This window comes from Streptomyces sp. NPDC038707 (assembly GCF_040636485.1).
Classification (GTDB): Bacteria; Actinomycetota; Actinomycetes; order Streptomycetales; family Streptomycetaceae; genus Streptomyces.
In genome coordinates this window covers 56,164-111,989 of sequence record NZ_JBEZUP010000020.1, presented here as the reverse complement: position 1 = coordinate 111,989, position 55,826 = coordinate 56,164, and the positions used below count along the sequence as shown (strand labels likewise).

The following is a 55,826-nucleotide window of genomic DNA, read 5'->3' as shown; positions in this document are numbered from 1 at the left end:
GAACGGGGCGGATGTGTCGGTTTCGGGTGTCGTGCGTGATGGGAAGCGAAGACGCGTGCGGTGCGACGACCGCCGAAGTACGGGCGGACCGGTGGGCGAGGGAGTGGTCGGCATGGCGGGCACGGGCGGCGGACGGCCGGGCATCTGCCCCACGCTGCTGTACGCGGACGCGAAGGCGGCGATCAGGCAGCTCACCGAGGGCCTGGGCTTCACCGAGCTGTCGGTGTACGAGACGGCGGACGGCACGGTCCTGCACGCCGAGCTGGCTCAGGCCGGCGGGGTGGTGATGATCGGCTCGTCGGGCCGCGGCGGCCCCCTCGACACCGCCCTGGAACACGCGGGCCCCGCCGCCGTGTACGTCGTGGTGGACGACGTGGACGCCCACCACGAACGGGCCGCGGCGCACGGGGTGGAGATCGTGATGCCCCCGGCGGACCAGGACTACGGCGCGCGGGAGTACCTGGCCCGGGACGCCGGGGGGAACCTGTGGAGCTTCGGGACGTACGCCCCGGAGACCGGGGTCTGAGCCGCCCCGGCCCCGCTCAGCCCCCGGTGTGCACCTGGAACGCGGCCCGGCGCACGGCCTTGGCCAGGGCCGGGTCCGGGTGCGCGGCGGCGAGCGCGACCAGCACCTGCACGGTGCGCGGGTGGCCGACGGCGCGGACCTCTTCGAGCAGCTGGGGCACGGTGGGCTGCACCGCGGACTCCAGGTGCCTCACCAGCATCGGCGCCTCACCGTGGTCGGCGACGGCGGCGGCGGTGTCCACCCACAGCCAGGTGGCCTCCTCCCGGGTGAGCACCTCGTGGGCGTCCTCCGGGTCGACACCGTCGTGCTCGGCGAGCCACAGCAGGGCGTACGGCCGCAGCGCCGGCTCGTCCACCACGGCCCGTACGTCGGGCTCGGCCGGCGCGCCGACGACGCGCAGCGCCTCGAAGGCCAGGCCGCGCAGCAGCGCGTCGTCGCCGCGGGCGGCGTCGATCAGCTCGGTGACGGCACCGCCGACGGGGCGGGCGGCGAGCCAGGCGCGGTACTCGGCACGGGCCGCGTTGGGGCGCAGCTGGGCACAGCCGCGCAGCATGTCCTCGGCGGACTGCTCGATGTTGCCGGCGGGGCTCTGCGCGGCCACGCAGATCTGTTCCAGCTTGACCCACACCGCCCAGCTGCCCAGCGGGGTGAGGGTGGCCTGGCCGCCGCCGTAGGTGAGGGCGCCGACCGAGGCGAGGGCCCGCAGCGCCCAGTCGAGCAGCGGGGCGAGCGCGGCGTCGGCGGCGGGTGCGGCGGCCGCCGGGGCCGGGGATCCGGCGGGCCGTCCGGTGCCGGGTTCGTAGGCGACCTCGCAGCGTTCGGTGCGCAGCTCGGTGACCCGCTGCTGGAGCAGGTCGAGCAGCTGCTCGACCGGGACCGGGCCGGCCGACAGCTGGAGGAAGGAGAGCACCTGGGGCATGGCGGAGACGACCTCGGCGACGGCGGCCGGCTCGTGCCCCTCGGGTTCCGGGGAGGCGAGCGACCAGGCGTCGAAGAGGGCGACCCAGCCGCGCAGGACGGCACTGTCGTCGCGGTCCCAGGCGCGCAGCCGCCAGCCGGGCCGGGCGCTGTCGCCGTGCACCTCGACGAGTCCGGCGAGGCGGGCGGTGTCCCAGTCGGCCCGGACCTGGGCGGCGCTCAGGCCGAGGTCGGCGGCGGCGCGTTCGGCGGTGGCGTCGGAGAGGGTGGCCTTGCCGTCGGCGGTGGCACCGTGCCGGCCGGGGCCGAGCGCGGCGTCGGCCCAGCGGGCGACGCGGACCGCGCCGGCCAGACCGGTACGGGCCATTCCGGCCAGTTCGGCGGGGGCGGGCGTACCCTCGGGCGGCCTGGGCGCGGCGCGGCGGGGGCGCCGCTGGTTCACAGCTCTGGGGGCGGCGGCCAGGGGCCGAGGTCGGACGAGTCGGAGCCTGGAGTCGCGCGGGATACGGGACGTCACGGGTGCAGTCTTCCGGTTGACGGTCCGAAAACCCAAACGGAATGTCACGGCGGGCTACGGGGCTGGCCAACGCACGGGGGCCGCAACGGGCGTGGTGGACGGGATCGAGCCAGTCGTACGGCCGTGGCCGGACCGGTGCCACGGCCGTAACCGGAATGTCCGCCACCGGCGTGCGCGGGTCCGGACGCCGGGGGGTCACAGCAGCGGGGTGAGGAACCTGCGCAACCGTTCCTCGTACTCCTCGGGGTCCGCGTTCCACATGGCCGCGTGCGGGGCGTCCGGGACGGGGTGCAGGGTGACCAGCTCGGGCCGGCGCCGGGCGAGCCGGCGGGAGTGCTCCCAGGGGGCGACCCGGTCGCCCGGGCCGTGGACGAGCAGCGTGGGCACGTCGAGCCGGTCGTCGCCGGCGGGCCCGGCGAGTCCGTCGGGGTGCAGTCCGGCCCGGCCCTGCGCGGCCCGCACCGCGAGCGGTAGCAGCGGTTCGGGGGTGTGCCGGGCCCGGGCCAGCGCGCGGAGCGTGGCCTGCCAGCTGAGGACCGGGGAGTCGAGGATCAGCCCGGCGACGCGGTCGCGGACCTGGGAGTGCTCGGCGGCGCGCAGGGCCATGGTGGCGCCGGTGGACCAGCCGAGGAGGACGACCCGGCGGGCGCCGTGCCGGACGGCGTGGCGGATCGCCGCCTCCACGTCCCGCCACTCCGTCTCGCCGAGGTGGTTCAGCCGGTCCGGCGGACGGGGGGCGCCGGGGTCGCCGCGGTAGGCGAGGGCGAGGACGGGCAGCCGGCGGGCGTGCAGGAAGCCCATCAGGTTGAGGGCGTGCTCCCGGGTGGTGCCGAGGCCGTGTACGGCGATCACCCAGGTGTCCCGGTCGCCGGGGACGAACCAGGCGGGCAGGGAGCCGAGTTCGCCGGGCACCTCGACGTCGGTGTGGTCCAGGCCAAGGGCGGTGCGGGGGTTGCCGACGTACAGGTTAGGGGTCAGCCAGGCCGCGTCGCCGGCCGTGAGGGTGCCGTGGGTGACGCGTTCCAGGCGCCGTACGACGGCGTCGGCGGAGTGCGGGGTGTCCTCCAGGACGGGGCCGACGACCGCGTGCGAGCCGTCGCCGGCCAGGCCGTAGACGCCGGGGCGCAGGGTGGCCAGGTCGCGGGTGAGCGTGATCCGGCCGGCGGCGGCGTCGTGCACGGTGAGCCGCGGCTCGGTGGGCAGCGGGCGGCCCGCGGGCGCCTTCAGCGCGGCGGCGCTGGCGAGCCGGCCGGCGACCACGGAAGCCGTGCCGGCGGCCAGGACGGCGGTGACCGCACTGGCGGTCGCTGAGACGGTACGCACGGTTCCAGTGTCACGGGGGCGGCGCACGGCGGCCAGCGGAGGAGCGGGGTGGGGTGAGGAGGGCGGGACGGGAGAGGGGCGGGGCGCGGGCCTCCGGAGGGCCGGGCGCTGCGGCGCGCTCCGGACGCCGCCGCGCCAGGGCCAGGCCCCGGCGTACCAGGGCGGGGCGCCCTCGCGGTGCGCCGGGGCGGGCCGGGCCGCGAGAGCCCGGCCGAGCACGGCGGGCAGGGCCGGAGAGGAACGGGGCGCGGAGCCCGGGCGGGACGGGCGCGGAGGCCGGACACCGGCGAGCCACGACCGGGTATCCCCGGGGCGCGCCGGGACGGGCCAGGCCGCGAGAGCCCGGCCGAGCACGGCGGGCAGGGCCGGAGAGGAGCGGGGCGCGGAGCCCGGGCGGGACGGGCGCGGAGGCCGGACACCGGCGAGCCACGACCGGGCACCCTCGGGGCGCGCCGGGACGGGCCAGGCCGCGAGAGCCCGGCCGAGCACGGCGGGCAGGGCCGGAGAGGAGCGGGGCGCGGAGCCCGGGCGGGACGGGCGCGGAGGCCGGACACCGGCGAGCCACGACCGGGCATCCCCGGGGCGCGCCGGGACGGGCCGGGCCGTGCGGGCGCGGTGGAGTGAGGTGAGCGGGGCGGGCCGGGGGCCTGCGGGGTGCGGAGCCGGCCGGATCCGGCGGAGCAGTGCCAGTGCGGCCGGCACGGCTCGGTCGTACGCGGCGCGCAGGGCCGGCAGGGCTCCGTGGAGCGGGGTCGGGCGGGCGCGGTCGGGCGGGCTGGTGTTCGGCAAAAGGGGTCACCTCCGTTGGCCGTACCCCTTCAAGCGTTCCCCGGCCTCCGCCAGTTGTGCCTCGGTGAGCAGGGACGGGCTCAGGCCCGGCACCGAGGACGCCGTCAGCCACAGCCGGCACATCCACTCGAGCTGGGCGGTGCGGTCGTAGGCCTGGTCGAGGCCGGCGCCGTAGGTGACCGTGCCGTGGTTCCGCAGCAGGCAGCCGGAGCGGCCGGCGAGGGCGCGGAGCATGTTCCCGGCCAGCTCGTCGGTGCCGTAGGCGGCGTAGGGGGCGACCCGTACGGGTCCGCCGAGGGCGGCGGCCATGTAGTGGACCAGCGGCAGCTCGGTGACGAGCGTGGAGACCGCGGTGGCGTGCACGGCGTGGGTGTGGACGACCGCGCGGGCGTCGGTGGTGCGGTAGACGGCGAGGTGCATGGGCAGCTCGCTGGTCGGTACGAGCGCGCCGAGCACCTGGCGGCCGGTGAGGTCGACGCCGGTGACGTCGTCGGGGGTGAGCCGGTCGTAGGGGACTCCGGACGGGGTGACCAGCACGAGGTCGCCGAGGCGGGCGGAGACGTTGCCGGAGGTGCCGACCACCAGCCCGTCGGCGACGGTCCGCCGGGCCGTGGCGACCAGCTCCGCCCAGAGCCGCCGCACGTCCTCCCCCGCCTGGGGCATCCCACCGTCTCCGTCGCGTCGCGGTTCAGCCATGCGGTGATCCTGCCACCGGGCGGGCGGGGCGGGGAGCGGGCGGGCCCGGTGTTTCCGGACCGGAAACCGTGCGCTAAATGGGCGGATTCAGGGGTGAAACGCCTGAAATCGCCCTCGATTCCGTGAGCGGCGGACCTTGAATGACTGCTTCCTGCCCGCCCCACGGCCGCCGCCGCCCCCGAGGCCCGGCGCGCCCGTCGTCCGCCACCCCCGGGGGAGTCGCATGGCCCGTGTACCCACCCTTGCCCGCCGCCGCGCGAGCGTCCTCGCGGCGGCCGTGTCGGCGGTCCTCGCCCTCACCGGTCCCGCGACCGCCGCGGCCAAGCCGCCCAAGGGCCACGACGTGTCGTCGCACCAGCGGAAGGTGAACTGGCCGGACGCGCGGAAGAAGGGCGCGCGGTTCGTCTACGTCAAGGCGACCGAGTCCACCGGCTACCGCAACCCCTACTTCGCCGGCCAGTACTCCGGCGCCCGCAAGGCGGGGCTGATCCGGGGCGCGTACCACTTCGCCCTCCCGGACCGGTCCTCCGGCGCCAAGCAGGCCGCCCACTTCGCGCGGCACAACGGCGGCTGGCGGGCGGACGGCTGGACGCTGCCGCCGGCGCTCGACATCGAGTACAACCCGTACAACGCGAAGCGCAAGTGCTACGGGCTGAGCAAGAAGGGCATGGTCGCCTGGATCCGTTCGTTCAGCGACGAGACCCGGCGCCGGACGGGCCGCCGCCCCGTGATCTACACGACGACCCAGTGGTGGAAGCTGTGCACCGGCAACAGCCGCGCCTTCTCCAAGGACCACCCGCTGTGGATCGCCCGGCACGGCACCGCCCGGCCGGGGGCGCTGCCCGGCGGCTGGCGGTACTGGACGTTCTGGCAGTACCGCGTGAAGGGCGCGCTGCCGGGTGACCAGGATCTCTTCAACGGCACCCTGGACCGGCTGCGGATCTTCGCGCGGGCCCGGTAGCCAAGGGGCGCCCGGCACGCCGGGGCGGAACCAGACGCGGGCATGGCGTTACCGACACCACCATGCCCGTCTCAGTTCATCTTCCGTTCACTCAGGTTGCCTACGTTCATCCAGCCAACGACCTCGAACGATTGCCTGGGTAAATGGAAAGCTTCTCGCTGATCCTCGCGATTGTGGTGGTAACCGCACTCGCGTTCGATTTCACGAACGGTTTCCACGACACCGCGAACGCGATGGCCACCACCATCTCCACAGGCGCCCTGAAGCCCAAGATCGCGGTGACCATGTCCGCCGCCCTCAATCTTGTGGGCGCCTTCCTCTCCGTGGAGGTCGCGAACACGATCTCCAAGGGTCTCGTCGACGAGACCGGCATCCGTCCCGAGGTCATCTTCGCCGCCCTGGTCGGCGCGATCCTCTGGAACCTGCTGACGTGGCTGGTGGGCCTGCCCTCCAGTTCCTCGCACGCGCTGATGGGCGGCCTGGTCGGCGCCACCGTCGCCTCCGCCGGCTTCGACGCCGTCCACGGCGGCGTCCTGGTCACCAAGGTGCTGCTGCCGGCCGTCGCCGCGCCGGTCGTGGCGGGCCTCGCCGCGTTCCTGGCCACCCGGCTCTCCTACGGCGTCGGCGGCACCGGCGACAACGACTCCACGCGCAAGGGCTACCGCGTCGGCCAGATCGCCTCCGCCGGCCTCGTCTCCCTCGCGCACGGCACCAACGACGCCCAGAAGACGATGGGCATCATCACCCTCGCGCTGATCGCGGGCGGCTCCCTCGCCCCCGGCTCCAACCCTCCCACCTGGGTGATCCTCTCCGCCGGCCTGGCCATCGCGCTCGGCACCTACATCGGCGGCTGGCGCATCATCCGCACCATGGGCAAGGGCCTGACCGACCTGGAGCCGCGCCAGGGCTTCGCCGCCCAGACCGGCGCCGCGACCGCCATCCTGGCCTCCTCCCACCTCGGCTTCTCCCTCTCCACCACCCATGTCGTCTCCGGCTCGGTGATGGGCGCGGGCCTCGGCCGCAAGGGCGGCGTGGTCCGCTGGTCCACCGCGACCCGCATGGCCGTCGCCTGGGTGCTCACCCTGCCGGCCGCCGCCCTGGTCGGCGCGGGTGCCGAGGCCGTCACCGGCCTCGGTGACGGGGGCACCGCCGCCGTCGCCGTCTTCCTGGTCGCCGCGAGCGCCGCGATCTGGAAGATCTCCCGCCGCGAGGTCGTCGACCACACCAACGTGGTCGAGGAGACCGGCGAGCCGGCCGGTGTCGTCACGGCCGCCATCGCCGCGGTGGCCCCGCCGCCCGCCGGGCCGGTCGCCGACGGCCTGACGGTCCCGGCCGCCGGGGAACTGACGACCGCCGGCCTGACGACCGCCGATCTGACAACCGCCGGTCTGACAACCGCCGGTCTGACGGCCACGATCCCCGCCCCGGCCGCCGAACCGGCCCCCGCCGCCCCGCCGGCCGCCACGGTCTGACCCGCCCGCACGGTTACTGAAGGAAGCATCCCCATGAAGATCGACTGGGCGGCCCTCGGCTCCGTTCTGGGTGTCAGCGTCGCGTTCACGGTGGGCCTGGTGGCCCTGTTCACCCTCGGCATCAACGGGCTGTCCCGCCGCGAGCGGGCCACGGCCCAGGGCGGCTCCGCCGCGCTCGCCGTCACCGGCGCGTACGTCTGCTTCGCGGCCTGCGCGGCGGCCGTGGCCTACGGCATCTACCTGATCGTGGGCAAGGGCTGACCGCCCGCCCCTGACCGCCCGCCCCTGATCCCCGCCCACGCCCCGCGGCCGGCCCACCAGCCCGGCCGCGGGGCGGACGCGTGTCCGCCCGGTGCCCCGGCGATGTGGGCCTCAGCACAGTCGGGCACCCCAGGTCAAAGGCAAGTTGACGGCCCTTCCGGACACGTGGTGGACTGCCCGGGCCATGTACGGCGGCAGCAGAGGAAGCCGGTGCGAATCCGGCGCGGTCCCGCCACTGTCACCGGGGAAGAACCCCCGGGAGCCAGGAACTCTCGCCGCCGGAATCCGTCGAACCAGGGCGTGGACACCCTGAGTGAGGACATGAATCGCCATGCTCGGCTGCCGAAGGACCCGTACCAGGAACGCCCCTGTGCCCACGGCCGGCTGAGCCGATGGGTGCCGACCGCACATACGCGTACGGCGCCGCCGCCGGCGTCCTCGGCGATCTGCTCCTCGGCGATCCCCGCCGCGGACACCCGGTCGCCGCGTTCGGCCGCGCGGCCACGGCCGTGGAAGGCGCGTTGTGGCACGACCACCGCGGCTGGGGCGCCGTGCACACCGCCGTATGCGCCGGTGGCTCCGTCGCACTCGGGGCGCTGGCCGCACGCGCCGTACGCCCCTCCCGTACCGCCTCCGTCGCGCTGACCGCCGCCGCCACCTGGGCCGTCATCGGCGGCACCTCGCTCGCCCGCGAGGCCGACGCGATCGGGCGCGCCCTGGCGGCGGGGGACGTCGAGGCCGCCCGCGCCCGGCTGCCCCACCTGTGCGGCCGGGACCCGCAGGCGCTGGACGCGGACGGGATGGCCCGGGCCGTGGTCGAGTCGGTCGCCGAGAACACCTCCGACGCCGTGGTCGGCGCCCTGGTGTGGGGAGCCGTGGCCGGGGTGCCGGGGCTGCTCGGGTTCCGCGCCGTCAACACCCTGGACGCCATGGTGGGCCACAAGTCGCCCCGCCACCGCCGCTACGGCTGGGCCTCCGCCCGCCTCGACGACGTCGCCGGCTGGCCGGGCGCCCGGCTCACCGCCGTCCTCGCCACCGTCGCCGGACCCGACCCGCGCGGCGCCCTGCGCGCCTGGAGGGCCGACGCCCGCAAGCACCCGAGCCCCAACGCCGGCCCCGTGGAGGCCGCGTTCGCGGGCGCCCTCGGCGTCCGGCTGGGCGGGACGCTCTCCTACGGCGGCCGGGTCGAACACCGGCCCGTACTCAACGGCGGCACCGGACGCCCGGTCCGGATCACCGACATCGACCGGGCCGTACGGCTCTCCCGCCGCGTCGGCCTGCTCGCCCTCGGCACCACGCTCGCCGCGCGCGCACTCCTGAAAGGACGTGGGAAGTGAACGGTGGCCTCCTCGTGGCCGGCACCACCTCGGACGCCGGCAAGAGCGTCGTGACGGCCGGGATCTGCCGGTGGCTGGTCCGCCAGGGCGTGAAGGCGGCGCCGTTCAAGGCGCAGAACATGTCCCTGAACTCGTTCGTGACCCGGGAGGGCGCGGAGATCGGCCGGGCCCAGGCGATGCAGGCCCAGGCCTGCCGGATCGAGCCGACCGCGCTGATGAACCCGGTGCTGCTCAAGCCCGGCGGCGAGCAGAGCAGCCAGGTCGTGCTGCTCGGCAAGCCGGTGGGCGAGCTGAGCGCGCGCGGCTACCACGGCGGGCGCCAGCAGCGGCTGCTGGGTACGGTGCTCGACTGCCTGGCCGAACTGCGGGGCACGTACGACGCGGTGATCTGCGAGGGGGCGGGCAGCCCGGCCGAGATCAACCTGCGGCGGACCGACATCGTCAACATGGGCATCGCGCGGGGCGCGCGGCTGCCCGTGCTGGTGGTCGGCGACATCGACCGCGGAGGCGTCTTCGCGTCCTTCTTCGGCACGGTCGCCCTGCTCTCGCCCGAGGACCAGGAACTCGTCGCCGGATTCCTCGTGAACAAGTTCCGCGGTGACGTCAGCCTGCTCGAACCCGGCCTGGACATGCTCCACGGCCTCACCGGGCGGCGCGCCTACGGCGTGCTGCCCTTCCGGCACGGGCTCGGCATCGACGAGGAGGACGGACTGCGCGTCTCCCTGCGCGGCACCGTACGGGAGTCCGCCGTCACTCCCCCGGTCGGCGAGGACGTGCTCCGGGTCGCCGTGTGCGCGATCCCTCTCATGTCCAACTTCACCGACGTGGACGCGCTGGCCGCCGAACCCGGCGTCGTCGTGCGGTTCGTGGACCGCCCGGAGGAACTGGCCGACGCCGACCTCGTGGTGATCCCGGGCACCCGCGGCACCGTACGGGCACTGGAGTGGCTGCGGGAGCGCGGACTGGCGGACGCACTCGTCCGCCGGGCCGCCGAACACCGCCCCGTCCTCGGCATCTGCGGCGGCTTCCAGCTCCTCGGCGAGCACATCGAGGACGAGGTCGAGAGCCGGCGCGGCCACGTCGACGGGCTCGGCATCCTGCCCGTGCGCGTGCGCTTCGCCCGCGAGAAGACCCTCACCCGGCCCACCGGACAGGCCCTCGGCGAACGGGTCGACGGCTACGAGATCCACCACGGCGTGGCCACGGTCGAGGGCGGCGACCCCTTCCTGGACGGCTGCCGCGTCGGCCAGACCTGGGGCACCCACTGGCACGGCTCCCTGGAGTCGGACGGCTTCCGGCGGGCCTTCCTGCGCGAGGTGGCCGCCGCCGCGGGCCGCCGCTTCGTGCCCGCGCCGAACACCTCCTTCGCCGCGCTGCGCGAGGAACAGCTCGACCGGCTCGGCGACCTGATCGAACAGCACGCGGACACGGACGCGCTGTGGCGGCTCATCGAGTCCGGCGCGCCGCAAGGACTGCCCTTCATCCCACCGGGAGCGCCCGCATGAGCACAGTGTTGTTGTTGTCGACCGCCGACACGGATCTGCTGGCGGCCCGGGCCTCCGGCGCCGGCTACCGCATCGGCAACCCCACCCGGGTCGACGTCGCCGAGGAGCTGCCCGCCCTGATCGAGGGCGCGGACCTCGCCGTCGTACGGCTGCTCGGCGGCAAACGGGCCTGGGAGGACGGGCTGGCCGCGCTGAAGGCGTCCGGCATCCCGACCGTGCTGCTGGGCGGCGAGGCCGTACCGGACGCCGAGCTGATGGCCGAGTCCTCGGTGCCCGCCGGTGTGGTCGCGGAGGCGCTGAAGTACCTGGTCGAGGGCGGCCCCGCGAACCTGCTGGAGCTGTCCCGGTTCCTGTCGGACACCGTGCTGCTGACCGGTGAGGGCTTCGAGGAGCCGCGCCGCATGCCCGAGTTCGGCGTGCACGGCGCCTACGAGGTCCGAGGCGACCGCCCGACCGTGGGCGTGCTGTTCTACCGGGCGCACGAACTGAGCGGCAACACCGCCTTCGTGGACACCTTGTGCCAGGCGATCGAGGCGGCCGGCGCCGACGCCCTGCCCGTGTACTGCGGTTCGCTGCGCGGCGCCGACCCCTCGCTGTACGAGCTGCTGGGCCGGGCCGACGCCCTCGTGGCCACCGTCCTCGCGGCCGGCGGCACCCACGCCTCCCAGGCCTCCGCCGGCGGCGACGAGGAAGCCTGGGACATCGGCGCGCTCGCCGACCTGGACGTCCCCGTCCTGCAAGGACTGTGCCTCACCTCCTCGCGCGCCGCGTGGGAGGAGTCCGACGCCGCCCTGTCCCCCATGGACGCGGCGATGCAGGTCGCCATCCCCGAGTTCGACGGCCGGCTGATCACCGTCCCGTTCTCCTTCAAGGAGCAGGGCCCCGACGAGGTCCCGGTGTACGTCGCCGACCCCGAGCGGGCCGCCCGGGTCGCCGGGATCGCCGTCCGGCACGCCCGGCTGAAGCACAAGCCGAACGCCGACAAGAAGGTCGCGCTCGTCTTCACCGCCTACCCGACCAAGCACTCCCGGGTCGGCAACGCGGTGGGCCTGGACACCCCCGCGTCGGCCGTCCGGGTCCTCGACGCGCTCCGGGACGCCGGCTACTCGCTGACCGAATACCCGGACGGCGGCGACGAGTTGATCCACCGGCTCATCGAGGCCGGCGGCCACGACGTGGAGTGGCTGACCGAGGAGCAGCTGGCCGCCGCGCCCGCGCGGGTGCCGCTCGCCGACTACCGAGCCTGGTTCGACAAGCTCGACCCCGGGCTGCGGGACGCCATGACCGAGGCGTGGGGCGAGCCGCCGGGCAGTCTCTACGTGGACGGCGACGACATCGTGCTGGCCTGTCTCCAGTACGGCAACGTCGTCGTCATGATCCAGCCGCCGCGCGGCTTCGGCGAGAACCCGATCGCGATCTACCACGACCCCGACATGCCGCCCTCCCACCACTACATGGCGGCCTACCGCTGGCTGGAGAACAGCTTCGGCGCCGACGCGATCGTGCACATGGGCAAGCACGGCACCATGGAGTGGCTGCCGGGCAAGGGCCTCGGGCTCTCGCGCGGCTGCGCCCCGGACGCCGTGCTCGGCGAACTCCCGCTGATCTACCCGTTCATCGTCAACGACCCCGGCGAGGGCACCCAGGCCAAGCGGCGCGGGCACGCCACCGTGGTCGACCACCTGGTGCCGCCGATGGCCCGCGCCGACACCTACGGTGACCTGGCCAAGCTGGAGCAGCTGCTGGACGAGTACGCGCTCGTCTCCGACCTGGACCCGGCGAAGGCCCCGGCCGTGCGCGCGCAGATCTGGACGCTGGTCAAGGCGGCCGAGCTGCACCACGACCTGCACGTGGACGAGCAGCCGGACGACGACGCGTTCGACGAGTTCGTCATGCACATCGACGGCTACCTGTGCGAGATCAAGGACGTGCAGATCCGCGACGGCCTGCACATCCTGGGCGGCGGCCCGGTCGGCGAGGCGCGCGTCAACCTCGTCCTCGCGGTGCTGCGCGCCTCCCAGGTGTGGGGCGGGCAGGCCAACGCCCTGCCCGGCCTGCGGGCCTCGCTCGCGGCCCACTTCGGGCTGGTGGAGAAGGAGTTGCTGGCCGAGCCGGGCGCCCCGGTGAAGGTGCCGGTGGAGCTGACGGACCTGGTGGAGGGCCCGGCCCGGTCGGCCGCCGACGCCATCGACCTGCTGGAGCAGCTGTGCCGGCGGATCGCCGAGGGCATGGAGGCCCGGGCGTGGGACCGTGCGGTGGTCCCGGCCGTCCTGCGGGGCGTGCTCGGTGCCGAACTGCCCGAGGCGGTCGCGGTGCTGGAGTTCGCGTGCGACGAGGTCGTGCCGCGGCTGGCACGCACCACCGACGAGATCGGGCACATCCTCCGGGCCCTGAACGGCGGTTACGTCCCGGCCGGACCGTCCGGATCGCCGACGCGCGGCCTGGTGAACGTCCTGCCGACGGGCCGCAACTTCTACTCCGTCGACCCCAAGGCCATCCCCTCCCGGCTGAGCTGGGAGGTCGGGCAGTCGCTCGCGGACTCGCTGGTGCAGCGGTACCTGAGCGACACCGGGGAGTACCCGAAGTCCGTGGGCCTCACGGTGTGGGGCACCTCCGCGATGCGCACCCAGGGCGACGACATCGCCGAGATCCTGGCCCTGCTGGGCTGCCGCCCGGTGTGGGACGAGGCCTCCCGCCGGGTGACCGGCTTCGAGGTGATCCCCCTCGCCGAACTGGGGCGGCCCCGCATCGACGTCACGGTCCGCATCTCCGGGTTCTTCCGGGACGCGTTCCCGCACGTGGTCGGGCTGATCGACGACGCGGTCCGGACGGTGGCGGAGCTGGACGAGCCGGCCGAGTCCAACTACGTGCGGGCGCACGTGGAGGAGGACACGGCCGACCACGGCGACCGCCGGCGCGCCACGGCCCGTATCTTCGGCTCCAAGCCGGGCGCCTACGGCGCGGGCCTGCTGCCGCTGATCGACGCCCGCAACTGGCGCTCCGACGCCGACCTCGCCGAGGTGTACGCGGTGTGGGGCGGCTACGCCTACGGGCGGGGGCTCGACGGGCGGGCGGCGCGCGGGGACATGGAGACGGCGTTCAAGCGGATCGCGGTGGCGGCGAAGAACGTCGACACGCGTGAGCATGACCTGGTCGACGCCGACGACTACTTCCAGTACCACGGCGGCATGGTCGCCATGGTCCGGCACCTGACGGGCGCCAACCCCGAGGCGTACGTGGGCGATTCGGCGACGCCGGACCAGGTGAAGACGCGGACGCTGGGCGAGGAGACGCACCGGGTGTTCCGTGCGCGGGTGGTCAATCCCCGGTGGATGGCGGCCATGCGCCGGCACGGGTACAAGGGCGCCTTCGAGATGGCGGCGACCGTGGACTACCTGTTCGGGTACGACGCCACGGCGGGCGTGGTGGACGACTGGATGTACGAGAAGCTGAGCGCGGAGTACGTCTTCGACCCGGAGAACCGGGAGTTCATGAAGCGCTCGAACCCGTGGGCCTTGAGAGGCATCACCGAACGCTTGCTGGAGGCGGCGGACCGGGGGCTGTGGGCGGAGCCGGACGCGGACACGCTGGAGCGGCTGCGTGCCACGTACCTGGAGCTGGAAGGCGACTTGGAGGGCGACCAGTGACAACCCCGTTCCCTTTCACGGCCGTTGTCGGCCAGGACGATCTGCGGCTCGCGCTGCTGCTGAACGCCGTGTCACCGGCGGTCGGGGGCGTCTTGGTGCGCGGGGAGAAAGGCACCGCGAAGTCGACGGCCGTACGAGCGCTGTCGGCGCTGTTGCCTGCGGTCGCCGTGGTCCCCGGGTGCCGGTTCTCCTGTGACCCGGCCTCCCCGGACCCTGAGTGCCCGGACGGGCCGCACGAGGCCGGTGGCGGGACCGAGCGGCCCGCGCGGATGGTCGAGCTGCCCGTCGGTGCCTCCGAGGACCGGCTGGTCGGTGCCCTGGACATCGAGCGGGCGCTCGCGGAGGGCGTGAAGGCCTTCGAGCCGGGGCTGCTGGCCGACGCGCACCGGGGCATCCTCTACGTCGACGAGGTGAACCTGCTCCACGACCACCTGGTCGACCTGCTGCTGGACGCGGCGGCGATGGGTGCCTCGTACGTGGAGCGCGAGGGTGTGTCCGTGCGGCATGCCGCGAAGTTCCTGCTCGTCGGCACCATGAACCCGGAAGAGGGCGAGCTGCGGCCGCAGCTGCTGGACCGGTTCGGGCTCACCGTGGAGGTCGCCGCCTCGCGGGAGCCGGACCAGCGGGTGGAGGTCGTACGGCGGCGCCTCGCCTACGACGACGACCCCGCCGCCTTCGCCGCCCGGTGGGCGCAGGAAGAGGCCGCCGTACGGCAGCGGATCGTCGCCGCGCGGGAGTTGCTGCCGCAGGTGCGGCTCGGCGACGGGGCGCTGCGGCAGATCGCGGCGACTTGCGCCGCCTTCGAGGTGGACGGCATGCGCGCCGACATCGTGATGGCGCGGACCGCGACCGCGCTGGCCGCGTGGGCCGGGCGGACGGACGTACTCGCCGAGGATGTGCGGCAGGCAGCGCTGCTCGCGCTGCCGCACCGGCGGCGGCGGAACCCCTTCGACGCGCCGGGCCTGGACGAGGACAAGCTGGACGAGACGCTGGAGCAGTACTCCGGGGACGACGGCGACGACGAGCCGGACCCCGACGGCCCCGGGGGCGGCGGTGGGCAGCCGGCGCCGGACAGCGGTCCGCAGGGTGACGGCGGCGAGGCCGCGCGGCCGGAGGCCGGTGAGGGTGGGCAGCCGCAGGCGTCCGGCGCGGGCGAGCAGTCGGCCGTACGGGCCACCGAACCCTTCCGCACCAAGGTGCTGAGCGTCCCCGGTATCGGGGAGGGTGCCGCCGGGCGGCGCTCGCGGGCGCGGACCGAGCACGGGCGCACCACCGGGGCGCGCCGGCCGCAGGGGACGCTGACCAAGCTGCATCTGGCGGCCACCGTGCAGGCCGCCGCGCCGTATCAGCGGGCGCGGGGGCGGTCCGGACCGGGGCTGGTGATCCGCCGGGACGATCTGCGGCAGGCGAGCCGGGAGGGGCGTGAGGGCAACCTCGTTCTCTTCGTGGTCGACGCCTCCGGGTCGATGGCCGCGCGGCAGCGGATGAGTGCCGTGAAGGGTGCCGTGGTGTCGTTGCTGCTGGACGCCTACCAGCGGCGGGACAAGGTGGGGCTGGTGACGTTCCGGGGGTCGGCGGCCGAGGTCGCGCTGCCGCCGACGTCCTCCGTGGACGCCGCCGCCGCGCGGCTGGAGTCGCTGCCGACCGGTGGCCGTACGCCGCTGGCGGCCGGGCTGCTCAAGGCGCACGAGGTGCTGCGCGTGGAGCGGCTGCGGGACCCGGCGCGGCGAGCGCTGGTGGTCGTGGTGACGGACGGGCGGGCCACGGGCGGTCCGGAGCCTGTGCTGCTCGCGTCCAGGGCCGCCGGGCTGTTCGCGGCCGAGGGTGTCGCCTCGGTGGTCGTGGACTGTGAGTCGGGGCCGGTGCGGCTCGGGCTCGCCGGGCGGCTCGCCGCCGATCTCGGCGGTACCGCGGTGACGCTGGACGAGCTGCGGGCGGACTCGATCGCCGGGCTGGTGAAGGGTATTCAGGGCAGGAGGGCCGCGTAGTGCCGCAGGGACAGCCGAGCGTCGTACCGGACGACGGTCTGACGACGCGTCAGCGGCGGAACCGTCCGCTGGTCGTCGTGCACACGGGCGTCGGGAAGGGCAAGTCCACCGCCGCGTTCGGGCTCGCGCTGCGCGCCTGGAACCAGGGGTGGCCCATCGGGGTGTTCCAGTTCGTCAAGTCGGCGAAGTGGAAGGTCGGCGAGGAGAACGCGTTGCGCGTGCTCGGTGCCTCCGGTGAGGGCGGCACGGTGGCCTGGCACAAGATGGGTGAGGGCTGGTCGTGGGTCCAGCGCGATGCCCAGATGGACAACGAGGAGAAGGCCCGGGAGGGCTGGGAGCAGGTCAAGCGGGACCTGGCCGCCGAGACGTACCGGCTGTACGTGTTGGACGAGTTCGCGTACCCGATGCACTGGGGGTGGGTGGACACCGCCGAGGTGATCGAGGTGCTGCGCGGCCGGCCCGGTACCCAGCACGTGGTGATCACCGGGCGGAACGCGCCCCGGGAGCTGGTGGACTTCGCCGATCTCGTGACCGACATGTCCAAGGTCAAGCACCCCATGGACGTGGGGCAGAAGGGCCAGAAGGGCATCGAGTGGTGACATCGTCGGTGCCTCGGCTGGTCGTCGCCGCGCCCTCGTCGGGCAGCGGGAAGACCACCGTGGCCACGGGGCTGATGGCCGCGTTCGCCGCGCGGGGGCTCGCCGTGTCCCCGCACAAGGTCGGGCCGGACTACATCGACCCGGGGTACCACGCCCTGGCGACCGGGCGTACGGGGCGCAACCTGGACGCGTACCTGTGCGGGCCGGAGCTGGTCGCTCCGCTGTTCCTGCACGGGGCGCGGGGGTGCGACCTGGCCGTGGTCGAGGGCGTGATGGGGCTGTACGACGGGGCGGCCGGGCAGGGCGAGCTGGCGTCCACCGCGCACGTGGCCAAGCTGCTGCGGGCCCCGGTGGTGCTGGTGGTCGACGCGTCCTCGCAGTCGCGGTCGGTGGCGGCGCTGGTGCACGGGTTCGCCTCGTGGGATCCGGAGGTGCGGGTCGGGGGCGTGATCCTGAACAAGGTCGGGTCAGACCGGCACGAGGAGTTGCTCAGGGAGGCGCTGGACTCGGCCGGGGTGCCCGTCCTGGGTGTGCTGCGGCGCGTTCCCCGGGTGGACACTCCGTCCCGGCACCTGGGGCTGGTGCCGGTCGCCGAGCGGCGGGGCGACGCGGTGGACGCGGTCGCGGCGATGGCGGCGCAGGTCGAGCGGGGATGCGATCTCGATGCTCTGTCGCGGCTGGCGAGCAGTGCGGGACCGCTGCCGGACGTGCCCTGGGAAGCGCCCGTCAGTGCGCCGGAGAAGCGTGCGGTGGTCGCCGTGGCCGGCGGTCCCGCCTTCACCTTCTCCTATGCCGAGCACGCCGAACTGCTCGCCGCGGCCGGAGCCGAGGTCGTCACGTTCGATCCGCTCCGGGACGAGCGGCTCCCGGAAGGCACCGCCGGGCTGGTCGTCGGCGGTGGTTTCCCCGAGGTGTACGCCGCCGAGCTGTCCGCCAACGAACCGCTGCGCGAGGCGGTTGCCGAACTGGCCCTCTCCGGGGCTCCCGTGGCCGCCGAGTGCGCCGGACTGCTCTATCTGTGCCGGGAGTTGGACGGGAAGCCGATGTGCGGTGTGCTGGACGCCACCGCGCGGATGAGTGAGCGGCTGACGCTCGGCTACCGGGACGCCGTGGCCGTCGGCGACAGCGTGCTGGCGGTGGCCGGGACGCGGCTGCGGGGGCACGAGTTCCACCGCACGGTCGTGGAGCCGGGCGCCGGTGCCGCTCCCGCCTGGGGGATCACGGCCCCGGTCCGGCGGGTCGAAGGTTTCGTGCAGCGGGGTGTGCACGCGAGTTATCTGCACACGCACTGGGCGTCCGAGCCCGGTGTCGCCCGTCGGTTCGTGGAGAGGTGCCGGACGTCATGAGCAGCAGGCTGGTCGGAGTCGGAGTCGGTCCCGGTGACCCGGAGCTGGTGACCGTCAAGGGGGTCAACGCGCTGCGGGAGGCGGATGTCGTCGTCGTGCCCGTCATGGACACCGGGGAGCGGGGGCGGGCCGAGGCGACCGTGGCGCACTATGTGCCCGCGGAGAAGATCGTCCGGGTGGTGTTCGCGCTGAACGAGCGGACGGACCGGGCGCGCCGGGAGGCTGCCTGGGACGCGGCCGGGCGGCGGGTGGCCGCGCTGCTGGAGGCGCACGCGTGCGTCGCGTTCGCCACCATCGGTGACCCGAACGTGTACTCGACGTTCACCTATCTGGCGCAGACCCTGATGGAGCTGGTGCCGGGTGTGGTCGTGGAGACGGTGCCGGGGATCACCGCGATGCAGGATCTGGCGGCGCGGTCGGGGGCGGTGCTGACGGAGGGCACGGAGCCGTTGACCCTGGTGCCGGTGACGGCCGGGGCGGCCGTGCTGAAGGAGGCGCTGGCCGGGCCGGGCACGGTGGTGGCGTACAAGTTCGGGCGGCAGGCGGGCGAGGTCGCCGAGGCGCTGAAGGAGACCGGGCGGCTCGCGGACGCCGTGTGGGGTTCGGCGCTGGGGCTGCCGGAGGAGTCGGTGCGGCCGGCCGCCGAGCTGGACGGGTCGCCGTTGCCGTACCTGTCGACGCTGATCGCGCCCCCGCGGCGGGACGGCGGCCGGGGCGGGAAGCTGTGAGACCGTCCGGGTCATCCGGTGACGCCCACCACCAGCCAGATGAACGCGGCGCCCGCGACCGTGCACAGCAGGGTGGAGCGGGCGGGGTGTTCGTGGTGGGCCTCGGGGAGGATCTCGGCCGCGGCGAGGTAGAGCAGGACCCCGCCGAACAGGCCGAGATAGCCGCCGAGGACGTCCTCCGGAATGGTGAGGAACGCGGACGCGGCGGCTCCGGCGACGGGTGCGACGGCGTCCGCGAAGAGCATGGCGAGGGCCTTGCGGCGGGCGTTGCCGTACAGCCGGGTGAGGGTGAAGGTGTTGAAGCCGTCCGCGAAGTCGTGGGCGATGACGGCGAGCGCGACGGCGGTGCCCATGCCGCCGCCCACCTGGAAGGACGCGCCGATCGCCACGCCGTCCATGAGGCTGTGCCCCACCATCGCCGCCGCCGCGGTCAGGCCCACCTCGGGGCTGTGCCGGCGGTGTCCGGTCCCCTCGTGTCCGGTCCCCTCGTGTCCGGTCCCCTCGTGTCCGGCCTCGTCGTGTCCGGCCGGCCCGTGTCGCCCGGCCCCGTTCTCGACCGCCCCGTGCGCGGCGCGGCGGGCCGCCAGCAGGCGTTCCCCCAGATGGGCGAGGAGGAAGCCGGCCACGAACAGCAGCAGCGCGGCCGGGACGCCGTGGATCTCGTGGTCCGCCGCCCGCAGGGCCTCGGGCAGCAGGTCCAGGCCGACCACGCCGAGCATCAGCCCGCCGGCCAGGCCCAGCACCAGATGGCGGCGGTCGGTCACGCGCTGTGCCGTCCAGCCGCCGGCCAGCGTCATCAGGAACGCGCCGAGCGCGACGAAGACCGCCATACGCCCTTGCTATCGGATCCACCCGTGTTCCCGCACGTCCGACGGCATTCACCGCAGTACTCGTAGGAGAGGACCTATTCCCATGGCCGATGCCACCACCGGCAAGGTGACCTTCGTCGGTGCCGGCCCCGGCGCCGCCGATCTGCTGACGTTCCGGGCCGCGCGGGCCATCGCCGAGGCCGATGTCGTGATCTGGGCCGCGAGCCTGGTCCAGGCGGAGGTCCTCGACCACGCGCGGGAGGGTGCGGAGATCCTGGACTCGGCGGCCATGTCGCTGGAGGACGTCGTCGCGGTGTACCGACGTGCGTTCGAGGAGGGGCTGAGGGTGGCCCGGATCCACTCCGGCGACCCGGCGCTGTGGGGCGGCACGCAGGAGCAGCTGGACCGCTGCCGGGAGATCGGCATCGCGACCGAGGTCGTCCCGGGCGTGTCCGCGTTCTCGGCGGTGGCCGCGCTCGCGCAGCGGGAGCTGACGATCCCGGAGGTCGCGCAGTCCGTGGTGCTGACCCGGCTGGGCGGCGGCAAGACGCCGATGCCGCCCGGCGAGGAGGTGCGCGAGTTCGCCCGGCACGGCACCACCATGGCGGTCTTCCTGTCGGCGGCGCGCAGCGGGCAGCTGGTGCGGGAGCTGCTGGAGGGCGGCTATCCGACGTCCACCCCGGTCGTGGTGGCGTACCAGGCGACCTGGCCGGAGGAGCTGATCGTGCGGTGCACGATCGAAACGCTGGAGGAGACGGTCAAGGAGCACAAGCTCTGGAAGCACACGCTGTTCCTGGTCGGTCCGGCGCTGGACGCGCACGGCACCCGCTCGCACCTGTACCACCCGGGGCACTTCCACGGCTACCGCAAGGCGGACCCCGAGGCCCGGCGGGCCCTGCGGGAGCAGAGGGCGAAGAGTTGATCACGGTCGTCGGTACGGGGACCGGAGCGCCGGTTCCCCCGGACGTGCTCGCCGGGGCCGCGCTGGTGGTCGGCGGGCGGCGGCACCTGGACGCCGCAGCGCTGCCCGGGGGTGCGGAGCGGGTGGTGCTCGGGCCGCTGGCGCCCGCGCTGGACACCGTCGCGGAGTACGTCGGCAAGGAGCTGCCGGTCGTGGTGCTGGCCTCCGGGGACCCGGGGTTCTTCGGGATCGTGCGGGCGCTGGCCGAGCGGTTCGGTGCCGGGCTGCTGGACGTGCGGCCGGGGGTGTCGTCGGTGGCGACGGCGTTCGCCCGGATCGGGCTGCCCTGGGACGACGCGGTCGTGGTGAGCGCGCACGGCCGGGAGCTGCGGACGGCGGTGAACGTGTGCCGGGCGCGGCCGAAGGTGGCGGTGCTGACCGGGCCGGGGGCCGGGCCGGCCGAGCTGGGCGCGGCGCTGCCCGGGGACCGGGTGCTGGTCGTGGCGAGCTCCCTCGGCGACCCGGAGCGCGAGCGCGTGGAGCGGGTGACGGCGGCCGAGGCGGCGGTCCGGGACTGGGGCACGGCGGTGAGCGTGGTGCTGTGCCTGGACGAGGCGCGGGCGCTCGGCGCGGCCCGGACGGTCGCGGGGGTGCCCGGCGCGCCGGACCGGTGGGCGCTGGCGGAGGACGCGTTCGCGCACCGGGACTCGATGATCACCAAGTTCGAGGTGCGGGCGCTGGCGCTGGCCCGGCTGGGGCCGCGCCTGGGTGACCTGGTGTGGGACGTGGGTGCCGGATCGGGGTCGGTCGCCGTGGAGTGCGCGCGGCTCGGCGCGGCGGTCGTCGCCGTGGAGAAGGCGGCCGACGGGGCCGGGCGGATCCGGGCCAACGCGCGCGCCCACGGCGTGGCGGTGGACGTGGTGCACGGTGCGGCGCCCGGGGCGCTGGCGGGGCTGGCGGACGATCCGGACGCGGTGTTCGTCGGCGGCGGGGGCCGGGAGCTGCCGGAGGTGGTGGCCGCGTGTGCGCGGCGGGCGCGGCGGACGGTCGTCGTGGCGATGGCCGCGCTGGACCGGGTGCCGGCGGCGCGCGCGGCGCTGACGGAGGCCGGGTTCGCCTGCGACGGGGTGCTGCTCCAGTCCTCGCGGCTCGCGCCGCTGCCGGGGGATGTGACCCGGCTGGCGGCCACCAATCCGGTGTTTTTGCTGTGGGGCGTGAGAACCCCGGTGTCTAGTGAAGGAGTTGACCAGTGATCGGCCTGATTTCCGCCACCGCGGCGGGGGCGGCGGCGCGGGACCGGCTGGCCGCGGCCTGGCCGGACCGCACCCGGGTGTACGAGGGTCCCGTCAAGGAGGCGGTGCGAGCCGCGTTCGCCGAGTGCGAGCAGCTGGTGTGCTTCCTGGCGACGGGCGCGGTGGTACGGCTGCTGGCGCCGCTGCTGGCCGGCAAGGCGGCCGACCCGGGCGTGGTGTGCGTGGACGAGGGCGGCCGGTTCGCGGTGTCGCTGCTCGGCGGGCACGGCGGCGGCGCCAACGAACTGGCCCGCGAGGTCGGTGCGTTGCTGGGCGCGGAGCCGGTGGTGACGACCGCGACCGATGCCGCCGGGCTGCCGGGCCTGGACACGCTGGGGCTGCCGTACGAGGGTGCGGTGGCGGCGGTGTCCCGGGCGCTGCTGGACGGGGAGCCGGTCGCGCTGGCGGCGGAGGTGGCGTGGCCGCTGCCGCCGCTGCCCCTCGCGGCCGAGGGGGCGTACACGATCCGGGTCACCGACCGGGACGCCGTGCCGGGCGAGCGGGAGGTGCTGCTGCGGCCGCCGTCGCTGGTGGTCGGGGTCGGGGCGTCGAAGGGGGCGCCGGCCGAGGAGGTCGTCGGCCTGGTGGAGGGGGCGCTGCGGGAGGCGGGGCTCTCGGTCCGGTCGGTCGCCGAGCTGGCCACCGTGGACGCCAAGGCCGGGGAGCCGGGCATCGTGGCCGCCGCCGAGCGGTTCGGGGTGCCCCTGGTGACGTACTCCGCCGGGGACCTGGCGGAGGTGGAGGTCCCGAATCCGTCCGCCGCTCCGCTCGCCGCGGTCGGCACACCGTCGGTCGCCGAGGCCGCCGCCCTGCTGCGCGGCGGTGAACTCCTGGTGCCGAAGCGGAAGTCGGCGATGGCGACCTGCGCGGTGGTCCGGCGTCCGGCGCGCGGGCGGCTCGCGGTGGTAGGGCTCGGGCCGGGCGCCCGGGACCTGCTCACCCCGCGTGCGGCGGCGGAGCTGCGGCGGGCCTCGGTGCTGGTGGGGCTGGACCAGTACGTGGACCAGATCCGGGATCTGCTGCGGCCCGGTACCCGGGTGCTGGAGTCGGGGCTCGGCGCGGAGGAGGAGCGGGCCCGTACGGCGGTCGCCCAGGCCCGTGCGGGGCACGCGGTGGCGCTGATCGGCAGCGGGGACGCGGGCGTGTACGCCATGGCGTCCCCGACGCTCGCGGAGGCGTCGGACGACATCGACGTGGTCGGGGTGCCCGGGGTGACGGCCGCGCTGGCCGCGGGGGCGGTCCTGGGCGCGCCGCTGGGCCACGACCATGTGTCCATCAGCCTGTCCGACCTGCACACGCCGTGGGAGGTCATCGAGCGCCGGGTGCGGGCGGCGGCCGAGGCGGATCTCGTCGTCACCTTCTACAACCCGCGTTCCCGGGGCCGCGACTGGCAGTTGCCCAAGGCGCTGGCGATCCTCGCGGCGCACCGGGAGCCGGCGACGCCGGTCGGTGTCGTGCGCAACGCGTCCCGGCCGGACGAGTCGAGCCGGGTGACCACGCTGGCCGCGCTGGATCCGGCGACCGTCGACATGATGACCGTGGTCACCGTAGGCAACACGGCCACCCGGACCGTCGCGGGCCGCATGGTGACCCCGCGCGGCTACCGCTGGCAGGCGTCGCAGGAGGAGCCGAAGTGAACCGCGTCGTCCACCCGATCGAGCAGGAGTCCTACCGGCGGCTGCGTGCCCGCCTGGACACCTCGCACTTCCCGCCGCTGACCCGGGCGGTGGTGGAGCGGGTCGTCCACTCCGCCGCCGATCTCGAGTACGCGACCGATCTCGTCATGGACGAGGGCGAGCTGATGACGGCGCACGCCGCGCTGCACGCCGGTGCGCCGGTGGTCGTGGACGTCGAGATGGTGGCCGCCGGGATCACCCGGCGCGAGACCGTCTGCCGGCTCAGGGACGCCGTGGCCGGGCCGGGCCTGACCCGGTCGGCGCACGCGATCCGGCTGGCGTACGAGCAGGTCGGTCCCGGGGCCCTCTGGGTGATCGGCAACGCGCCGACCGCGCTGGAGGAGCTGCTGACCCTGGACGCCGAGCCGGCCCTCGTCATCGGGCTGCCCGTCGGCTTCGTCGGCGCGGTCGAGTCCAAGGCCGCACTGCGGGAGAGCGGACTGCCCGCCGTGAGCAACGTGTCCGAGAAGGGCGGGTCGGCGGTCGCGTCCGCCGCGCTCAACGCCCTGCTGTACCACCCCGTTCCAGACTCCGAGGAGACCTCGTGACCACCCCGCCCGCCCTGCTCATCGCCGGACACGGCACCCGTGACGACGCCGGTGCCGAGGCGTTCCGCGACTTCGTCCGGGAACTGGGGCGCCGCCACCCTGAACTGCCCGTCGCGGGCGGCTTCATCGAACTGTCCCCGCCGCCGCTCGGCGACGCCGTCACCGAGCTGGTCGAGCAGGGGGTGCGCCGGTTCGCCGCGGTGCCGCTGATGCTCGTGTCCGCCGGGCACGCCAAGGGCGACATCCCGGCCGCGCTGGCCCGCGAGAAGGAGCGGCACCCGGGCATCTCGTACACGTACGGCCGCCCGCTGGGCCCGCACCCGGCGCTGCTGAGCGTGCTGGAGCGGCGGCTGGAGGAGGTGCTGGACGGCGCGGACCGCGCGGACGTGACCGTGCTGCTGGTCGGGCGCGGTTCGACCGATCCCGACGCCAACGCGGAGGTGTTCAAGGCGGCGCGGCTGCTGTGGGAGGGCCGCGGGTACGCCGGGGTGGAGACGGCGTTCGTGTCGCTGGCGGCACCGGACGTGCCGAGCGGCCTGGACCGGTGCGCGGCGCTGGGCGCGCGGCGGATCGTCGTCCTGCCGTACTTCCTGTTCACCGGGATCCTGCCGGACCGGGTGCGGCAGCAGACCGGGGAGTGGGCCGCGGCGCACCCGGAGCTGGACGTGCGGTCGGCCGATGTCATCGGGCCCGAGCCGGAGCTGCTGGACCTGGTGATGGAGCGGTACGAGGAGGCCGTCAAGGGCGATCTGCGGATGAACTGCGACTCGTGCGTGTACCGGATCGCGCTGCCGGGGTTCGAGGACAAGGTGGGGCTGCCGCAGCAGCCGCACTTCCACCCGGACGACGACGGTCACCACCACGGGCACGGGCACCACCACGGGGGTCACTCGCACAGCCATGCGCACTGAGCCGAAGGGCGCCCCGGGGCCCGATCTGCGTCACCACGGGGACGCCGAAGTCCGGGACGGCGGTGCCGGGTTGGTGGACCTCGCCGTGAACGTCCGGGCGGACACTCCCCCGTCGTGGCTGCGGGAGGAGATCGCCGCCTCGCTGTCCTCCCTCGCGGCCTACCCGGACGGGCGGGCCGCGCGGGCGGCGGTGGCGGAGCGGCACGGGCTGCCGGTGGAGCGGGTGCTGCTGACGGCGGGGGCCGCGGAGGCGTTCGTGCTGCTGGCCCGGGCCCTGGAGGTGCGCCGGCCGGTGGTCGTGCATCCGCAGTTCACGGAGCCGGAGGCGGCGCTGCGGGACGCGGGGCACAGCGTGGACCGGGTGCTGCTGCGGGAGCGGGACGGGTTCCGGCTGGATCCGTCGGCCGTCCCGGAGGACGCCGACCTGGTGGTGATCGGCAACCCCACCAACCCGACGTCGGTCCTGCATCCGGCGCGGACGGTCGCCGAACTCGCCCGCCTCGGCCGGACGCTGGTGGTGGACGAGGCGTTCATGGACGCGGTACCGGGCGAGCGGGAGGCCCTGGCGGGCCGCACCGACATTCCCGGACTCGTCGTCCTGCGCAGCCTGACCAAGACCTGGGGCCTGGCCGGGCTGCGCATCGGCTACGTCCTCGCCTCCCCGGAGACCATCACCCGGCTGGAACGGGCCCAGCCCCTGTGGCCGGTGTCCACGCCGGCGCTGGCGGCGGCGCGGGCGTGCGTGACCCCGAGGGCGCTGGCGGAGGCGGGCCACGCGGCGCACCGCATCGCGGCGGACCGGGCGCACCTGGTGGCCGGGCTGCGTTCCCTCGCCTCCCGCGGTGTCCGGGTGACGGAGCCCGCTCAGGGGCCGTTCGTGCTGGTGCGGATGGAAGGGGCGGCCGGGGTACGGCGACGGCTGCGTGACCTCGGCCATGCGGTGCGGCGCGGGGACACGTTCCCCGGGCTCGGGGAGGACTGGGTGCGGATCGCCGTGCGGGACCGGGCGACGGTGAACGGGTTCCTGGAGGCGCTGTCGGCGGCACTGGCCGGTGGCGGCCGGGGGGGCTCGTCGGGCTGAGGCGAGCCGGTCACGAGATCGCCCTCAGCCGCGGGCGTTCCCCGGGCCGCTCCAGGTTCCGTGCCGTCTCGTCGTCGGCCGGCAGGAACACCACGAGCTGCTGGGCGTCCTCCGTGAGGTCCAGCGTCTCGCGGGTGAGCCGGAGTGCGGGTCCGGTGGGGTGGTTCAGCCGGAGCGTGCCCCGCCGGGGCACCACGTGCCGGTTCAGGCGGCGGGTGAACTCGGGGCCCGCCACGGGGGCCAGTTCGGCGGTCAGCCATTCCGCGTTCTCGGCGGACGGGCCGCGCCACAGGTCGAAGGTCTGCTCGTCGGCGACGGCGTCCCAGTCGGCGAAGAAGCTGCGGGCGCGCGGGTCGGTGAAGACGTACCGGGTGAGGTTCGGGGCGTCGCCGTCCAGCAGCCCGGTGCCGCCGGTCAGTGTCTCGAAACCGCTGGTGCGGGCGAGGATGTCGCCCAGCCGGTTCGTCACCACCGCGATGCCCGGCTCCAGCAGCCGCAGGGTCTGGCGGACCGAGGGACGGACGTCCCGGCGGGCCGGGGCCGGGCGGGTGCGGGCGGTGCACGCGCCGCCGGTGATCTTCGCGAGGTACCGCAGGTGGTCGCGTTCGGCCCGGTCGAGGCCGAGCGCGTCGGCGAGGGCGTTGACGACCGCCACCGACGGATTGCGGTCCCGGCCCTGTTCGATCCGGGTCAGGTACTCCACGCTGATCCCGGCCCGTGCGGCCAGGTCCACCCGGCGCAGGCCCGGCGACCGGCGCCGGCCCCGCTCCGGCAGCCCCAGCGTCTCCGGCTGGACGCTGTCGCGCCTGGCCCGGACGAAGTCCCCCAGTGGTGTCCCCATGCGGGGAGGATAGAGCGGCGTGCGCCGCGGGTGGAGGGCTCAGCGTGGCCCTGCGGGGGCCAGCCTGAGCCCGGCCTGGTCACCGGGTGCGGGGCGGCCCAGGGTGGTGGCCATGGAGAACACGACGCACCAGTTGCTGATCATCGTCGGAAGCGTCCGGGAGGGCCGGTTCGGGCCGGTCGTGGGCTCGTGGGTGGCCGGACAGGCCCGCGCCCACGGCGGGTTCGAGGTGGACGTCGTCGACCTGGCCGGCATCGACCTCCCGCTGGCGCTGCCCGCCGCCTCGCCGAAGCACGCCGGGGCCGACTACCCCCGGCCGGCCGGAATGGCCGCGCTCACCTCGGCCCTGGACGACGCCGACGCGATCGTCATCGTCACCCCGGAGTACAACCACAGCTACCCCGCTTCCCTCAAAGCGGCCATCGACTGGCACTTCACCCAGTGGACGGCGAAGCCGGTGGCCTTCGTCAGCTACGGCGGCGCGGCCGGCGGCCGGCACGCCGTGCTGCACCTGGAGAACGTGCTGACCGAACTCCACGCGGTGACCGTCCGCGACGGGCTGTCGTTTCCGGACTGCTTCACCGCCTGGCAGGACGGCCGCCCCCTCGACCCCGGGGCGCCCGGCTACGCCAAGACCCTGCTGGACCAGCTGTTCTGGTGGGCGAACACCCTCCGGGCGGGCCGGGAGGCCGCCCCCTACCCGGGGTGACCGGCTGCGGGACGGGGAGCGGCCGGAGCCCTCAGCGCCTCCTGCGCCGGGCCAGGGTCAGCGCTCCCCCGCCCGCCAGCAGCAGGGCGAGGGCGCCGCCCGCGAGGTACGGGGTGGCCGGGTTGCCGCCGGTCTCGGCGAGGTTGGCCTCCGAGGGGGCGCCCTGGGGGCGGGGGCCGGCGGCCGGGTCGTGGCTGGGGACCGGCTTGGCGGTGGGCGGGGCCACCGGGGACTCGCAGGTGGCCTCGGCCAGGGTGAGCGTGCCCTCGACCTCGGCGACGCCCAGCTTCAACGGGTTGACGGAGACCTTGAGTTCGAGGGCGGTCGCGGCGGCCGTGCGGGTCGTCGTGGTGTGCCGGGACAGGTCGAGCCGGACCTCGCCGACGCCGGGCGCCTTCACCTCGACGGGTGCGCCGGCGGTCAGGGTGACGCGCCGGCCGAGGACGGTGACGGTGCCGAGGACGTTCGCGGCGGCGGTGGGCGCCTCGCCGACCGCGCAGGTGGCCTTCGCGGTGATCGCGTCGGCCTCGATCAGGGACAGCAGGGGCAGCCCGGGGAGGTGGAGCCGGGCGTGGGCGACGCGGACCGAGCCCTCGGCCTGCCGGGCGGTGGCCGTGGCCTTCGACTCGGCGACGTCCGCGCCGAGCACGGTGAACGGTTTGCCGCCGTCGACGCCGTCGAGCCGGGCGGACAGCGCCGTGCGGTCCGCGCTCCGCGGTGCCTGGACCTCGTTGAGGGAGACCGCGAGCGGGACGTTCACGGTCTTGTTCAGCAGGGACACGTCGAGCGCGGTGCGCAGCACGACGGCGGAGGCGCGGCCGGGGCCGGTGGTCGCGTGCGCGGTGCCCGCGCCCAGCACCACGGGCAGCGCGGTGAGGACGGCGGCCGTCGCGAGGGCGGCCGGACGGCGTGCGGGCATGCGGAAGTTGTTGCTGTTCAAGGCGGTGGGACCCCCAGAGGAAACGTGCTTGGGACCCGTCAACCTTGTCCCCGGTGTGGGTGAACGGTCAGCGAAGCGGGACTACTTCACCCGAACGTGAATACCCCGCACGGTGATTCGATTCGAGGCCGGGTCACTCGATGACGCGCCCGTTCAGCACCACCCGGCGCGGGACCGCCAGCACCCGTACGTCGGCCCGGGGATCGGCCTCGTAGACCACCAGGTCGGCGGGGGCGCCCTCGTCCAGTCCGGGGCGGCCGAGCCAGGCACGGGCGCCCCAGGCCGTCGCCGACAGGGCCTCGACGGGCGGGATCCCCGCGGCGACCAGCTCGGCGACCTCCTCGGCGACCAGGCCGTGGGCCAGCGAGCCGCCGGCGTCCGTGCCGACGTAGACCGGGATGCCCGCGTCGTAGGCGCCGCGCACGGTGTCGTAGCGCCGCTCGTGCAGCCGGCGCATATGGGCGGACCAGCGGGGGAACTTCTTCTCGCCGCCCTCCGCGAGCCTGGGGAAGGTGGCGATGTTGACGAGGGTGGGCACGATGGCGACGCCCCGCTCGGCGAACAGCGGGATCAGGTCCTCGCTGAGCCCGGTCGCGTGCTCGACGCAGTCGATGCCCGCCTCGACCAGATCGCGCAGCGAGCTCTCCGCGAAGCAGTGCGCGGTGACGCGGGCGCCGAGCCGGTGGGCCTCGGCGATGGCCGCCTCCACCGCCTCGCGGGGCCAGCAGGGCGCGAGGTCGCCGAGGTCGCGGTCGATCCAGTCGCCGACCAGCTTGACCCAGCCGTCGCCGCGCCGGGCCTCCCGGGCGACGTGGGCGACGAGGTCGTCCGGTTCGATCTCCCAGGCGTAGTTGCGGATGTAGCGGCGGGTGCGGGCGATGTGCCGGCCCGCCCGGATGATCTTCGGCAGGTCGGCGCGGTCGTCGATCCAGCGGGTGTCGGAGGGCGAGCCGGCGTCCCGGATCAGCAGGGTGCCCGCGTCCCGGTCGGTGAGCGCCTGCTTCTCGGCGGTCTCGGCGTCGACCGGGCCGTGCGCGTCCAGGCCCACATGGCAGTGCGCGTCGACCAGGCCGGGCAGGGCCCAGCCGGTGACGGTCCTGACGTCCCGGGCCCCGGCGGGGCGGTCGTAGGAGACGCGCCCCCCGACCACCCACAGCTCGTCCCGGACGTCGTCCGGACCGGCCAGGACCCGCCCCTTCACGTGCAGCACGGCGCCATCGCTCATGCACCGCACCCTAACGGCCTACGGCTCGGACTTCCCCGCCTGGTCCGGGGTGCCCTCCTCCACCTCTGCCATCGCCGGGTCGAGCAGCCGGGACAGGAAGTGCCGGGTGCGTTCGTGGCTCGGGGCGCCGATGACCCGCTCGGGGCTGCCGTCCTCGACGATCACTCCGCCGTCCATGAAGACGACCCGGTCGGCGACCTCGCGGGCGAAGGTCATCTCGTGGGTGACGACCATCATCGTCATGCCCTCCCGGGCGAGCATGCGCATGACGGCGAGGACGTCGCCGACCAGCTCGGGGTCGAGCGCGGAGGTCGGCTCGTCGAACAGCATCACCTCGGGGCCCATGGCGAGCGCGCGGGCGATGGCGACGCGCTGCTGCTGGCCGCCGGAGAGGGAGGCCGGGTACGCGTCCGCTTTCTCGGCGAGGCCGACCCGGGCCAGGTTCTCGGCGGCGATCCGGGCGGCGGTCGCCTTGTCCCGCCCGAGGACCCGGCGCTGGGGCAGCGTGAGGTTCTCGGTGACGCTCAGGTGCGGGAAGAGGTTGAACTGCTGGAAGACCATGCCGATGCGGCGGCGTACGGCGTCGATGTCGACGTCCGGGTCGGTCACCTCGGTGCCGCCGACGAAGACCTGGCCCTCGGTGGGCTCCTCCAGCAGGTTCACGCAGCGCAGCAGCGTGGACTTGCCGGAGCCGGAGGGGCCGATGACACAGACGACCTCGCCCTGGCCGATCTCCAGGTCGATGCCGCGCAGCACCTCGTTGTCGCCGAAGGACTTGTGCAGCCCGCGGACTTCGATCTCCGGGCGGCTCACCGGATCGCCTCCTGGGCCTTGGTCTCCATGCGGCGGACGACGAAGCTGAGCGGGACGGTGACCAGCAGGTAGCACAGGCCCGCGACGAGGATCGGCGTGGAGTTGGCGGTCGTACTGGCCAGATCCCGGCCGAACTTGGACAGTTCGCGTTCCTCCAGGGTGACGCCGAGGAACAGCACCAGCGAGGAGTCCTTGAACAGCAGGACGAGTTCGTTGGTCAGCGGCGGCAGGATGATCCGGAACGCCTGCGGGACGATGATCGAGATCATGGCCTTCGCCGGCGAGAAGCCGAGCGAACGGGCCGCCTCCAGCTGTCCCTTGGGCACGGCCTGGATGCCGGCGCGGATGGTCTCGGCCATGTAGGCGGCGGAGACCAGGCCGAGCGCGAGGGCGACCTTGCCGTACGTTCCGCCGGGGATCTCCGTGCCGGGGAAGGCCAGGGGGACGGCCACGCCGACGAAGATGAAGATCAGCAGGGCGGGCAGACCACGGAAGATCTCGATGTAGACGCCCGCCAGCCAGCGGTAGGGGCCCACGGACGACAGCCGCATCAGCGCGATGACCATGCCGAGGACCAGCCCGACCACGAAGCCGGACAGCGTGTACAGCACGGTGTTCTTCAGCGCCAGCGTGATGACGTCCGGGAACATCTGCTCGGCGATGTCCGCCTGGGCGAACTGGTTGCGCAGCCGGCCCCAGTCGGCCGTGACCGCGAAGGCGATCACGGCGGCGGCGAAGACGGCGTACTGGACGCCCCGCGACAGGGTGCGCTTCTGCCGCCGGGTCAGTCCCTTCTTCTTCGGCTGGAGGGGTGTGTCCGTGTCGGTCATGAGGCGGCGGGAGACGCGACGGAGGCGTCGTACGGGCCGATCCACTTCTCGTAGATCTTCTTGTAGGTGCCGTCGGCCTTGGCCTGCTTGAGGGCCTTGTTGATGGCGTCGCGCAGTGCCGTGTTGCCCTTCTTGACGGTGAAGCCGTACTGCTCACCGGTCTTGAGGTTGTCGACGACCTTGAACTTGTCCGCGTTGGCCTTGTCCTTCAGCCAGCCCTGGACCACCGGGTAGTCGATCACGACGGCCTTGACCTGTCCGGTGCGCAGGCCGTTGAGGACCGCGTCGGAGGACTCGAAGGAGATCGGGTCGTAGCCCTTCTCCTTGACGTAGTCCTCGCCGGTGGTCTGCGCCTGGGCGCCGAGCTTCTTGCCCTTGGCCTTGACGTCGGCGAGCGAGGTGATCCCGCTGTCCTTGGCGACGAGGACGGCCTGGGTGGCCTCGAAGTACGGGTCGGAGAAGTCGACGTTCTTCTTGCGCTCGTCGGTGATGGTCATGCCGGCGGCGGCCAGGTCGCACGACCCGGAGTTCAGGAAGGCGCCGGTCTTGAAGTTCTCGAAGGGCGTGTCGAGGATCTTCTGCTCGACGCCGAGGTCCTTGGCGACCAGGTCGATCAGGGCGACGTCGAAGCCCTGCACCTTGCCGTCGACCTCCGACTGGAACGGCGGGTACGGAAGGTGGGTGCACGTGGTCAGGTGCCCCGCCTTGGCCAGGTGGACGCCCTTGACGGTGGTCTTGCCGCTCCCCCCGCCGTCGTCCGAGGAGCAGCCGGCCACGAGCGCGAGCCCGGCCGTCACGGTGATGGCTGCCAGAGCGCGGGTCCGGCGTCCGAGGAGCGTTGTCATGGGGGGAATCTCCCGGGTGGGGAACATTGGGTTCCGATTATAAGGAAAGGTTTGAGCTCCTCAAATCAAACCCATGGTAACGGAGCCGTTGCGCCTAAGATCGAGAGAATCGACTTCCCGTATGAGACGTCCCGCATGAAGAGAGAGCACGCCGTGAGCCACCCCTTCCTCGATCTGCCCCCGCTGAGTGCCGAGCGCTTCGCCGCCATCGAGGACGGCGTGGCCCGGCTGCTGGACACCCGGCAGGACGTCCTGATCACCCAGGGCGAGGCGCTGCTGCCGCTGGAGGGCGCGATCCGCGCGGCGGCCGGTCCGGGCACGGTGGCCCTGAACGTCATCACCGGTCCGTACGGCCAGACCTTCGGCGACTGGCTGCGGGACGCCGGCGCCACCGTGCACGACGTGTCCGTCCCCTTCCACGCGGCGGTGACCGCGGAGCGGATCCGGCAGGCGTTCGCCGAGCACCCGGAGATCGACTTCGTGTCGCTGGTGCACGCCGAGGCGGCGACCGGCAACACCAACCCGGTCGCGGAGATCGGCGAGGCGGTACGGGAGCAGGGCGCCCTCTTCTATCTGGACGCGGTGGCCTCCGTGGGCGCGGAGCCGGTGCTGCCGGACGCCTGGGGCGTGGACCTGTGCGTGATCGGGGCGCAGAAGGCGATGGGCGGCCCGGCGGGGGTGTCGGCGATCTCGGTGAGCGAGCGGGCGTGGGCCCGGATGGCCGCCAACCCGAACGCCCCGCGCCGCTCGTACCTGTCCCTGCTGGACTGGAAGGAGCGCTGGATCGACGCCGGCCGCAAGGCGCTGCCGCACGCGCCCGCCCAGCTGGAGATGCTGGCGCTCGAGGCGTGCCTGGAGCGGATCGGGTCGGAGGGGCTCGAAACGGTGATGGCCCGGCACCGGAGCGCGGCGCGGGCCACGCGGGCCGGCGCGGTGGCGCTGGGCGGGGGCCTGGAGCCGTATGTGCACGAGGAGCGGGACGCGGCGCCGGTCGCCACGACGCTGCGGGTGCCGTCCGGCGTGGTGGCCTCCCAGGTGGTGGCGCGGGCCCTGGAGAGCGATCCGGCGCTGCCGCTGGCGGCCGGCGGCGGGGCCCTGGCCAAGGAGATGATCCGGGTCAACCACTACGGCCGGGACGCGGCGCCGGGCGCGGTGCAGGGCTCGCTGGCGGCGCTGGGCGCGGCGCTCGCGGAGCAGGGCCTGACGGTCGATCCGGCCGCCGCCCGGCGGGCCGCGGAGGACGCCTGGTGCTAGGCAGCGGTCGTCGTTCCCGGGGGCTCCGCTCCCGGGAACTTTTTTATGCCCGAGTGCTATCGAAACCCACTCCATTTCTTTTTCACAATCCCCGCCAATTCTCCGGAGGATAGCTTCCCGTCTTCTTCTGCCCGCTTTTCGCAAGGCTAAACGGAGGAGTTTTCAGGCGGGTTTTCCGTGCATTTCGGGCTGTGACGCACTCCACAGCGCAGGTGATTTGTACCGATTTTCCTGCGGTCATTACGGACATTCCTCCTCTCCGTCGAGCAGGCCCCGCGCCACCTCCCGTGCACTTTCTAATTCGCCTCGCTAAATTCGTGCCGCATGACCGCCGCACCCGCAGACCTGCTCATCGAACGTCCGGCGACCAGCGACGGAGCCGCGCTCTGGCGCCTGGCCAAGGAATCGAAAACCCTCGATCTGAACTCCTCCTACAGCTATCTGCTGTGGTGCCGGGACTTCGCCGGCACCTCGGCGGTGGCCCGTGGGGCGGACGGGGAGCCGGTCGGCTTCGTCACCGGTTATCTGCGCCCCGGCCGCCCGCGCACCCTGCTCGTCTGGCAGGTGGCCGTCGACGCCGCCCACCGGGGCCGCGGCATCGCCGCGCGGCTGCTGGACGGGCTGACGGCACGGCTCACCGCCGAGCACGGCATCACCGGGCTGGAGACCACCATCACCCCCGGCAACACCGCCTCCGAGCGCCTGTTCACCTCGTTCGCCGAGCGGCACGGCGCACAGGTCACCCGCGAGGTGCTGTTCCCCGCCGACCTGTTCCCGGCCGGCTCGCACGACCCCGAAGTCCTTTACCGCATCGGCCCGTTGACCGAGTCCCCCGCCCTGTGAGGAGCGATTCACCATGACCATCACCCAGCCCGACCTGAGCGTGTTCGAGACCCTCGAATCCGAGGTACGCAGCTACTGCCGCGGCTGGCCCGCCGTCTTCGACCGGGCCCGGGGCAGCCGCATGTACGACGAGGACGGCCATGCCTACCTCGACTTCTTCGCCGGTGCCGGATCACTCAACTACGGCCACAACAACCCGGTACTCAAACGGGCGCTGCTCGACTATCTGGAGCGGGACGGCGTCACCCACGGCCTGGACATGTCGACCACGGCCAAACGGACCTTCCTGCGGACCTTCCAGGACCTGGTACTGCGCCCGCGGGACCTGCCGTACAAGGTGATGTTCCCGGGGCCGACGGGAACCAACGCGGTGGAGTCCGCGCTGAAGCTGGCCAGGAAGGTGAAGGGCCGCGAGGCGGTCGTGTCGTTCACCAACGCCTTCCACGGCATGTCGCTGGGCTCCCTCGCGGTCACCGGCAACGCCTTCAAGCGGGCCGGTGCCGGCATCCCGCTGGTGCACGGCACGCCGATGCCCTTCGACAACTACTTCGACGGCACGGTCCCGGACTTCCTGTGGTTCGAGCGGCTGCTCGAGGACCAGGGCTCGGGGCTGGACAAGCCCGCCGCCGTGATCGTGGAGACCGTACAGGGCGAGGGCGGCATCAACGTCGCCCGGCCCGAGTGGCTGCGCGCGCTCAAGGACCTGTGCGAGCGGCAGGACATGCTGCTGATCGTCGACGACATCCAGATGGGCTGCGGCCGTACCGGCGCCTTCTTCTCCTTCGAGGAGGCCGGCATCACCCCGGACATCGTCACCGTGTCGAAGTCCATCAGCGGCTACGGTCTGCCGATGTCGCTGTGCCTGTTCCGGCCCGAGCTGGACGTGTGGGAGCCGGGCGAGCACAACGGCACCTTCCGCGGGAACAACCCCGCGTTCGTCACCGCCACCGCCGCCCTGGAGACGTACTGGACCGACGGCGCGGCCATGGAGAAGCAGACCCTGGCCCGCGGTGAGCAGGTCGAGCAGGCCCTGATCGCCATCACCGAGGAGAACCTCGCCGACGTCAAGGAGTACCGCGGGCGCGGGCTCGTGTGGGGTCTGGAGTTCCATGCGAAGGACCGGGCCGCGCGGGTGGCCCGGCGCGCCTTCGAGCTGGGGCTGCTGATCGAGACGTCCGGCCCGCAGGGCGAGGTCGTCAAGCTGCTGCCCGCGCTCACCGTGACCCCCGAGGAACTGGACGAGGGCCTGAGCGTCCTCGCCCGTTCCGTCCGCGAAACCGCCTAGCGACCGCCAGGAGACCGTCTGCAGACCGCCTGGCGACCGCCTGGCGACCTGGAAACCACCTGACAACCGCCTGAAAACCGCCTGACAAGGCCTGCCGAGGAGGAAGAGCACCACCGTGATCGTCCGATCGTTCAAGGAGATCGAGGGCACCGACCGCCATGTGAAGGCGGCGTCGGGCACCTGGGAGAGCAAGCGGATCGTCCTGGCCAAGGAGCGGGTCGGCTTCTCCCTGCACGAAACGATTCTGTACGCCGGGACGGAGACGTCGATGTGGTACGCCAACCACATCGAGGCCGTCGTCTGCACCCGGGGCGAGGCGGAACTCACCGACCACGAGACCGGGACGACGTACACCATCACGCCCGGCACCATGTACCTCCTCGACGGGCACGAGCGGCACACGCTGCGCGTCAAGGAGGACTTCCACTGCATCTGCGTGTTCAACCCGCCGGTCACCGGCCGGGAGGACCACGACGAGAACGGCGTCTACCCCCTGCTCACCGAGCCCGAGGAGGTGTGAGGACCCCCATGACCACCGCCACCGTGAAGGACCTCTACCCGACCCGCGGCACCGCCGAGGTGACCGTCCCCCGCCAGGACCCCGTCGTCTGGGGCGCCCCGGACACCCCGGGCCCGATCACGACCGCCGACCTCCAGCGTTACGAGCGGGACGGCTTCCTCGCCGTCGACCAGCTGATCACGCCGGACGAGGTCGAGGTCTACAGGCGCGAGCTGGACCGGCTGGTCTCCGACCCGGCGGTCCGCGCCGACGAGCGCTCCATCGTGGAGCCGAAGTCGAAGGAGATCCGCTCGGTCTTCGAGGTGCACCGGATCAGCGAGGTGTTCGCGAACCTGGTCCGCGACCCGCGCGTGGTGGGCCGCGCCCGCCAGATCCTCGGCTCGGACGTGTACGTCCACCAGTCCCGGATCAACGTGAAGCCGGGCTTCGGCGCGAGCGGCTTCTACTGGCACTCGGACTTCGAGACCTGGCACGCCGAGGACGGCCTGCCGAACATGCGGACGGTGTCCGTCTCGATCGCGCTGACCGAGAACCTCGACACCAACGGCGGCCTGATGATCATGCCGGGTTCGCACCGGACGTTCCTGGGCTGCGCCGGTGCCACGCCGAAGGACAACTACAAGAAGTCCCTCCAGATGCAGGACGCGGGCACCCCGTCCGACGAGGCGCTGACCGCGCTGGCGGGCGAGCACGGCATCCGCCTGTTCACCGGCAAGGCCGGCTCGGCGACCTGGTTCGACTGCAACTGCATGCACGGCTCGGGCGACAACATCACGCCGTACCCGCGCAGCAACGTGTTCATCGTGTTCAACAGCGTGGAGAACACGGCGGTGGAACCGTTCGCGGCACCGGTGCGCCGGCCGGAGTTCATCGGGGCGCGGGACTTCACTCCGGTCCGGTGACTGGTCCGCGGGGGGCCTGCGCGCACCGGCCGCAGGCCCCCGCGCGACGTGCTCACAGCGTCGGGTAGTCCGTGTAGCCCTCGGCGGATCCGCCGTAGAAGGTCGCCGGGTCGGCCGGGTTGAACGGGCCGCCGGCGCGGAGGCGGGCCGGGAGGTCGGGGTTGGCGAGGAACAGCCGGCCGTAGGCGATCAGGTCGGCCGTGCCGTCCTCGATCAGGGCAAGGGCGTCCGGGCCGGTGGGGCCCTCGGTCGCCGGGTTGAGGACGAAGGCCCCGCCGAAGCTCTTGCGCAGCACCGGGGTCAGGTCGCGGAAGCCCGCGCTCTCCATCACGTGCAGATAGGCGAGACCCAGCGGCGCGAGCGCGTCGAGCAGCACCGTGTACACCGGCTCCGGCTCCAGCTCCTCGATGTCGTTGACGGGGTTGCCCGGGGAGATCCGCAGGGCGGTGCGGCCGGGGCCGATCGCCTCGGCGACGGCGCGGACGGCTTCCACGGCGAAGCGGGCGCGGCCGGTCGCGGAGCCGCCCCAGCCGTCGGTGCGCCGGTTGCTGCCGGGGGCCAGGAACTGGTGGATGAGGTAACCGTTGGCGCCGTGCAGCTCGACCCCGTCGAAGCCGGCCTCGACGGCGTTCCGGGCCGCCGACGCGAAGTCGGCGAGGGTGGCGCGGATCCCCGCGTCGGACAGCTCCCGGGGCGTGACGAAGTCCTTGGGTCCCTGGTGGGTGTAGACCTGGCCGCGCGCCGCCACCGCCGAGGGGGCGACGTTGACCAGTCCGTCCGGCAGCAGGTCGGGGTGGCCGACGCGGCCGGTGTGCATGAGCTGGGCGAAGATCCGGCCCCCGGCGCGGTGCACGGCGTCGGTCACGGTCCGCCAGGCGGCGATCTGTCCGGCGGTGTGCAGGCCGGGGGTGTCGGGGTAGCCCTGTCCGACGGCCGAGGGCTGGATCCCCTCGGTGACGATCAGTCCGGCCGAGGCGCGCTGGGCGTAGTACTCGGCGGTCAGGGCGGTGGGCACTGCGCCGGAGGCGGCCCGGCTGCGGGTCATCGGCGCCATGGCGATGCGGTTGGCCAGCCGCAGGCCGGGCAGGTCGACGGGGTCGAAGGCGGTGGTCATGGATGACTCCCGAAAGTTTTGATTGGTCGGCCAAGTAGCTCGACGCGGACCACCTTAACGCATTACTTGGCCGACCAATCAACTGTCGGTGGGTACGCTTCGGGACCGTACGGACCGGATCGACGAACAGCGCGGGAGCCATCCATGGACGCCAGCAACGGACCGGCGGCGGCGGACCCCGCCGGGCGCTGCCGCGCCGAGCTGCCCGCCGCCGCCCGGGGCGGGCCGGTCGGGCACGCACTGAGCCGGGTGGCCCGGCTGCACCGCACGGCCGCCGCCGGACTGCTGCGCGGGCTCGGCCTCTACCCGGGCCAGGAACTGGTGATGATGCACCTGTGGGAGCGCGGCCCGGCCCGGCAGTCGGAGCTGATCCGGCTGCTCGGACTGGACCCGTCCACGGTGACGAAGATGCTCCAGCGGCTGGAGCAGGCCGGGCATGTGCGGCGACTGCCGGACCCGGCGGACCGGCGCGCGGTGCTCGTGGAGGCCACGGAGTCCGGGGCGCGGCTGCTGGACGAGGTGGCGCGGCTGTGGAGCACGCTGGAGGAGGAGAGCTGTGCCGGGCTGACGCCCGCCGAGCGCGAGCAGCTGCTGGGGCTGCTCGGCCGGGTCGAGGCCAATCTGTACGCGTCGGGCGCGCGGGAGGACCGGGGCGGTCAGGCGGACAGCGCGGCCAGCAGGCGGTCCACGTCCTCGGGCGTGTTGTAGAGGTGGAAGGCCGCGCGCAGATTGCCCGCGCGGTCGGAGACCTCGATGCCCGCCTCGCTCAACTCGGGCTGCCGCGCGCCCAGTTCGGGCACCGAGACGATCGCCGAGCCGGGGGCCGGAACCGGTTCGTGGCCGAGCGCGGCGAGCCCCGTGCGGAACCGGTCGGCGAGCGCGGTGTCATGGGCGTGGATCGCCGGCACGCCCAGTTCCTCGACGAGTTCGAGGGACCGGCGCAGCCCGGCGAAGGCGAACAGGGCGTGGGTGAGGTCGAACCGCCGGGCCGAGCGGGCGAGTTCGGTCACCGGGCCGTAGCAGCTGTCCCACGGGTGCTCGGCCGCGACCCAGCCCGCGAGCAGCGGGGTGAGGCCGCCGAAGTCCTCGGGCACGGTGAGGAAGGCGGCGCCGTGCGGGCCCAGCAGCCACTTGAAGGTGACGCTCGCGGTGAAGTCGTACGCGTCCGCGTCGACGGGCAGCCAGCCCGCGGCCTGGGAGAAGTCGACGTAGGTGCGGGCGCCGTGGGCGCGGGCGGCCTCGCGCAGGGCGGGCAGGTCGGCGAGCCGGCCGTCGGCGGACTGCGCGGCGCTGACCGCGACGAGCGCGGTGCCCGGCCGCACGGACTCGGCGATCCGCTCCAGCGGGACCGTGCGGACCAACAGGTCACCGCGGACGTGGAACGGGTTGAGCACGGAGGTGAAGTCACCCTCGGCGGTGAGGACTTCGGCGCCCGCGGGCAGCGAGGCGGCGATCACCCCGGTGTGCGCGGCGACCGAGGCGCCGGCCGCGACCCGGGCGGCCGGGACGCCGGCGAGCCGGGCGTACGCGGCCCGGCTCGCCTCCACGTCCTCGTACAGCGGGGTCAGCGGCCGGCCCTCGGCCCGCAGCAGCGCCGCGTCGTTCAGGGCGGCGACGGTACGGGCCGGCAGCAGGCCGTTGCTCGCGGTGTTGAGGTAGGTGCTCCGGGGCCGGAACTCGGCGCGGACGAGGCGGTCGAAGGTCTCCGTGGTGTGCATGGGAACCACTCTGCGTCCCCCGGAACCCCCCGTCCATCGCGAATTTTCCGGTGCCGGCCCACAGGAAGGCTTATACGAAGGTCCTGACCTGCGCTTTCTCAGCCGTGCCGCGGCACCGCGCAGCCGTCGGGGCCGCAGGCCTCGCTGTCTCCCTGACCGACCAGCCGCAGCGGGGAGCGCTCGCCCCAGGCCTGGGTCAGCGCCTGGGTGAACACCTCGGCGGGCTGGGCGCCGGAGACGCCGTACTTGCGGTCGAGGACGAAGAACGGCACACCCGTCGCGCCGAGCTGGGCGGCCTCGCGCTCGTCGGCGCGGACCTCGTCGGCGTAGGCGTCGGGGTCGGCGAGCACCGCGCGGGCGGCCCCGGCGTCCAGTCCGGCCTCGGCGGCCAGCTCCACCAGGCGTTCGTCGCCCTCGGTGAAGAGGGACCGCTCCTCGGCGAAGTTGGCCCGGTAAAGAAGCTGGATCAGCTGGTCCTGCCGGCCGTGCTCCTTGGCGAAGTGCAGCAGGCGGTGCATGTCGAAGGTGTTGCCGTGATCGCGGCCCCGGGTGCGGTAGTCCAGTCCCTCGGCGGCGGCCTGGGCGCCGAGGTTGTCCTCACCGGCCTGGGCCTGGGCCTCGCTCATGCCGTACTTCTTGGCCAGCATGGGGATCACCGGCTGCACCTCGCCCTTGGCTCGGCCCGGGTCCAGCTCGAAGGAGCGGTGCACCACCTCGACCTCGTCGCGGTGCGGGAAGGCAGCCAGCGCCTTCTCGAAGCGGGCCTTGCCCACGTAGCACCACGGGCAGGCGATGTCGCTCCAGATCTCGACGCGCATGTCTTCGGCTCTCTCCAGGTCGTACGGTACGGCTGCGGGGGATCTCCCCGGGCCGGGTGCGTGAACATTCAAACAGGCCGGGGTATTCCCGTGTCCTCGGTCCGGCGGGTCAGGCCGCGGCGGGCGTGCCGGGTGCGGCCGTGGTGCCGTGTCTTGTCAGAGGCGTCAGGCACACTGCGCCGTATGAACCCGGTGACCGCACACGACTACGCCTGGATCCGCACCTCGCCGCTCTTTCGCCACATGATGGGGAGCGGATACACCCTGACGCTGATCCGGGGACGGAGCCCGCGGGAGGTGCTGCGTGCGATGGGGGCGGAACCGCGCGGCACCGGGGAGGGCACGGCCGGGCTGATCGAGGCGGATGACGCTCACCGTGCCGAGGCGGATGACGACCACTGGGACGATTCCTATGTCGCGGGCGCCTTCGAGGCCCCGGGCGGAGGCGGCGGCTGGACAGTCGTCCTCGGCTTCGACGGTGGCCTCGGGGTGCCGTGCGCGCAGAGGCTGTCGGAGGGCGGCCGGGTCGTGGCGCACTCGAGCAACGGCGGCAAGCCCATCGACCTCTTCCACTGGTTCGAGGACGGTGAGCTGCGTACGACGTTCGAGGGCCCCTCGGTGCGCGACGGCGGCAGCCCCGATGAGCTGGTTCCCCTGTTGCGGGCAGTGGGTCTCCCTCTGACTCCCGAGGGAGAGCACGACGAGAGCGCGCCGGTCGTCGACGGGAAGGCGGCGGTTCTGGCCCTGGCCGAGAGGCTCACCGGCATACGTGTCACCGAGTCCCTCCTCGAGGACGCCACGTACGAACTGGGACTCGTCCCCGAACAGCCCGCCGAGGAGTGGACCGGCGTGGTCATCGACATCACCGATGCCCACGGCAGGCGTCTGTACAAGGAATGGAGCTACGAGGAGATCGCGGCGGCTTCCGGCCGCGCACGGGCGGAGGCGAACGCGCCGGTCGTGCTCACCCGCGACGAGCCCCTCGCCCAGGATCGTCGGGAGCGCGAACCGGGTGAGTAGCGGGTGTCCAGGGGCACCCGCGGTGACGGGGCCGAGGTGTTCGCGGCTGTGCCGGGACTGATCGGCCTTCACGGGATGCGGGTTGCGGCGGAGCTCCCGGCTGAGGGCGGAGGGCTGCGGCCCGGCTCGGCCGCGATGGTCCGGACGGCGGTGTTCAGGCCACGGCGGGCGTACCCGGCCCGGCCGGGTTTCCGTGTCTGCTGAACTGGGCGCGATACGCGCTCGGGGTGAGGCCGGTGCGGCGGACCAGGTGGGCGCGCAGGGAGTCGGCGGTGCCGAGGCCGCACGCGGCGGCCACCTGGTCCATGGGCAGCCGGGTGGTCTCCAGGAGTTCCTTGGCCCGCTCTACGCGCTGGTGCAGCAGCCACTGCAACGGGCTGACCCCGCTCTCGGCCTGGAAGCGGCGGGTGAGGGTGCGCACCGAGACACCGGCGTGCCGGGCCAGGTCGGTCAGGGTGAGCGGCTTGTCCAGGTTGCGCATCGCCCAGCCGCGGGTGTCGGCGCAGGCGGTGCCGCGCTCGGGCGGCAGCGGGGTCTGGGTGAACTGGGTCTGGCCGCCGGGCCGCACCGGGGCGACCAGGGCGAGCCGGGCGACCTCGTTGGCGATGGCGGCGCCGTAGTCGGTGCGGACGATGTGCAGGCACAGGTCGATTCCTGCGGCGTAGCCGGAGGCGGTCAGCAACGGCCCGTCCTGGACGAACAGGACGTCTCCCTGGAAGTCGATCTCGGGGTGACGGCGGCGCAGCTCCCCGGCCTGTGCCCAGTAGGTGGTGGCCTTGCGGCCCTTGAGCAGGCCCGCCTCGGCGAGCGAGAAGGCGCCGGAGCAGATGGAGGCGATGCGCTTGCCCGCCGCGGCGGCCCCGCGCAGCGCCTCGACCACCCGCGGGTCCGGCGTCAGGGGCCGGCCGGTGCCCGCGACGATCACGGTGTGCGCCTCGAGCAGCGCCTCCAGGCCGTGGGGGACGTACAGGTCCACGGTGCCGGTGGTGGGCATGGGGCCGGGCTCGGGCGCACAGATCACGACCTCGTAGCCCGGTTCGCCGTCCACCCGGACCTTCTCGAAGAGCAGCTCGGGGATGGCGAGGTTGAACATCGACACGGGCGGGGACGCGACGACGGCGACGCGCAGCATGGCCAGAACCTCCGGATGCATGGCATTCAGGTCACTACTGTACGCCGGGGAAGATCAGCACCATGGCCGCATGCCGAACGGAAAGACGCTGACCACCCCTCAACTGGCCTGCGCGAGCGAGGAAACGGGCACCGCGCCGGTACTCACCCTCGTGGCGGCCATTCTGGGAACCGCCCTGATCACCCTGGACTCGACCATCGTGACCGTCGCCCTCCCGGCGATCGAGTCCGCCCTCGGCGGTGGGATGTCCGGACTCCAGTGGGTGGTGGACTCCTACACCCTCGCCCTGGCCGCGCTCATGCTCTCCACGGGCGCCTTCGCGGACCGGGCCGGGGCGAGTCGCGCGTACGCCCTGGGCATCACGGTGTTCACGCTCGCCTCGGCCGCCTGCGGGCTGGCGCCGGGCCTGCCGGCGCTGATCGGCGCGCGGACCGTGCAGGGGGCGGCGGCGGCCGTGGTGCTGCCCGCCTCGCTGGCCCTGGTGCGCCAGGCCTACCCGGATCCGGCCCGGCGGGGCCGGGCGGTGGCCGCCTGGGCGGCGGGCAGCTCGACGGCGCTGGCCCTCGGTCCGGTGGCGGGCGGGCTGCTGACCACCTGGTGGGACTGGCGGGCGATCTTCTTCGTCAATCTGCCGCTGGGCGTGGCCGCCCTGGTGCTGCTGGTGCGCGCGCCCCGCTCGGCACGCCAGCCCGCGCCGCTGGACCTGCCGGGCCAGGCGACGGCCGTGCTCGCCCTGACCGCGCTGACGTTCGCGGTGATCGAGGGCGGCACGGCGGGACTCGTCTCCGGTGCCGTGGCCGTGGCCGCCGCCGCCGCGTTCGTACGGATCGAGACGCGGCGGACGCATCCGGTGGTGCCGCTCGGCCTGTTCCGCGACCGGGCGGTGCGGCTGGCCGTGGCCACGGGCTCGGCGTGCAGCGTGGCGTTCTACGGGATGGTGTTCGTGTTCTCGCTGTTCTTCCAGCGGGTGCAGGGCCGTTCGGCGCTCGCCGCCGGGCTGCTGTTCCTGCCGATGACCGGGCTGATCGCGGTGACGAACGTGCTGGCCGGCCGGCTCGCGGGCCGCTACGGCGCCCGGGTGCCGCTGCTGGCCGGGCAGGCGCTCGCGGTGGCGGGGCTGCTGGCGTTGTTCACCGTGGACGCCGGCACCCCGGCCCCGGTGGCGGCCGTGCTGCTGGTGCCGTTGGCCGTCGGCGCCGCGCTGGCCATCCCGGCCCTCACCACGGTGCTGCTGGACGCCGTGCCGACCGAGCGGACGGGGGTGGCCGCCGGGGTGCTCAACGCGGCCCGGCAGGTGTCCGGCGGACTGGGGATCGCCGTGTTCGGCACCCTGGTGGCCGACGGTTTCGCCGCCGGCCTGCGGGCGAGCCTGACCGTGGCGGCGGCCCTGCTCGCCGTGACGTTCCTGCTGGGCTGCCGACGGGTCACCGCCCCGCCCGCCCGCTGAACCACCGGGGCAGACGGACCACCTCTCCAGCCGCCCGTTGAACCGCCAGGGCAGACGGACCACCACCCCAGCCACCCGCCGAACCGCCAGGGCAGACGGACCACCACCCCAGCCACCCGCCGAACCACCGAGACAGACGGACCACCGCCCCAGCCACCCGCCGAACCACCGGGGCAGGCGGGCTACCGCTCCAGCCACCCGCCGAACCACCGGGGCAGGCGGGCTACCGCTCCAGCCGCCCGTTGAAACGCCGGGGCAGGCCGAGCGGGTTGTCGTCCTTCAGTTCGGCCGGCAGCAGGGCCTCCGGCGCGTTCTGGTAGACGACCGGCCGCAGCCACCGCTCGATGGCGGTGCCGCCCACGGAGGTGGAGGTGGAGGTGGTCGCCGGGTAGGGCCCGCCGTGGTGCTGGGCCGGCGCCACGGCCACCCCGGTCGGCCAGCCGTTGACCAGAACGCGCCCGGCCAGCGGGGTCAGCTCGGCGAGCAGTTCCGGGCCCCGGCCCTGGCCCGCGGCCTCCTGCGAGGACAGCTGGACCGTCGCGGTGAGGTTGCCCGGGAGCCGGGACAGGACGGCCTTGGCCTCCTGCTCGTCGGCGTACCGGGCCACCACGGTGACCGGCCCGAAGCACTCCTCCAGGAGCAGGTCGTGCTCGCCCTCCTCGGCCAGCGTCGCCGCCGGCACCGTGAAGAAGCCCGCGCTGACCGTGTGCTCGCCGCCCTCGCCCGGGGTGACGGGCGCGTCCACGTCGGGCAGCTGGGCGCGTTCGGTCACGCCGGCGACGAAGTTGTCCCGCATGCGGTGGTCGAGCAGCACCCCGGCGTCGGTGCCGGCGACGGCGTCGGCCAGGGACTTCACCAACTGGTCGCCGCCCTCGCCGGAAGGCACCAGCACCAGGCCGGGCTTGACGCAGAACTGGCCGACGCCGAGGGTCATCGATCCGGCGAGTCCGCCGCCGATCTCCGCGGCCCGCTCGGCCGCGGCGGCCTCGGTCACCAGGACCGGGTTCAGCGAGCCGAGTTCGCCGTGGAACGGGATCGGCACCGGGCGCGCGGCGGCGGCGTCGAACAGCGCCCGGCCGCCGCGGATCGAGCCGGTGAAGCCGGCGGCGGCCACCAGCGGGTGCTTGATCAGCTCGATGCCCGCCTGGAATCCGTGCACCACGCCGACCACGCCCCCGGGGATGCCGTGCTCGGCGGCGGCCCGGCGCAGCACCTCGGCCACCCGCTCGGACAGCGCCGGGTGGTCGGGGTGGGCCTTGACCACGACGGGGCAGCCCGCGGCGAGCGCGCTCGCGGTGTCGCCGCCGGCGACGGAGAAGGCGAAGGGGAAGTTGGAGGCGGAGTAGACGGCGACGACGCCGAGCGGCACCTTGTAGCGGCGCAGGTCCGGCACGGGCGGGGTCGCGGTGTCGTCGGGGTGGTCGATGACGACGTCCAGGAAGGCGCCCTCCTCGACGATGCCCGCGAAGGCCCTCAACTGGTACGCGGTCCGGGCGAGTTCGCCGGAGAGCCGGACCTGGCCGAGGGCGGTCTCGGCGTCGGCGGTCTCGACCAGCTCGTCCCTGGCGGCGTCCAGGCCCGCGGCGGCCGAGCGCAGGAAGGCGGCCCGGACGGCGCGGTCGGCGAGCGCCCCGCGCGCGGCCTCCGCCGCCCGGACGGCCGCGTCGATCTCCTGGGCTGTGGCCTCGACCGCAACCTGTTCGCGCTGCTTCCCGGTGCGCGGGTCGACACTCCAGACTGGTGCTGCTGCCACCGCGGGTCCCTCCAAAAGGCCGCACTTCTCGAACTGTGTGCGTCACCCATCAGCCGCGTTCGATATACTGAACACTGTCTCTGATGATGAACGCTGCTCGGAGACTATATAACTCAGGTCCTCGTCGAACGAAGGGGTCAAGGGCGATGACGGCAGGCGACACAGGGGGCGGGGCGCAGGTCAAGTCCGCGGTACGGACCGTGGAACTGCTCGAGTACTTCGCCGGCCGGCCCGGTATGCACTCCCTCGCGGCCGTCCAGGAGGCCGTGGGCTACCCCAAGTCCAGCCTCTACATGCTGCTGCGCACGCTGGTGGAGCTGGGCTGGGTGGAGACGGACGCCACGGGCACGCGGTACGGCATCGGGGTGCGGGCGCTGCTCGTGGGCACCTCGTACATCGACGGCGACGAGGTGGTGGCCGCCGCCCGGCCCACCCTGGACCGGCTCTCCGACGACACCACGGAGACCATCCACCTGGCCCGGCTGGACGGCACCAACGTGGTCTATCTGGCCACCCGCCAGTCCCAGCACTATCTGCGCCCGTTCACCCGGGTCGGCCGCCGGCTGCCCGCCCACTCCACCTCCCTCGGCAAGGCGATCCTCGCCACCTACACCGACGAACAGGTGCGCAAGCTGCTGCCGGAGACGCTGCCCGCGCTCACCGAGCACACCCTCACCGACCGGGAGCGGCTCATCGAGGAACTGCGCCAGATCCGGGAGCAGGGGTTCGCGGTGGACCGCGAGGAGAACACGCTGGGCCTGCGCTGCTTCGGCGTGGCCATCCCGTACCGCACGCCCGCCCGGGACGCCATCAGCTGCTCGGTCCCGGTGGCCCGGCTGACCCCGGCCCACGAACAGATGATCAAGGACGCGCTGTTCGACGCGCGCGACCGGCTCACGCTGGCGACCCGCCGGCTGTGACCGGGTCGCCGTAGGCTCGGTGGCATGGAGATCGCGCTGCGCGCCGTCCGGGACAGTGACGTGCCGGTGTTCCACCGCCAGATGACCGACCCGGAGGCCGTCCGGATGGCCGCGTTCGGCCCGGAGGGTTCCGCCGGGCCGGAGGCGTTCGCGGCGTACTGGCGGCGCCTGCGCGCCGGCTGCGCCGTGCTGCGCACCGTCCTGGCCGACGGGGCCGTGGCCGGCAACGCGGCGGTGTACGGGGCGGCCGGCGAGCGCGAGGTGACGTACTGGATCGACCGCGCGTACTGGGGCCGGGGCGTGGCGACGGCCGCGCTGCGGGCCCTGCTCGCCGAGGTCCCCGAACGTCCCCTGTACGCCCGGGCGGCGGCGGACAACACGGCCTCCCTGCGGGTGCTGGCCAAGTGCGGCTTCCGTGAGGCGGCCCGCGCGCGAGGCTTCGCGAACGCGCGGGGCGGGGAGATCGAGGAGGTCGTGCTGATGCTGGAGGGACCGCGGGACGGGCGCCCCGGCTGACGGCCGCCGGTTCCTGAAGGGCGGATGAAAAAGCGGGGCGTACGGGAACGATCGGGCCCCGTCCGGTCGTCTTCCGAGCGGGATGAACAAGACGATCAGGCGGGCGTCCGTCTTCGCGCTGCTGCTCGTGCTCGCCCTGCTGGTCAGGGCGACATGGCTGCAGTTCTACGACGGTCAGGCCCTCGCGGACGACAACGACAACCGGCGGAACGCGATCGCGACGTACTCGCGTCCCCTGGGGAACATCATCGTGGCCGGGGAGGCGATCACCGGATCCGCGCGGACGAAGGGAAGCGACCTCGCGTACAAGCGGACGTACACGGACGGCGAGCTGTACGCGGCGGTGACGGGCTACGCCTCGCAGGCCTACGCCCCGACCCAGCTGGAGGGTATCTACAAAGACCTGCTCAACGGCACGGACACCCAGCTCAAGACGGTGATGGACACCGTCACCGGGGAGCGCGCCGACCCGGGCGACGTGCTCACGACGATCGACCCGGCCGTGCAGAAGGCGGGCTACCGGGCGCTGGGCGGCAAGAAGGGCGGGGCCGTCGCGATCGACCCGAAGACCGGGAAGATCCTCGCGGTGGTCTCGACCCCGTCGTACGACCCCTCCGCGCTCACCGACGCGAGCACCGCGGGCACGGCGTGGAAGGCGCTGAACGCGGACAAGGACAAGCCGCTCACCAACCGCGCGCTGCGCCAGCCGCTGCCGCCGGGCTCGACGTTCAAGCTGGTCGTCGCCGCCGCCGCGCTGGAGGACGGGCTGTACAAGGACGCGGACCAGCCCACCGACAGCCCGGATCCGTACATCATGCCGGGCACGGTGCAGCCGCTGAACAACGAGAACAAGTCGGCGCCGTGCAAGAACGCCTCCATCCGGGTCGCGCTGCGCTACTCCTGCAACAACGTCTTCGGTCATATGGCCGTCGAGCTGGGGCAGGACAAGGTCAGGGCGATGGCCGAGAAGTTCGGGTTCGGCGACGACGAGCAGGACGTGCCGGTGCGCGCCTACCCGAGCGTGTACCCCTCCGGCATGGACAAGGCGCAGACGGCCCTGTCGGGCATCGGCCAGTTCGACGTCACGGCCACCCCCCTCCAGATGGCCATGGTGTCCGCGGCCATAGCCAACGGCGGCAAGCTGGTCTCGCCGCACATGGTCGCGCAGATCACCGACAGCGGCGGTGATGTGCTGAAGGACTACGACGACGGCACGGACTCCTCGGAGGTCATCAGCTCCGGCACCGCCGAGCAGCTCCAGTCGGCGATGGAGACGGTGGTGAAGGACGGTACGGGCACCAACGCGCTGATCGACGGGGTGACCGTCGGCGGCAAGACCGGCACCGCGCAGCACGGCGAGAACAACAGCAAGACGCCGTACGCCTGGTTCACCTCCTACGGCAAGTCGGACTCCAACGGCAAGGAGGTGGCCGTCGCGGTCATGGTGGAGCAGTCCGACGCGGCCCGCTCCGAGGTGAGCGGCAACGGGCTGGCGGCGCCGGTGGCGCGGGCCATGATGCAGGCGGCGCTGAAGTAGCACCGCCCGTGGCGCCCCGGCGGGGGGCGGGGCGCCACGCACTCCCCCTTCTGAACCTTCTTCGGGTCGTTTCCGTGTCCCTCGACGGGTTCGGCGGGCCATACGTTGTCCGGCCCCCCGTACGAGAACACGTGAATGATCACTGCTACGCTTCCGGATCTCCGTCCGGGCCTCCCTGGACCCTCGCATGTCATTCACATGACACTCACCTCCGAGCGCGCATCGAGAAGGGGTCACCCGTGGGCACAGTCGTCGACGACGCGGCCTCCGTGGAGTTCCATGCCTTCTTCGAACGGCACTACGCCGAACTGGCCCGCCTGGCTCACCTGTTGACCGGCGAGGCGGACGCCGCGGACGATCTGGCGGCGGACGCACTGCTGGCCCTGTGGCACCGCTGGGACCGGGTGCGCGCGGCCGACCGTCCGGTGGCGTACGCGCGGGGCGTGGTCGCCAACCTGGCCCGCACCCGGATCCGCGGCGCGGTGCGCGAGCGGCGGCGGATCGCGCTGTTCTGGCCGCGCGGCGAGGAGCGGACCGAGAACCCGGACGTCGCCGGGGTGGTGGACGTGCAGGAGGCGCTGCGCAGGCTGCCGTTCCGGAAACGGGCGTGCGTGGTGCTCCGGCACGCGTTCGACCTGTCGGAGAAGGACACCGCGCTCACGCTCGGGATCTCGGTGGGTACGGTTAAGAGCCAGACGTCCAAGGGCATGGCCGAACTCCAGCGGCTGCTCGGCCCGCAGGGCGACCCGCCGCGGGTGCACGCGGCGATGGCGGCCCGGGCCGGCGAGAGCGGAGGAAGGAACCGATGACGCGGCAGGACGTGCACGACGAGCTGCGCGCCCGGCTGCACCAGGCGGCCGAAGCCCACGAACCGGACCGCGCGCGCATCCTGGCCCGGGTGGAGCGCGGCATGGCCGAGCCGCCCCGGCCCGGCCACCGGGCCGCGCACCGGCCGGCGGCGGGCTGGTTCCGGGTGGTCTCGGCGACGGCCGCGGTGGCCGGGGTGCTCGCGGCCGGCGGGTACGCGGTGGCCTCCGCGGTGAAGGACGAGCCGCCGGCCCGGCGGACGGTGGCGGTGTCCCCGACGCCCAGCGCGCCCCCGGAACGCACCACGGCCCCGGCGCCCCCCGCCCGCACGGCCCGCCCGACGCCCGGTCAGGGCGCCGGCGAGCCGTCCCGTACGCCGTCCTCCTCCCCCTCCTCCTCCGCGACCGGGAAGGCCACCGCTGAGGCCACCGCCCCGGCCGGTCCGCCGCCGGCCCGCGCCGAGCGGAACGGCCCGCTGTGGTCGGACGGCTCGGTGGACCCGCACAGCAACGACTTCTGGGCGCAGAGCAACCTGACCCTGAAGACGTCCACGCGGCTCACGTCCCTCACGGTCGAGCTGAGGATCGCGCAGACCGGCGGGGTGACCTCCACGGGCGCCTGGCGCTCGCTGCCCGAGGCGGACTTCGCCCAGCGCGTCGCGGAGCGGGACGGGTTCGTCGTCTACACCTGGACCTTGAAGCCGGGGCGTACCGTGCCCGCGGGCGAGTGGGTGTTCGCCGGGCAGTACGACCATGCCCGCGGGGGGCGGGACGCGAAGGACGACGGCTACGTCATGACGGGCTCCGCCGACGGGCACACCTACGCGGTGACCGGCGGCTTCGCCCCGCACGACCGCTCCTAGGGCCCGCCGGCCCCGGGCATCAGGAGACGAAGTAGGTCGGGTTCGGCAGCTTGTACGCGCGGTCGGCGTAGCCGCCCCCGAGGTCCGAGTACTGGTCGCCGAAGTTGGCGATGACGTCGTAGCCGAGGTCCTGCTCGATGTGCTTGCGCGTGGCGGACTTGAACTGGACCGTCGTGCACTTCCAGGCGCCCGGTGTGGCGCAGTGCTTCAGGTAGGCCGGCGGGTTGGCCTTGTCCTTGAGGAACATGTGGGCGGGGTCGAGGTTGACGTCGGCGCCGACCTTCTTCAGGTTCTGCACGGCGGCGGCGCGCCGGGCCTCGCCCAGACCGGTGTTGTAGAAGACCTCGACGCCCTTGGACCGGGCGTAGCGCACCAGTTCCGGGCTGCCGAAGACGGCCGGGCGGTCGGCCCGGTCCACGTAGGCGTTCCAGTCGGCGTCGTCGTAGCCGTAGTTGGCGCGCTTCTCGTAGTCCAGGCTGAGCAGCAGCGTGTCGTCGATGTCGAAGACGACGGCCGGCTTCTCGCCCCGGTGCTGCGCCTTGCGGGCGGCCTTGTCGATGTAGCCCTTGGCATCGGCGTCGATCCGCGCCAGGTCCTGGGCGTACGGGCTGTCCGGGGACGCCTGGTAGACGCCCTGGGCGTCGAGGGTGGTGCCGTAGTAGGTGTCGATGTCCTTCACCAACTGCCCGATGTTGTAAGGCTCGTGGGTGGAGTTGGCCGTCGACTGGCCGGCGCCGGCCGCGCCCGCGCCGTACAGCACCGTGCCGGCGACGACACAGGCGGCGCCGGCCGCGACCGCCCTGAGGGACTTGCGCATGGTTCTCCGATCCGGTGGACGAGAGTGATGTACCAGGTCGGAGACTGTCTACGCGCATCACATCCAGAGTGCGAGGCCTGTTACCGGATCGGTATGAGGGGGCGTCAAAGGCGGCCCCGGTCACCGGGGCAGGCGGCCGGGGTGTGCCGCGCGGCCTCGGCGGCGGTGAGCCGCGGCCGCTCGTCGGGCACGCTCACCGGCGTGCGGGAGCGTGTGGAACCGGCACCGGTCGAAGACGGCGGTCGCCCGGCGGAAGGCGGAGTCGACGTCCCCTCGATGTGGGCGCGGCTGCTCGGCGTCAGCGCTCCTCCCACGGTGTCCAGTCGCCGAGCCAGGCCGCCCTGGTCGCCGACGCGGCCTGCTCGCCGGTCAGCCGGGGACGGTTCTCCGGGACGGTGACCAGGGCGCCGGGGCCCGTGGTGCGGTACTCGGCGAACCGCTGCTCCTGCCAGGGGTGGGCCGCCGACATGTCCGTGTAGGGGGCGACCGCGTCGATGCCGGGGCCGAGCCATGTGTCGCGGACGGTGAGCATCGGGCGGGCGGTGGGGTCGGAACTGGGCACCCAGGGGCGGGCCAGCTTGTAGCAGGCGTCCGGGGCCTCGCTGGTGACCCGGCCGCGCGTGACCAGGAAGCCGTGCGGGTTGGCGGCGGCCGTGGAGGGCGCGAAGACGAAGCCGTAGGGCGCGGCGGCCAGGTCCGTGCGGTTGAGGGTGCGGAAGTGGCAGTGCTCGTACACGGCGGTGGCCCGGCCGAAGACGAAGTCGACATCGCCCTCGGCGTAGCAGTGCGCGTAGTACTGCCGGGCGAAGGCGGACAGGGACAGGGAGTCGGCGTACAGGGTGTCCTGGTGGCCGAGGAAGCGGCAGTGCCAGAAGGCGCCGCGGTCGCCCTGTGCCTTGAGGGCGACGGCCTGGGTGCCGGTGATGTCGGGGTGGTCGGCGCGCAGCCAGTCGTTGGCGAAGGTGATCCAGCGGGCGGTGAACCCGTCGGCCTGGACGGTGACCGTCGCCGAGCCGGTGGTGCCGTGGGTGCCGCCGCCGGGCTTGGGCGTCCCGGCCGCGATGTCGTGGACGATCACCACGTCCCGCGGATCCCCGGAGGCGCCGATCCAGGTCATGTCCGTACGGCCGGTGTCGACGGCGACCGTCTCGCGGTAGGTGCCGGGGGCGATGACCAGCGTCCGGCCGCTGCCGGTGGCGGCGGTCACCGCGGCCTGGACGGAGGTGAAGTCGCCGCGGCCGTGCGGGTCGACGTACAGGGTGTCCGGGGTGCGGCGGCGGGCCGGGGAGCCGTGGCGGCCGAACGGGCGGGGGCGGGCGTGGGCGGGGGCGGGCGCCAGGGCGAGCGCGGCGGCCGCGGTGCCCGCGGTGAGCAGACCCCGTCTGGTCAGGGGCATGGGAAGTCCTCCCTCTCGGGGCGGCCGGGGCGGGGTGCGCCCCGGCCGGATGGGTTCAGCGCAGGTGTCCGGCGCCCGCGTGGCGGCCGACGATGCCGGGGACGGCCTGCGGCCGGTCCACCCGGGTGCGCAGCACCGGTGTCCAGCCGGCCCCGGACTGGAGGGTCTCGCCGGGTACGTCCGCGTTGTGGACGGCGAGGAGGTCCACCGGCCGGCCGTTGACGTAGTTGTCGGCGGCGGTGACCGGGGCCTCCTTCCACTTCTTCAGCACCGCGCCGGCCCGGACGCCGTCCGGCAGGGTGAACGCGTTGTGCTCGGCGACCAGTTGGGACTCCATGCCGATGCCGTACGTGTAGGAGTAGCCGTCCCCGGCGACGAAGTGGTTGTTGTACGAGTCCACCTGACCGAAGCGGACGCGCGGGGCCCGCTCGACCAGGTTCCGGAACAGGTTGTGGTGGAAGGTGACCTTCAGGTGCCCGCGGTCGACGGCGGCGGTGGCCGCGCTGTCGCTGTTGCCGATGAGGATCGTCTTGTCATGGTCCTCGAAGACGTTCCAGGAGGCGGTGACGTGGTCGGCGCCCTTGACGATGTCCAGCTCGCCGTCGTGCTGCTGGTAGATCCGGCCGTAGTACGACGGCAGGGTGCTGTCCGGATGCTCGCCGTCGGTGAAGGTGTTGTGGTCCATCCACACATGGGTCGAGCCGTACACCACGGCGCTGTCGTACTCGGAGTTCCAGTTGCCGTCGGCCGTGTCGGTGGGGTCCCACTGCGGGAAGCAGTCGAGGGGGCTCTCGAAGGTCAGGTTGCGCACGATGACGTTGTCGACGCCCTTGATCTGGAGGCTGGCGCCCTCGAGGCCGGCGTCGCGGCCGATGCCGACGATGGTGGTGTTGGCGGGTACGGCCGCCTTGATGAAGGCGTCCTGACGGGCGGCGGAGGCGCGGCGCAGGCCCTCGGGGCTGGTGTCGGGTTCGGCGTCGAGGGTCTTGGTGCGGCCCCACACCGCCGGGTCGTAGGTCTTCAGATAGGCGGCGAAGTCGTAGCCGGGCACGGCGAAGGTGTCGCAGCCCGGCCCGTCGGCGTCGATCGTGCCCTTCACCCGGACGATCTTCGGTGCGCTGCCGCCGTCGGCGAGGGCGGCCTTGAACTGCTCCCAGGTGGTGACGGTGTACACGTGCGCGGGGTCGGCGGCGGCCCCGCCGGTCGTCCCGGTGCCGTACGCGGCCCAGCCGTCCCGTGCGGGCAGCACCTGCCGGTCGGGGCCGGCGTGGTGGGCGGGGTGCGCGGACGCGGTGCCGGTGACGGCGAGGACGAGGGCGGTGGCCCCCACCAGGGCATTCATGACCCGTCCATGACATCTCTGTGTACGCACTGTGCGGCTCTCCTAGATGACTCAGTGGCTCAGTGGCTCGGTGGCTCGATGGCTCGATGACTCGATGACTCGATGGCGGCTCGTGGCCGGACGGCCCGTGGGCGCGGGTCAGGACGCGGGGGCGGGCGGCCAGGTGATCCAGGACGCCGGGATGTCGTCGTCCAGCCGGCGGACGTCCGACCGGGCCAGCACGCGGGTGCGCAGCAGCTCCCGGGCCACGAGCCGCGCGACGGCGACGGCCCCCGGCGGGTTGAAGTGCGTGTTGTCCTGCTCGGTGGCGGTCCAGTTGAAGTAGGTCTTCGTCTCCTCCGCCCCCAGCCGCTGCCACAGCGCGAGCGACAGCGCCTCGATGTCGAGCAGTGCGACCTTCTCCTCCCCGGCGAGCGCCCGCACGGCCGCCGGGTAGTCGCCGTGGGTGGGCTGGGCCGTGCCGTCCGCGTCGAACCTGCGGCGCTCCACGGAGGTGGCGAGGACGGGCCGGGCGCCCCGCGCGCGGGCGCCGTCGACGTACAGCCGCAGGTACCGCTGGTACGACGTCCACGGCTCGGTGTACCGGGCGGGATCGGTGGCCTTCTCGTCGTTGTGCCCGAACTGGATGACCAGGAAGTCGCCCGGCCGGATCGCGGCGAGCACGGCATCCAGCCGGCCCTCGTCGACGAAACTCTTCGAACTCCGGCCGTTCACCGCGTGGTTGGCGACCGTCAGCTCCTTGTGGAGGAAGAAGGGCAGCGCCATTCCCCACCCGGTCTCGGGAGCGGCGTCGGCGTATTTCTGCGCGGCCGTCGAATCACCGGCGATGTGGAGGGTCCGCGCCTCCTTCCGGGACCGTCCGGCGAGGGGGACGGCGGCGACGGCAGCGGACGTGACCTGTCTGCGCGTGAGGGACACGATCAGTACCTTTCGAGCACGAGGAGGGGTGCGGGGCGCGGGGAGCCGCGCGGCCCGCCACGACGGACCCGCAGCCCCCGCCACCGCGGCCGTCCGGGTTCAGTGGTTCTGCTTCCAGTCCGCCTGGGCCTTGTTCAGCTGGTCGGCCAGCAGGTCCAGGAATTCCTTGGCGCTCAACTTGCCCAGCAGCACCTTCTGGAAGTTCGGCTCGTTGTCGGCCTTGGAAATGGTGTTCCAGTCGGGCAGGTAGTACGGCAGCTGGACGATCTTCGTGCCGGCCCCGTCCAGCGCCTCGGTCGCCAGCTTCGTCGGCTCGTTCGCCCGCACCCAGGCGTCCCGCGCCGCCTCGGTGTTGGCCGGCACCGACCCGGCCGACTCGTTCCACTTGCTGTTGGACTCGTGGGAGGCGGCGAACTCGATGAACTTCCAGGCGGCGGCCTTGTTCTTGCCGGACTTGAACAGGGCGAGCCCGTCGACCGGGTTGGACACCTGCACCCGCGTCCCGTCGTCCTGGGTCGGGCTGGGGATGCCCCGGAACTTGCCCTTCAGCGCCTTCTCGTGATCGGCGTAGGAGCCCAGGTTGTGGCTGAGCATCCCGATGGTGCCGGAGTCCCACTGGGCGACCATCTTGGTGAAGTCGTTGTTGACGTCGGCGGACGGGGTGTTCTTCTTGTACAGGCCGGTGTACTTCTCCAGCGCGGCCACGTTCTTCGGGTCGTTGACGGTGGTCTTGTCGCCGTTCCAGAAGGACGTGATCCCGCTCTGCCCGTACATCGCGTCCAGCGCCTGGGCGATGGAGCCCTCGCCGCCGCGGATGGTGTACCCGAAGGCGTTCTGGTCCTTGTCGGTGAGCTTGTCGGCGGCCTGGTAG

51 protein-coding genes and 1 riboswitch (1 of these 52 running past the window's edge) are annotated in these 55,826 nt (G+C 73.6%); of the genes, 31 read left to right on the top strand and 20 right to left on the bottom strand.

Annotation, left to right across the window (positions count from 1 at the left end):
• The first annotated feature begins 112 nt into the window (after positions 1–112).
• Positions 113–526 (top strand): VOC family protein, encoded by a 414-nt coding sequence (locus AB0E62_RS25590; RefSeq protein WP_362198194.1) that lies wholly within the window; start codon positions 113–115, stop codon positions 524–526.
• A 16-nt stretch (positions 527–542) separates the two neighbouring features.
• Here AB0E62_RS25590 and AB0E62_RS25585 read toward each other — a convergent pair whose 3' ends face one another.
• The 3 genes from AB0E62_RS25585 to AB0E62_RS25575 all read right to left on the bottom strand — a co-directional run bounded on the left by AB0E62_RS25585 (position 543) and on the right by AB0E62_RS25575 (position 4,736).
• Positions 543–1,811 (bottom strand): hypothetical protein, encoded by a 1,269-nt coding sequence (locus AB0E62_RS25585; protein WP_362198191.1) that lies wholly within the window; start codon positions 1,809–1,811, stop codon positions 543–545.
• Positions 1,812–2,156: 345 nt separating this feature from the next.
• Positions 2,157–3,284, bottom strand: a complete 1,128-nt coding sequence (locus tag AB0E62_RS25580; RefSeq protein ID WP_362198188.1) for an alpha/beta fold hydrolase — start codon at positions 3,282–3,284, stop codon at positions 2,157–2,159.
• 795 nt (positions 3,285–4,079) lie between these two features.
• Positions 4,080–4,736 (bottom strand): class II aldolase/adducin family protein, encoded by a 657-nt coding sequence (locus AB0E62_RS25575; protein WP_362198250.1) that lies wholly within the window; start codon positions 4,734–4,736, stop codon positions 4,080–4,082.
• Between the two features lie 256 nt (positions 4,737–4,992).
• Between AB0E62_RS25575 and AB0E62_RS25570 the strand changes: the two genes are divergently transcribed.
• The 10 genes from AB0E62_RS25570 (at position 4,993) to cobI (ending at position 18,613) form a co-directional block, all read left to right on the top strand.
• Positions 4,993–5,730 carry a lysozyme gene (locus AB0E62_RS25570; RefSeq protein WP_362198185.1) on the top strand — a complete coding sequence of 246 codons (738 nt, stop codon included), beginning with the start codon at positions 4,993–4,995 and terminating at the stop codon, positions 5,728–5,730.
• 143 nt (positions 5,731–5,873) lie between these two features.
• On the top strand, positions 5,874–7,202 hold the full coding sequence (locus tag AB0E62_RS25565; RefSeq protein WP_362198182.1) for an inorganic phosphate transporter: 1,329 nt from the start codon (positions 5,874–5,876) through the stop codon (positions 7,200–7,202).
• Positions 7,203–7,235: 33 nt separating this feature from the next.
• Entirely contained in the window at positions 7,236–7,463 is a 228-nt protein-coding gene (locus AB0E62_RS25560; RefSeq protein ID WP_362198179.1) for a hypothetical protein, read from the top strand.
• Positions 7,464–7,615: 152 nt separating this feature from the next.
• A riboswitch (cobalamin riboswitch) is annotated at positions 7,616–7,758 on the top strand.
• A gap of 97 nt (positions 7,759–7,855) precedes the next feature.
• On the top strand, positions 7,856–8,800 hold the full coding sequence (locus AB0E62_RS25555; RefSeq protein ID WP_362198176.1) for a cobalamin biosynthesis protein: 945 nt from the start codon (positions 7,856–7,858) through the stop codon (positions 8,798–8,800).
• Positions 8,797–10,305: a cobyric acid synthase gene (locus tag AB0E62_RS25550; protein WP_362198173.1), complete on the top strand. Its 1,509-nt coding sequence runs from the start codon at positions 8,797–8,799 to the stop codon at positions 10,303–10,305. Before AB0E62_RS25555 ends, AB0E62_RS25550 begins: the two co-directional genes overlap by 4 nt.
• The gene (gene cobN, locus AB0E62_RS25545; RefSeq protein WP_362198170.1) at positions 10,302–13,952 is read left to right on the top strand and encodes a cobaltochelatase subunit CobN; all 3,651 of its coding nucleotides are present in this window, start codon (positions 10,302–10,304) and stop codon (positions 13,950–13,952) included. The genes AB0E62_RS25550 and cobN overlap by 4 nt, the downstream gene beginning before the upstream one ends.
• Complete coding sequence (locus AB0E62_RS25540; protein ID WP_362198167.1) at positions 13,949–15,940, top strand: putative cobaltochelatase; 1,992 nt, start codon at positions 13,949–13,951, stop codon at positions 15,938–15,940. The genes cobN and AB0E62_RS25540 overlap by 4 nt, the downstream gene beginning before the upstream one ends.
• The gene (gene cobO / locus AB0E62_RS25535; RefSeq protein WP_362198164.1) at positions 15,940–16,539 is read left to right on the top strand and encodes a cob(I)yrinic acid a,c-diamide adenosyltransferase; all 600 of its coding nucleotides are present in this window, start codon (positions 15,940–15,942) and stop codon (positions 16,537–16,539) included. The genes AB0E62_RS25540 and cobO overlap by 1 nt, the downstream gene beginning before the upstream one ends.
• Positions 16,536–17,885 carry a cobyrinate a,c-diamide synthase gene (locus tag AB0E62_RS25530; RefSeq protein ID WP_362198161.1) on the top strand — a complete coding sequence of 450 codons (1,350 nt, stop codon included), beginning with the start codon at positions 16,536–16,538 and terminating at the stop codon, positions 17,883–17,885. The genes cobO and AB0E62_RS25530 overlap by 4 nt, the downstream gene beginning before the upstream one ends.
• The gene (gene cobI / locus AB0E62_RS25525) at positions 17,882–18,613 is read left to right on the top strand and encodes a precorrin-2 C(20)-methyltransferase (RefSeq protein ID WP_362198159.1); all 732 of its coding nucleotides are present in this window, start codon (positions 17,882–17,884) and stop codon (positions 18,611–18,613) included. The genes AB0E62_RS25530 and cobI overlap by 4 nt, the downstream gene beginning before the upstream one ends.
• Positions 18,614–18,624: 11 nt before the next feature.
• Here cobI and AB0E62_RS25520 read toward each other — a convergent pair whose 3' ends face one another.
• On the bottom strand, positions 18,625–19,443 hold the full coding sequence (locus AB0E62_RS25520; protein ID WP_362198156.1) for a ZIP family metal transporter: 819 nt from the start codon (positions 19,441–19,443) through the stop codon (positions 18,625–18,627).
• Positions 19,444–19,525: 82 nt separating this feature from the next.
• Here AB0E62_RS25520 and cobM point away from each other — a divergent pair, with 82 nt between their 5' ends.
• Genes cobM through cobC form a run of 6 tightly spaced genes read left to right on the top strand, consistent with a single transcriptional unit; the run spans position 19,526 to position 25,831 of the window.
• On the top strand, positions 19,526–20,344 hold the full coding sequence (cobM, locus tag AB0E62_RS25515; RefSeq protein ID WP_362198153.1) for a precorrin-4 C(11)-methyltransferase: 819 nt from the start codon (positions 19,526–19,528) through the stop codon (positions 20,342–20,344).
• Positions 20,341–21,576: a precorrin-6y C5,15-methyltransferase (decarboxylating) subunit CbiE gene (gene cbiE / locus AB0E62_RS25510; RefSeq protein WP_362198150.1), complete on the top strand. Its 1,236-nt coding sequence runs from the start codon at positions 20,341–20,343 to the stop codon at positions 21,574–21,576. Before cobM ends, cbiE begins: the two co-directional genes overlap by 4 nt.
• Positions 21,573–23,252, top strand: coding sequence for a precorrin-3B C(17)-methyltransferase (gene cobJ, locus AB0E62_RS25505; protein ID WP_362198147.1), 1,680 nt, complete (start codon positions 21,573–21,575; stop codon positions 23,250–23,252). Before cbiE ends, cobJ begins: the two co-directional genes overlap by 4 nt.
• Positions 23,249–23,839, top strand: coding sequence for a precorrin-8X methylmutase (locus tag AB0E62_RS25500; protein ID WP_362198145.1), 591 nt, complete (start codon positions 23,249–23,251; stop codon positions 23,837–23,839). The genes cobJ and AB0E62_RS25500 overlap by 4 nt, the downstream gene beginning before the upstream one ends.
• Positions 23,836–24,750, top strand: a complete 915-nt coding sequence (locus AB0E62_RS25495) for a sirohydrochlorin chelatase (protein WP_362198142.1) — start codon at positions 23,836–23,838, stop codon at positions 24,748–24,750. Before AB0E62_RS25500 ends, AB0E62_RS25495 begins: the two co-directional genes overlap by 4 nt.
• Positions 24,740–25,831 (top strand): Rv2231c family pyridoxal phosphate-dependent protein CobC, encoded by a 1,092-nt coding sequence (gene cobC, locus AB0E62_RS25490; RefSeq protein ID WP_362198139.1) that lies wholly within the window; start codon positions 24,740–24,742, stop codon positions 25,829–25,831. Before AB0E62_RS25495 ends, cobC begins: the two co-directional genes overlap by 11 nt.
• Before the next feature lie 10 nt (positions 25,832–25,841).
• On the opposite strand, the gene AB0E62_RS25485 is transcribed toward cobC, so the two are convergent.
• Complete coding sequence (locus AB0E62_RS25485; protein ID WP_362198136.1) at positions 25,842–26,672, bottom strand: helix-turn-helix transcriptional regulator; 831 nt, start codon at positions 26,670–26,672, stop codon at positions 25,842–25,844.
• A gap of 112 nt (positions 26,673–26,784) precedes the next feature.
• Between AB0E62_RS25485 and AB0E62_RS25480 the strand changes: the two genes are divergently transcribed.
• Positions 26,785–27,381, top strand: a complete 597-nt coding sequence (locus tag AB0E62_RS25480; RefSeq protein WP_362198133.1) for an NAD(P)H-dependent oxidoreductase — start codon at positions 26,785–26,787, stop codon at positions 27,379–27,381.
• Between the two features lie 31 nt (positions 27,382–27,412).
• Here AB0E62_RS25480 and AB0E62_RS25475 read toward each other — a convergent pair whose 3' ends face one another.
• The 5 genes from AB0E62_RS25475 to AB0E62_RS25455 all read right to left on the bottom strand — a co-directional run bounded on the left by AB0E62_RS25475 (position 27,413) and on the right by AB0E62_RS25455 (position 32,034).
• Positions 27,413–28,321, bottom strand: a complete 909-nt coding sequence (locus AB0E62_RS25475) for an SCO1860 family LAETG-anchored protein (RefSeq protein ID WP_362198130.1) — start codon at positions 28,319–28,321, stop codon at positions 27,413–27,415.
• A 133-nt stretch (positions 28,322–28,454) separates the two neighbouring features.
• The gene (locus tag AB0E62_RS25470) at positions 28,455–29,546 is read right to left on the bottom strand and encodes an amidohydrolase family protein (protein ID WP_362198127.1); all 1,092 of its coding nucleotides are present in this window, start codon (positions 29,544–29,546) and stop codon (positions 28,455–28,457) included.
• Positions 29,547–29,564: 18 nt separating this feature from the next.
• On the bottom strand, positions 29,565–30,359 hold the full coding sequence (locus AB0E62_RS25465) for an amino acid ABC transporter ATP-binding protein (RefSeq protein ID WP_362198124.1): 795 nt from the start codon (positions 30,357–30,359) through the stop codon (positions 29,565–29,567).
• A complete protein-coding gene (locus tag AB0E62_RS25460; protein WP_362198121.1) occupies positions 30,356–31,189 on the bottom strand; it encodes an amino acid ABC transporter permease in 834 nt (277 codons plus the stop codon). Before AB0E62_RS25460 ends, AB0E62_RS25465 begins: the two co-directional genes overlap by 4 nt.
• Positions 31,186–32,034: a basic amino acid ABC transporter substrate-binding protein gene (locus tag AB0E62_RS25455; protein WP_362198118.1), complete on the bottom strand. Its 849-nt coding sequence runs from the start codon at positions 32,032–32,034 to the stop codon at positions 31,186–31,188. The genes AB0E62_RS25460 and AB0E62_RS25455 overlap by 4 nt, the downstream gene beginning before the upstream one ends.
• Before the next feature lie 153 nt (positions 32,035–32,187).
• Here AB0E62_RS25455 and AB0E62_RS25450 point away from each other — a divergent pair, with 153 nt between their 5' ends.
• The 5 genes from AB0E62_RS25450 (at position 32,188) to thpD (ending at position 36,838) form a co-directional block, all read left to right on the top strand.
• Entirely contained in the window at positions 32,188–33,288 is a 1,101-nt protein-coding gene (locus AB0E62_RS25450) for an aminotransferase class V-fold PLP-dependent enzyme (RefSeq protein ID WP_362198247.1), read from the top strand.
• 324 nt (positions 33,289–33,612) lie between these two features.
• Positions 33,613–34,131 (top strand): diaminobutyrate acetyltransferase, encoded by a 519-nt coding sequence (ectA, locus tag AB0E62_RS25445; RefSeq protein ID WP_362198115.1) that lies wholly within the window; start codon positions 33,613–33,615, stop codon positions 34,129–34,131.
• A 13-nt stretch (positions 34,132–34,144) separates the two neighbouring features.
• Positions 34,145–35,416, top strand: coding sequence for a diaminobutyrate--2-oxoglutarate transaminase (gene ectB / locus AB0E62_RS25440; protein WP_362198112.1), 1,272 nt, complete (start codon positions 34,145–34,147; stop codon positions 35,414–35,416).
• A 115-nt stretch (positions 35,417–35,531) separates the two neighbouring features.
• On the top strand, positions 35,532–35,936 hold the full coding sequence (locus tag AB0E62_RS25435; RefSeq protein ID WP_030617739.1) for an ectoine synthase: 405 nt from the start codon (positions 35,532–35,534) through the stop codon (positions 35,934–35,936).
• An 8-nt stretch (positions 35,937–35,944) separates the two neighbouring features.
• Positions 35,945–36,838 (top strand): ectoine hydroxylase, encoded by an 894-nt coding sequence (gene thpD, locus AB0E62_RS25430; protein WP_362198108.1) that lies wholly within the window; start codon positions 35,945–35,947, stop codon positions 36,836–36,838.
• Between the two features lie 52 nt (positions 36,839–36,890).
• Here the strand turns inward: thpD and AB0E62_RS25425 are convergent, their stop codons facing one another.
• Positions 36,891–37,952 carry an alkene reductase gene (locus AB0E62_RS25425; RefSeq protein ID WP_362198106.1) on the bottom strand — a complete coding sequence of 354 codons (1,062 nt, stop codon included), beginning with the start codon at positions 37,950–37,952 and terminating at the stop codon, positions 36,891–36,893.
• Between the two features lie 144 nt (positions 37,953–38,096).
• Between AB0E62_RS25425 and AB0E62_RS25420 the strand changes: the two genes are divergently transcribed.
• Positions 38,097–38,660: a MarR family transcriptional regulator gene (locus AB0E62_RS25420; RefSeq protein WP_362198103.1), complete on the top strand. Its 564-nt coding sequence runs from the start codon at positions 38,097–38,099 to the stop codon at positions 38,658–38,660.
• Here the strand turns inward: AB0E62_RS25420 and AB0E62_RS25415 are convergent.
• Together AB0E62_RS25415 and AB0E62_RS25410 are read right to left on the bottom strand one after the other, a co-directional pair.
• Positions 38,609–39,670 (bottom strand): aminotransferase class V-fold PLP-dependent enzyme, encoded by a 1,062-nt coding sequence (locus AB0E62_RS25415; protein ID WP_362198100.1) that lies wholly within the window; start codon positions 39,668–39,670, stop codon positions 38,609–38,611. The two genes, AB0E62_RS25420 and AB0E62_RS25415, sit on opposite strands and share 52 nt — an antisense overlap.
• A gap of 98 nt (positions 39,671–39,768) precedes the next feature.
• Positions 39,769–40,488: a DsbA family oxidoreductase gene (locus AB0E62_RS25410; RefSeq protein WP_362198097.1), complete on the bottom strand. Its 720-nt coding sequence runs from the start codon at positions 40,486–40,488 to the stop codon at positions 39,769–39,771.
• Positions 40,489–40,671: 183 nt separating this feature from the next.
• Here AB0E62_RS25410 and AB0E62_RS25405 point away from each other — a divergent pair, with 183 nt between their 5' ends.
• Complete coding sequence (locus AB0E62_RS25405; protein WP_362198095.1) at positions 40,672–41,508, top strand: DUF6461 domain-containing protein; 837 nt, start codon at positions 40,672–40,674, stop codon at positions 41,506–41,508.
• Between the two features lie 154 nt (positions 41,509–41,662).
• On the opposite strand, the gene AB0E62_RS25400 is transcribed toward AB0E62_RS25405, so the two are convergent.
• A complete protein-coding gene (locus AB0E62_RS25400; protein ID WP_362198093.1) occupies positions 41,663–42,661 on the bottom strand; it encodes a helix-turn-helix domain-containing protein in 999 nt (332 codons plus the stop codon).
• A 49-nt stretch (positions 42,662–42,710) separates the two neighbouring features.
• On the opposite strand from AB0E62_RS25400, the gene AB0E62_RS25395 reads away from it, so the two are divergent.
• Positions 42,711–44,087: an MFS transporter gene (locus AB0E62_RS25395; protein WP_362198091.1), complete on the top strand. Its 1,377-nt coding sequence runs from the start codon at positions 42,711–42,713 to the stop codon at positions 44,085–44,087.
• A 223-nt stretch (positions 44,088–44,310) separates the two neighbouring features.
• On the opposite strand, the gene AB0E62_RS25390 is transcribed toward AB0E62_RS25395, so the two are convergent.
• Positions 44,311–45,840: an aldehyde dehydrogenase (NADP(+)) gene (locus tag AB0E62_RS25390; protein WP_362198089.1), complete on the bottom strand. Its 1,530-nt coding sequence runs from the start codon at positions 45,838–45,840 to the stop codon at positions 44,311–44,313.
• Between the two features lie 146 nt (positions 45,841–45,986).
• Here AB0E62_RS25390 and AB0E62_RS25385 point away from each other — a divergent pair, with 146 nt between their 5' ends.
• From AB0E62_RS25385 to AB0E62_RS25365, 5 genes are all read left to right on the top strand, one after another.
• Positions 45,987–46,760, top strand: a complete 774-nt coding sequence (locus AB0E62_RS25385) for an IclR family transcriptional regulator (RefSeq protein ID WP_030792113.1) — start codon at positions 45,987–45,989, stop codon at positions 46,758–46,760.
• A 24-nt stretch (positions 46,761–46,784) separates the two neighbouring features.
• Entirely contained in the window at positions 46,785–47,276 is a 492-nt protein-coding gene (locus AB0E62_RS25380) for a GNAT family N-acetyltransferase (RefSeq protein WP_362198086.1), read from the top strand.
• 82 nt (positions 47,277–47,358) lie between these two features.
• Complete coding sequence (locus tag AB0E62_RS25375) at positions 47,359–48,813, top strand: penicillin-binding transpeptidase domain-containing protein (RefSeq protein ID WP_362198083.1); 1,455 nt, start codon at positions 47,359–47,361, stop codon at positions 48,811–48,813.
• A 239-nt stretch (positions 48,814–49,052) separates the two neighbouring features.
• On the top strand, positions 49,053–49,622 hold the full coding sequence (locus AB0E62_RS25370) for a SigE family RNA polymerase sigma factor (protein WP_362198080.1): 570 nt from the start codon (positions 49,053–49,055) through the stop codon (positions 49,620–49,622).
• Positions 49,619–50,482, top strand: a complete 864-nt coding sequence (locus tag AB0E62_RS25365; protein ID WP_362198077.1) for a hypothetical protein — start codon at positions 49,619–49,621, stop codon at positions 50,480–50,482. The genes AB0E62_RS25370 and AB0E62_RS25365 overlap by 4 nt, the downstream gene beginning before the upstream one ends.
• Positions 50,483–50,501: 19 nt before the next feature.
• Here the strand turns inward: AB0E62_RS25365 and AB0E62_RS25360 are convergent, their stop codons facing one another.
• From AB0E62_RS25360 to AB0E62_RS25340, 5 genes are all read right to left on the bottom strand, one after another.
• Positions 50,502–51,299, bottom strand: a complete 798-nt coding sequence (locus AB0E62_RS25360; RefSeq protein WP_362198074.1) for an HAD family acid phosphatase — start codon at positions 51,297–51,299, stop codon at positions 50,502–50,504.
• 298 nt (positions 51,300–51,597) lie between these two features.
• Positions 51,598–52,695 (bottom strand): pectinesterase family protein, encoded by a 1,098-nt coding sequence (locus AB0E62_RS25355; protein ID WP_362198071.1) that lies wholly within the window; start codon positions 52,693–52,695, stop codon positions 51,598–51,600.
• A 55-nt stretch (positions 52,696–52,750) separates the two neighbouring features.
• Complete coding sequence (locus AB0E62_RS25350) at positions 52,751–54,037, bottom strand: pectate lyase (RefSeq protein ID WP_362198068.1); 1,287 nt, start codon at positions 54,035–54,037, stop codon at positions 52,751–52,753.
• Between the two features lie 138 nt (positions 54,038–54,175).
• Entirely contained in the window at positions 54,176–54,955 is a 780-nt protein-coding gene (locus tag AB0E62_RS25345) for a rhamnogalacturonan acetylesterase (protein ID WP_362198065.1), read from the bottom strand.
• A 99-nt stretch (positions 54,956–55,054) separates the two neighbouring features.
• Positions 55,055–55,826, bottom strand: partial view of a sugar ABC transporter substrate-binding protein gene (locus AB0E62_RS25340; RefSeq protein WP_362198062.1) — the 3' portion only. Its footprint extends 563 nt past the window's final position; only the last 772 of its 1,335 coding nucleotides appear in the window; its start codon lies beyond the right edge, outside the window; the stop codon is at positions 55,055–55,057.

Excerpts from the sequence above, each read along its gene's own strand:
- AB0E62_RS25555 (WP_362198176.1), top strand. The coding sequence starts at position 7,856 with ATGGGTGCCGACCGCACATACGCGTACGGCGCCGCCGCCGGCGTCCTC.
- cobI (WP_362198159.1), top strand. The coding sequence starts at position 17,882 with ATGAGCAGCAGGCTGGTCGGAGTCGGAGTCGGTCCCGGTGACCCGGAG.
- AB0E62_RS25455 (WP_362198118.1), bottom strand. The coding sequence starts at position 32,034 with ATGACAACGCTCCTCGGACGCCGGACCCGCGCTCTGGCAGCCATCACC.
- cobM (WP_362198153.1), top strand. The coding sequence starts at position 19,526 with ATGGCCGATGCCACCACCGGCAAGGTGACCTTCGTCGGTGCCGGCCCC.
- AB0E62_RS25380 (WP_362198086.1), top strand. The coding sequence starts at position 46,785 with ATGGAGATCGCGCTGCGCGCCGTCCGGGACAGTGACGTGCCGGTGTTC.
- AB0E62_RS25480 (WP_362198133.1), top strand. The coding sequence starts at position 26,785 with ATGGAGAACACGACGCACCAGTTGCTGATCATCGTCGGAAGCGTCCGG.
- AB0E62_RS25400 (WP_362198093.1), bottom strand. The coding sequence starts at position 42,661 with ATGCATCCGGAGGTTCTGGCCATGCTGCGCGTCGCCGTCGTCGCGTCC.
- AB0E62_RS25410 (WP_362198097.1), bottom strand. The coding sequence starts at position 40,488 with ATGCGCGTCGAGATCTGGAGCGACATCGCCTGCCCGTGGTGCTACGTG.
- AB0E62_RS25565 (WP_362198182.1), top strand. The coding sequence starts at position 5,874 with ATGGAAAGCTTCTCGCTGATCCTCGCGATTGTGGTGGTAACCGCACTC.
- AB0E62_RS25350 (WP_362198068.1), bottom strand. The coding sequence starts at position 54,037 with ATGAATGCCCTGGTGGGGGCCACCGCCCTCGTCCTCGCCGTCACCGGC.
- AB0E62_RS25355 (WP_362198071.1), bottom strand. The coding sequence starts at position 52,695 with ATGCCCCTGACCAGACGGGGTCTGCTCACCGCGGGCACCGCGGCCGCC.
- AB0E62_RS25420 (WP_362198103.1), top strand. The coding sequence starts at position 38,097 with ATGGACGCCAGCAACGGACCGGCGGCGGCGGACCCCGCCGGGCGCTGC.
- AB0E62_RS25415 (WP_362198100.1), bottom strand. The coding sequence starts at position 39,670 with ATGCACACCACGGAGACCTTCGACCGCCTCGTCCGCGCCGAGTTCCGG.
- AB0E62_RS25460 (WP_362198121.1), bottom strand. The coding sequence starts at position 31,189 with ATGACCGACACGGACACACCCCTCCAGCCGAAGAAGAAGGGACTGACC.
- ectB (WP_362198112.1), top strand. The coding sequence starts at position 34,145 with ATGACCATCACCCAGCCCGACCTGAGCGTGTTCGAGACCCTCGAATCC.
- AB0E62_RS25520 (WP_362198156.1), bottom strand. The coding sequence starts at position 19,443 with ATGGCGGTCTTCGTCGCGCTCGGCGCGTTCCTGATGACGCTGGCCGGC.
- thpD (WP_362198108.1), top strand. The coding sequence starts at position 35,945 with ATGACCACCGCCACCGTGAAGGACCTCTACCCGACCCGCGGCACCGCC.
- AB0E62_RS25470 (WP_362198127.1), bottom strand. The coding sequence starts at position 29,546 with ATGAGCGATGGCGCCGTGCTGCACGTGAAGGGGCGGGTCCTGGCCGGT.
- AB0E62_RS25590 (WP_362198194.1), top strand. The coding sequence starts at position 113 with ATGGCGGGCACGGGCGGCGGACGGCCGGGCATCTGCCCCACGCTGCTG.
- AB0E62_RS25360 (WP_362198074.1), bottom strand. The coding sequence starts at position 51,299 with ATGCGCAAGTCCCTCAGGGCGGTCGCGGCCGGCGCCGCCTGTGTCGTC.
- AB0E62_RS25395 (WP_362198091.1), top strand. The coding sequence starts at position 42,711 with ATGCCGAACGGAAAGACGCTGACCACCCCTCAACTGGCCTGCGCGAGC.
- AB0E62_RS25385 (WP_030792113.1), top strand. The coding sequence starts at position 45,987 with ATGACGGCAGGCGACACAGGGGGCGGGGCGCAGGTCAAGTCCGCGGTA.
- AB0E62_RS25365 (WP_362198077.1), top strand. The coding sequence starts at position 49,619 with ATGACGCGGCAGGACGTGCACGACGAGCTGCGCGCCCGGCTGCACCAG.
- AB0E62_RS25560 (WP_362198179.1), top strand. The coding sequence starts at position 7,236 with ATGAAGATCGACTGGGCGGCCCTCGGCTCCGTTCTGGGTGTCAGCGTC.
- AB0E62_RS25570 (WP_362198185.1), top strand. The coding sequence starts at position 4,993 with ATGGCCCGTGTACCCACCCTTGCCCGCCGCCGCGCGAGCGTCCTCGCG.
- AB0E62_RS25575 (WP_362198250.1), bottom strand. The coding sequence starts at position 4,736 with ATGCCCCAGGCGGGGGAGGACGTGCGGCGGCTCTGGGCGGAGCTGGTC.
- AB0E62_RS25405 (WP_362198095.1), top strand. The coding sequence starts at position 40,672 with ATGAACCCGGTGACCGCACACGACTACGCCTGGATCCGCACCTCGCCG.
- cobC (WP_362198139.1), top strand. The coding sequence starts at position 24,740 with ATGCGCACTGAGCCGAAGGGCGCCCCGGGGCCCGATCTGCGTCACCAC.
- AB0E62_RS25425 (WP_362198106.1), bottom strand. The coding sequence starts at position 37,952 with ATGACCACCGCCTTCGACCCCGTCGACCTGCCCGGCCTGCGGCTGGCC.
- ectA (WP_362198115.1), top strand. The coding sequence starts at position 33,613 with ATGACCGCCGCACCCGCAGACCTGCTCATCGAACGTCCGGCGACCAGC.
- AB0E62_RS25585 (WP_362198191.1), bottom strand. The coding sequence starts at position 1,811 with ATGGCCCGTACCGGTCTGGCCGGCGCGGTCCGCGTCGCCCGCTGGGCC.
- AB0E62_RS25485 (WP_362198136.1), bottom strand. The coding sequence starts at position 26,672 with ATGGGGACACCACTGGGGGACTTCGTCCGGGCCAGGCGCGACAGCGTC.
- cobN (WP_362198170.1), top strand. The coding sequence starts at position 10,302 with ATGAGCACAGTGTTGTTGTTGTCGACCGCCGACACGGATCTGCTGGCG.
- AB0E62_RS25375 (WP_362198083.1), top strand. The coding sequence starts at position 47,359 with ATGAACAAGACGATCAGGCGGGCGTCCGTCTTCGCGCTGCTGCTCGTG.